General features: G+C 40.5%; 52 protein-coding genes, 1 tRNA gene, 1 other RNA gene and 2 pseudogenes (1 of these 56 running past the window's edge). 3 read left to right on the top strand and 53 right to left on the bottom strand.

What is annotated here, in order from left to right; all coding sequences use genetic code 11:
* A protein-coding gene (locus tag BLS24_RS13145; protein WP_091760029.1) for a PrsW family glutamic-type intramembrane protease crosses the window boundary here: on the top strand, positions 1–68 show its 3' portion. The gene continues 1,204 nt to the left of window position 1, outside the view; only the last 68 of its 1,272 coding nucleotides appear in the window; its start codon lies beyond the left edge, outside the window; its stop codon occupies positions 66–68.
* 392 nt (positions 69–460) lie between these two features.
* Here BLS24_RS13145 and BLS24_RS13135 read toward each other — a convergent pair whose 3' ends face one another.
* The 10 genes from BLS24_RS13135 to truA form a co-directional block, all read right to left on the bottom strand.
* Positions 461–1,285, bottom strand: coding sequence for a phosphatidate cytidylyltransferase (locus tag BLS24_RS13135; RefSeq protein WP_091760023.1), 825 nt, complete (start codon positions 1,283–1,285; stop codon positions 461–463).
* Between the two features lie 23 nt (positions 1,286–1,308).
* The gene (locus BLS24_RS13130; protein ID WP_242872305.1) at positions 1,309–2,034 is read right to left on the bottom strand and encodes an isoprenyl transferase; all 726 of its coding nucleotides are present in this window, start codon (positions 2,032–2,034) and stop codon (positions 1,309–1,311) included.
* Positions 2,035–2,037: 3 nt separating this feature from the next.
* On the bottom strand, positions 2,038–2,589 hold the full coding sequence (gene frr / locus BLS24_RS13125) for a ribosome recycling factor (protein ID WP_091760020.1): 552 nt from the start codon (positions 2,587–2,589) through the stop codon (positions 2,038–2,040).
* A 27-nt stretch (positions 2,590–2,616) separates the two neighbouring features.
* Positions 2,617–3,312, bottom strand: a complete 696-nt coding sequence (gene pyrH, locus BLS24_RS13120) for a UMP kinase (protein WP_071175613.1) — start codon at positions 3,310–3,312, stop codon at positions 2,617–2,619.
* Between the two features lie 25 nt (positions 3,313–3,337).
* Positions 3,338–4,354 (bottom strand): polymer-forming cytoskeletal protein, encoded by a 1,017-nt coding sequence (locus tag BLS24_RS15460; protein ID WP_242872304.1) that lies wholly within the window; start codon positions 4,352–4,354, stop codon positions 3,338–3,340.
* 29 nt (positions 4,355–4,383) lie between these two features.
* Positions 4,384–5,346: a polysaccharide deacetylase family protein gene (locus tag BLS24_RS13110; RefSeq protein WP_091760017.1), complete on the bottom strand. Its 963-nt coding sequence runs from the start codon at positions 5,344–5,346 to the stop codon at positions 4,384–4,386.
* Positions 5,347–5,441: 95 nt separating this feature from the next.
* Positions 5,442–6,104, bottom strand: coding sequence for a hypothetical protein (locus tag BLS24_RS13105; RefSeq protein ID WP_091760015.1), 663 nt, complete (start codon positions 6,102–6,104; stop codon positions 5,442–5,444).
* A gap of 154 nt (positions 6,105–6,258) precedes the next feature.
* Positions 6,259–8,007 carry an ArnT family glycosyltransferase gene (locus BLS24_RS13100; protein WP_091760012.1) on the bottom strand — a complete coding sequence of 583 codons (1,749 nt, stop codon included), beginning with the start codon at positions 8,005–8,007 and terminating at the stop codon, positions 6,259–6,261.
* 3 nt (positions 8,008–8,010) lie between these two features.
* The gene (locus BLS24_RS13095) at positions 8,011–9,627 is read right to left on the bottom strand and encodes a DUF5722 domain-containing protein (RefSeq protein WP_091760009.1); all 1,617 of its coding nucleotides are present in this window, start codon (positions 9,625–9,627) and stop codon (positions 8,011–8,013) included.
* A 66-nt stretch (positions 9,628–9,693) separates the two neighbouring features.
* Positions 9,694–10,446: a tRNA pseudouridine(38-40) synthase TruA gene (gene truA, locus BLS24_RS13090; protein ID WP_091760006.1), complete on the bottom strand. Its 753-nt coding sequence runs from the start codon at positions 10,444–10,446 to the stop codon at positions 9,694–9,696.
* 168 nt (positions 10,447–10,614) lie between these two features.
* Between truA and BLS24_RS13085 the strand changes: the two genes are divergently transcribed.
* Positions 10,615–11,157 carry a QueT transporter family protein gene (locus BLS24_RS13085; RefSeq protein WP_091760003.1) on the top strand — a complete coding sequence of 181 codons (543 nt, stop codon included), beginning with the start codon at positions 10,615–10,617 and terminating at the stop codon, positions 11,155–11,157.
* A gap of 4 nt (positions 11,158–11,161) precedes the next feature.
* Here the strand turns inward: BLS24_RS13085 and BLS24_RS13080 are convergent, their stop codons facing one another.
* Both BLS24_RS13080 and BLS24_RS13075 read right to left on the bottom strand, forming a co-directional pair.
* On the bottom strand, positions 11,162–11,944 hold the full coding sequence (locus tag BLS24_RS13080; protein ID WP_091760000.1) for a ZIP family metal transporter: 783 nt from the start codon (positions 11,942–11,944) through the stop codon (positions 11,162–11,164).
* 18 nt (positions 11,945–11,962) lie between these two features.
* Positions 11,963–12,451, bottom strand: coding sequence for a CinA family protein (locus BLS24_RS13075; RefSeq protein WP_091759997.1), 489 nt, complete (start codon positions 12,449–12,451; stop codon positions 11,963–11,965).
* A gap of 106 nt (positions 12,452–12,557) precedes the next feature.
* Between BLS24_RS13075 and BLS24_RS13070 the strand changes: the two genes are divergently transcribed.
* Positions 12,558–13,496 carry a phosphatase PAP2 family protein gene (locus tag BLS24_RS13070; RefSeq protein WP_176764438.1) on the top strand — a complete coding sequence of 313 codons (939 nt, stop codon included), beginning with the start codon at positions 12,558–12,560 and terminating at the stop codon, positions 13,494–13,496.
* Here BLS24_RS13070 and BLS24_RS13065 read toward each other — a convergent pair.
* From BLS24_RS13065 to BLS24_RS12865, 41 genes and pseudogenes are all read right to left on the bottom strand, one after another.
* Positions 13,485–15,128 (bottom strand): glycoside hydrolase family 9 protein, encoded by a 1,644-nt coding sequence (locus BLS24_RS13065; RefSeq protein WP_091759991.1) that lies wholly within the window; start codon positions 15,126–15,128, stop codon positions 13,485–13,487. The two genes, BLS24_RS13070 and BLS24_RS13065, sit on opposite strands and share 12 nt — an antisense overlap.
* Before the next feature lie 54 nt (positions 15,129–15,182).
* A complete protein-coding gene (locus BLS24_RS13060; RefSeq protein WP_091759988.1) occupies positions 15,183–15,833 on the bottom strand; it encodes a zinc dependent phospholipase C family protein in 651 nt (216 codons plus the stop codon).
* Between the two features lies 1 nt (position 15,834).
* On the bottom strand, positions 15,835–16,878 hold the full coding sequence (locus tag BLS24_RS13055; protein WP_091759985.1) for a WD40/YVTN/BNR-like repeat-containing protein: 1,044 nt from the start codon (positions 16,876–16,878) through the stop codon (positions 15,835–15,837).
* Positions 16,879–16,885: 7 nt separating this feature from the next.
* Positions 16,886–17,170, bottom strand: a complete 285-nt coding sequence (locus BLS24_RS13050) for an acylphosphatase (protein WP_091759983.1) — start codon at positions 17,168–17,170, stop codon at positions 16,886–16,888.
* Between the two features lie 12 nt (positions 17,171–17,182).
* Positions 17,183–19,429: a glycoside hydrolase family 31 protein gene (locus tag BLS24_RS13045; protein WP_091759980.1), complete on the bottom strand. Its 2,247-nt coding sequence runs from the start codon at positions 19,427–19,429 to the stop codon at positions 17,183–17,185.
* 40 nt (positions 19,430–19,469) lie between these two features.
* On the bottom strand, positions 19,470–20,213 hold the full coding sequence (locus tag BLS24_RS13040; protein WP_242872303.1) for an aminoglycoside adenylyltransferase domain-containing protein: 744 nt from the start codon (positions 20,211–20,213) through the stop codon (positions 19,470–19,472).
* Positions 20,214–20,883: 670 nt separating this feature from the next.
* Positions 20,884–21,273 carry a hypothetical protein gene (locus tag BLS24_RS13035; protein ID WP_242872302.1) on the bottom strand — a complete coding sequence of 130 codons (390 nt, stop codon included), beginning with the start codon at positions 21,271–21,273 and terminating at the stop codon, positions 20,884–20,886.
* 185 nt (positions 21,274–21,458) lie between these two features.
* Positions 21,459–22,739: a 23S rRNA (uracil(1939)-C(5))-methyltransferase RlmD gene (gene rlmD, locus BLS24_RS13030; protein ID WP_091759975.1), complete on the bottom strand. Its 1,281-nt coding sequence runs from the start codon at positions 22,737–22,739 to the stop codon at positions 21,459–21,461.
* Positions 22,740–22,799: 60 nt separating this feature from the next.
* Positions 22,800–23,198 carry a hypothetical protein gene (locus BLS24_RS13025; RefSeq protein ID WP_091759972.1) on the bottom strand — a complete coding sequence of 133 codons (399 nt, stop codon included), beginning with the start codon at positions 23,196–23,198 and terminating at the stop codon, positions 22,800–22,802.
* 158 nt (positions 23,199–23,356) lie between these two features.
* Positions 23,357–25,501, bottom strand: coding sequence for a glycoside hydrolase family 2 TIM barrel-domain containing protein (locus BLS24_RS13020; protein ID WP_091759969.1), 2,145 nt, complete (start codon positions 25,499–25,501; stop codon positions 23,357–23,359).
* Between the two features lie 47 nt (positions 25,502–25,548).
* Positions 25,549–27,417 (bottom strand): glycoside hydrolase family 35 protein, encoded by a 1,869-nt coding sequence (locus BLS24_RS13015; RefSeq protein ID WP_091759966.1) that lies wholly within the window; start codon positions 27,415–27,417, stop codon positions 25,549–25,551.
* Between the two features lie 229 nt (positions 27,418–27,646).
* Positions 27,647–29,260, bottom strand: a complete 1,614-nt coding sequence (locus BLS24_RS13010) for an ABC transporter substrate-binding protein (RefSeq protein ID WP_091759963.1) — start codon at positions 29,258–29,260, stop codon at positions 27,647–27,649.
* A 77-nt stretch (positions 29,261–29,337) separates the two neighbouring features.
* The gene (locus BLS24_RS13005; protein ID WP_091759960.1) at positions 29,338–30,261 is read right to left on the bottom strand and encodes a carbohydrate ABC transporter permease; all 924 of its coding nucleotides are present in this window, start codon (positions 30,259–30,261) and stop codon (positions 29,338–29,340) included.
* A gap of 21 nt (positions 30,262–30,282) precedes the next feature.
* Entirely contained in the window at positions 30,283–31,236 is a 954-nt protein-coding gene (locus tag BLS24_RS13000) for an ABC transporter permease (protein WP_091759958.1), read from the bottom strand.
* A gap of 231 nt (positions 31,237–31,467) precedes the next feature.
* A complete protein-coding gene (locus tag BLS24_RS12995; RefSeq protein WP_091759955.1) occupies positions 31,468–32,517 on the bottom strand; it encodes a LacI family DNA-binding transcriptional regulator in 1,050 nt (349 codons plus the stop codon).
* 90 nt (positions 32,518–32,607) lie between these two features.
* Entirely contained in the window at positions 32,608–33,873 is a 1,266-nt protein-coding gene (locus BLS24_RS12990; protein ID WP_091759952.1) for an HD domain-containing phosphohydrolase, read from the bottom strand.
* A 3-nt stretch (positions 33,874–33,876) separates the two neighbouring features.
* Positions 33,877–35,025: a GGDEF domain-containing protein gene (locus BLS24_RS12985; RefSeq protein ID WP_091759949.1), complete on the bottom strand. Its 1,149-nt coding sequence runs from the start codon at positions 35,023–35,025 to the stop codon at positions 33,877–33,879.
* Positions 35,026–35,216: 191 nt separating this feature from the next.
* Positions 35,217–36,242 carry a sugar kinase gene (locus BLS24_RS12980; RefSeq protein WP_071175588.1) on the bottom strand — a complete coding sequence of 342 codons (1,026 nt, stop codon included), beginning with the start codon at positions 36,240–36,242 and terminating at the stop codon, positions 35,217–35,219.
* A gap of 40 nt (positions 36,243–36,282) precedes the next feature.
* Positions 36,283–37,245, bottom strand: coding sequence for a bifunctional 4-hydroxy-2-oxoglutarate aldolase/2-dehydro-3-deoxy-phosphogluconate aldolase (locus tag BLS24_RS12975; RefSeq protein ID WP_091759947.1), 963 nt, complete (start codon positions 37,243–37,245; stop codon positions 36,283–36,285).
* A gap of 24 nt (positions 37,246–37,269) precedes the next feature.
* Positions 37,270–38,115, bottom strand: a complete 846-nt coding sequence (locus BLS24_RS12970) for a gluconate 5-dehydrogenase (RefSeq protein ID WP_091759944.1) — start codon at positions 38,113–38,115, stop codon at positions 37,270–37,272.
* Positions 38,116–38,220: 105 nt separating this feature from the next.
* Positions 38,221–39,084, bottom strand: a complete 864-nt coding sequence (kduI, locus tag BLS24_RS12965) for a 5-dehydro-4-deoxy-D-glucuronate isomerase (RefSeq protein WP_091759941.1) — start codon at positions 39,082–39,084, stop codon at positions 38,221–38,223.
* 240 nt (positions 39,085–39,324) lie between these two features.
* An RNA gene (rnpB, locus tag BLS24_RS12960) (RNase P RNA component class A) lies at positions 39,325–39,677 on the bottom strand.
* A 43-nt stretch (positions 39,678–39,720) separates the two neighbouring features.
* Positions 39,721–40,257 (bottom strand): hypothetical protein, encoded by a 537-nt coding sequence (locus tag BLS24_RS12955; protein WP_091759938.1) that lies wholly within the window; start codon positions 40,255–40,257, stop codon positions 39,721–39,723.
* Positions 40,250–40,723, bottom strand: a complete 474-nt coding sequence (locus BLS24_RS12950; RefSeq protein WP_091759935.1) for an RNA polymerase sigma factor — start codon at positions 40,721–40,723, stop codon at positions 40,250–40,252. Before BLS24_RS12950 ends, BLS24_RS12955 begins: the two co-directional genes overlap by 8 nt.
* 60 nt (positions 40,724–40,783) lie before the next feature.
* The gene (locus tag BLS24_RS12945; protein ID WP_091759931.1) at positions 40,784–42,358 is read right to left on the bottom strand and encodes a vWA domain-containing protein; all 1,575 of its coding nucleotides are present in this window, start codon (positions 42,356–42,358) and stop codon (positions 40,784–40,786) included.
* Positions 42,359–42,454: 96 nt separating this feature from the next.
* Positions 42,455–42,757, bottom strand: a complete 303-nt coding sequence (locus BLS24_RS12940; RefSeq protein WP_091759929.1) for a hypothetical protein — start codon at positions 42,755–42,757, stop codon at positions 42,455–42,457.
* A 120-nt stretch (positions 42,758–42,877) separates the two neighbouring features.
* On the bottom strand, positions 42,878–43,522 hold the full coding sequence (locus tag BLS24_RS12935; RefSeq protein ID WP_091759926.1) for a S1 family peptidase: 645 nt from the start codon (positions 43,520–43,522) through the stop codon (positions 42,878–42,880).
* A complete protein-coding gene (locus tag BLS24_RS12930) occupies positions 43,515–44,558 on the bottom strand; it encodes an NAD-dependent epimerase/dehydratase family protein (protein WP_242872301.1) in 1,044 nt (347 codons plus the stop codon). The genes BLS24_RS12935 and BLS24_RS12930 overlap by 8 nt, the downstream gene beginning before the upstream one ends.
* A gap of 2 nt (positions 44,559–44,560) precedes the next feature.
* Complete coding sequence (locus BLS24_RS12925) at positions 44,561–46,216, bottom strand: nucleoside kinase (RefSeq protein WP_091759922.1); 1,656 nt, start codon at positions 46,214–46,216, stop codon at positions 44,561–44,563.
* Between the two features lie 9 nt (positions 46,217–46,225).
* On the bottom strand, positions 46,226–47,023 hold the full coding sequence (locus BLS24_RS12920; RefSeq protein WP_091759918.1) for a class I SAM-dependent methyltransferase: 798 nt from the start codon (positions 47,021–47,023) through the stop codon (positions 46,226–46,228).
* A gap of 1 nt (position 47,024) precedes the next feature.
* Positions 47,025–48,206: pseudogene (gene rpoD / locus BLS24_RS12915) on the bottom strand (RNA polymerase sigma factor RpoD); the annotation flags it as partial.
* A 614-nt stretch (positions 48,207–48,820) separates the two neighbouring features.
* Positions 48,821–50,599 (bottom strand): DNA primase, encoded by a 1,779-nt coding sequence (dnaG, locus tag BLS24_RS12910; protein WP_091759915.1) that lies wholly within the window; start codon positions 50,597–50,599, stop codon positions 48,821–48,823.
* Between the two features lie 3 nt (positions 50,600–50,602).
* Positions 50,603–51,610 (bottom strand): deoxyguanosinetriphosphate triphosphohydrolase, encoded by a 1,008-nt coding sequence (locus BLS24_RS12905; protein WP_091759913.1) that lies wholly within the window; start codon positions 51,608–51,610, stop codon positions 50,603–50,605.
* A gap of 109 nt (positions 51,611–51,719) precedes the next feature.
* A complete protein-coding gene (locus BLS24_RS12900; protein WP_071175575.1) occupies positions 51,720–52,031 on the bottom strand; it encodes a hypothetical protein in 312 nt (103 codons plus the stop codon).
* Positions 52,032–52,066: 35 nt separating this feature from the next.
* Complete coding sequence (locus BLS24_RS12895) at positions 52,067–52,657, bottom strand: DUF6465 family protein (RefSeq protein ID WP_091759910.1); 591 nt, start codon at positions 52,655–52,657, stop codon at positions 52,067–52,069.
* Between the two features lie 32 nt (positions 52,658–52,689).
* On the bottom strand, positions 52,690–53,133 hold the full coding sequence (locus tag BLS24_RS12890) for a hypothetical protein (RefSeq protein WP_091759907.1): 444 nt from the start codon (positions 53,131–53,133) through the stop codon (positions 52,690–52,692).
* A 156-nt stretch (positions 53,134–53,289) separates the two neighbouring features.
* Positions 53,290–53,373 (bottom strand) — tRNA-Leu (locus BLS24_RS12885).
* A 95-nt stretch (positions 53,374–53,468) separates the two neighbouring features.
* Positions 53,469–55,130 carry an extracellular solute-binding protein gene (locus BLS24_RS12880; RefSeq protein ID WP_091759903.1) on the bottom strand — a complete coding sequence of 554 codons (1,662 nt, stop codon included), beginning with the start codon at positions 55,128–55,130 and terminating at the stop codon, positions 53,469–53,471.
* Between the two features lie 44 nt (positions 55,131–55,174).
* Positions 55,175–55,828: an HAD family hydrolase gene (locus tag BLS24_RS12875; protein WP_091759900.1), complete on the bottom strand. Its 654-nt coding sequence runs from the start codon at positions 55,826–55,828 to the stop codon at positions 55,175–55,177.
* 144 nt (positions 55,829–55,972) lie between these two features.
* Complete coding sequence (locus BLS24_RS12870) at positions 55,973–56,953, bottom strand: ORF6N domain-containing protein (protein ID WP_091759897.1); 981 nt, start codon at positions 56,951–56,953, stop codon at positions 55,973–55,975.
* Positions 56,954–57,445: 492 nt separating this feature from the next.
* A pseudogene (locus tag BLS24_RS12865) lies at positions 57,446–57,671 on the bottom strand (transposase); the annotation flags it as partial.

The raw sequence follows: 57,671 nt of genomic DNA, 5'->3' as shown, positions 1-57,671 counted from the left end.
TGATCACTCGAGGTCTTGATGAAATCAATAAACTTAATCAGATCAGTAGTAATGAGCCAGCAGCCTAAGAATCAAGAATCCGAACATAAATACTGACACAAAAAAGAAGTAATCAGGAAACTCTGATTACTTCTTTTTTACATTTTAATGAGTAAACAATTTTATTAGAAATCTTATTATCATAGTGATGATATATATGATCTGATACAAAGGAATCGGAAAATATATCAAAAATATTTCAAGTAAATATATTTCCCAAAGATGCTCTACAGCCTCCCATCCATAGTACCACTCATGGGAGCCAAGTGATTCTATAAATTCTCTATTGGTTCCATTTATATACGCATCAACAAGTCCTCTAATAATAATGACCCAAAATAAAAGGGACACTATAAAAATGATAGTCGCTATTATAAATATAATATGTTTTACCTTTGATTGTCCCATTGCTAAGCCCTTTTCAAGTCATAAGCGGAAACAATACCGCTGCCAGGAAGTATATACAAGGGATAACAAAGATAACACTATCAAATCTATCAATTATACCGCCGTGGCCAGGAATTACATTTCCATAGTCCTTGATATCGTGATCACGTTTGATACCTGAGGCAAGGAGATCGCCAAGCTGAGCGATTATACTGCCCACAAAAGTTATAACTACAAGAACAATTATCACGCCTACATCATGGGTTTCTTTTACGTACAGTACATAGCCAAATATAGCTCCAACAAGTACTGATCCCAGAATTCCTCCAATTGAGCCTTCAATAGTCTTCTTTGGGGAAAGAATCGGTGCAAGCTTGTGTTTACCAAATGCTCTGCCTGCGAAATACGCACATGTATCACATACCCAGGCAATAAAAGGAATCCAAGCAAAATATTGTCCATAGGGACGCATTCTAAGAAGATAAACAAATGACATGCTAACAGGTGCATACACAAAGCTAAAAAACGCTGCTACAGCCTGCATTGACTTGTACTTAGGAAAACTAAGTACGTAGCACACCATTATCAAAAAGAATGCGAACAAAATAGAAAATACAAAGTATTTGTGGCTCTTGACCAGGATCATCTGAACATAATGCACGATGATAGATGCATAGCCGCAAATCTCCAATGCATTGACTTTTTGTCCTTCCTTATGAACCCCAAGTGCTCTTACGAGTTCATAGTAGCTGATAAATGAAACTATTGTTAGAACCGCCGCCAAAAGATATCCACCAGGAATAAGCACTCCGGCAAGTACCAGGGCAATAACGATTCCACTAATAACTCTTGTCTTCAATATTTAGTCCTAGCCTTATTTTTTTAGATCTGATCTGTCTTGAGACCGCCAAATTTGCGATTTCTCTTGCTGTAAGCTTCTACAGCTTTGAGCAGCTCAGCCTTATTAAAATCTGGCCATGCCACAGGAGTGAAATAAAACTCCGTATAAGCACACTGCCATAGCAGATAATTGGAAATTCTCTGCTCATTACATGTTCTGATAAGAAGATCTGGATCAGGAAGGAAGTTTGTATCAAGGTTCTCAGCGATCATCTTCTCAGATATATCTTCTGGGAGAACCTCTCCTGCCTTGACCTTATCTGCAATCTTTCTAACTGAACGTGTAATCTCGTCTCTACTGCCATAGTTGATGGCAATAGTAAATGTAAGACCTGTATTGCCAGCGGTTGCCTCTTCAAGCTCACCGATAGCTTTCTGGATATCTTCTGAAAGAGCACTGCGTTCACCGATAACTCGGCAACGCACATTGTTCTTCATAGACTTCTTGATACTGGTCTTTAAGTAATTACGCAAGATCGTCATGAGGGCAGAAACCTCTGCCTCAGGACGAGTCCAGTTCTCTGTTGAAAATGCATAAACTGTAAGGTACTTGATACCGATGTCTCTGGCATCTACCAAAATATCCTCAACAGCTTTAGCCCCCTGCATGTGTCCATAATTTCTAGGCATGCCCTTTTCCTTGGCCCACCTTCCATTTCCATCTAAGATTATGGCTACATGCTCAGGTACATTCATAACTTCTTCCATAGCTTATACCGTCATGATCTCTTTATTCTTGTCTTCGATAACTGTATCAATATCCTTGATGAACTTGTCAGTGATCTTCTGAAGCTCATCGTTAAGATCATTGATCTCATCCTCAGAAACATCTGATCCCTTAAGCTTCTTGAGTGCATCGTTGCCGTCACGTCTTACATTTCTAACTGCAACCTTAGCATCCTCACCCTTCTTACGGATATCCTTAGTAAGCTGTTTTCTGCGTTCCTCAGTAAGCTCTGGGAAAACAAGTCTGATGATAGCACCATCATTACTTGGAGTGATACCGAGCTCTGATGTCATAAGTGCTTTCTCAATATCCTTGATAAGAGCCTTGTCCCAAGGTGCGATCTGGATGATTCTAGCCTCTGGAACGGAAATATTACCAACCTGGTTAAGTGGCGTTGGTGTTCCATAATAATCTACCTTAATCTTATCAAGTACGTGTGGATTAGCTCTTCCAGCACGGATAGAAGCAAGATCCTCCTTAAGAAAGTCGAAGGATTTTTGCATTTTGTCGCTATATTCTTTTAATTTCTCGTTCATACCTATTCCTCCTTAAAATTCCAATAATCAGTCAACAGTAACTGTTGTTCCATTGAAATTTCCGTCTGCTGCCTTTACAATGCTGTTCTCTTCCTGAAGAGAGAATACTCTCATAGGAACCTTATTGTCTCTTGCAAGGATAGAAGCTGTCATATCTACTACCTGAAGATTCTGAGCTACCACATCATCGATTGAAATAGTGTCATATCTCTTAGCATTAGGGTTCTTGGCAGGATCACTGTCATATACTCCGTCGATTGCCTTAGCAAGAAGGAGGTAATCAGCCTCTACCTCAATAGCCCTTAAAACAACTCCTGTATCAGTTGAGAAATATGGATGACCTGTACCGCCTGCAAAGAACACAACCATACCCTTTTCGAAATACTTGTTTGCTCGATCCTTTGAAAAGAGCTTTGTAAATGATCCACATTCAAAAGGAGTAAGAATGTTAGTCATCATCCCTTCACTTCTGAATATCTCTGATACATAGATACAATTCATGATTGTAGCAAGCATGCCAATCTGATCAGCCTTAACGCGATCAATGTTCTCGCTGGTTCTGCCTCTCCAGAAATTACCGCCACCGATAACGATACCTACCTGAGTTCCCTTATCAGTAAGCTGCTTGACCTGAAGTGCTACCTTTCTGACAGTCTCTTCATCGAAGCCTGTCTTTTTATCACCAGCAAGCGCTTCTCCGCTGAGTTTTAATAATACTCTCATAATATCTCCATTTTACCTGATAAAATTACTTGTTCTTAAGTCCTTCAAAGAACTCTGATGGATTAACATCAGCATATGCCTGTGAGCACATACCTTCGATAACAGCACCATTGTTGATCTGTACTGACTGAGACTTGATGTTACCCATTACGATAGCTGTTGTATCAAGAACAACTGGTCCGTGAACGTCGATGTCGCCCTTTACAGCGCCTGCGATAACTGCGCTTGATCCAAAGATGTTACCAACGATAACTGTGCTCTGGCCAACCTTTACGCTGCCCTTACTCTTAACTTCACCTGTGATTCTTGCTGCCTCAGCATAGATCTCTGCTGCTTCTGAATCACCTGTGATCTCACCTGTTACATTAAGTTTACCAAGGCACTGGATGTTACCTGTAACCCTTCCTACAAGATCAAGTGATCCTGTTGTCTGAATGTCACCGTTAATGACCATTCCTTCAGTAATGCTAGCTGTTTCATCTGTTGGTGTCTGCTGTTCGAATTCCATATTCTCTTCCCCCCCGTAATTAGTTGTTGTATCTGATACATTGCTCTCTGCAATATATTCATCAATGTGTTCTGAATTGATAGCCTCTATTGCACTCTTAGGCTCCTCATATGCTGTCTCAGCAGCTGTCTGCTCTTCGATCTTGTGCTCAAGCTCTTCGATCTCTGAAGCCTCGTCTGTAGGCTCCTTAGCAGGTTCCTCTACGACTTCCTCAACAGTCTCTTCAGCTGGAGTCTCCTCAGGCTCAACTGTCTCAGGAGCATCTGCAACTGACTCATCAACTATCTCTTCTACTTTTTCTACTTCCTCTGATACCTTTTCTGCATCTTCGGCAGTTCCGATATCATCAAGTTTAATATCATCAAGACGATTTAACATGCTGTCGATATCAACCTTCTCAGGTCTTAACTCTTTTGTAGAATCTTCTTTCTGATTTTCTTTATCAAGATTGTCTGCTTCTGCAAGCTTATCTTCTGGCATGAGTGTATTCACAGCCTGAGATAGATCGCTCTTTAACTCAGAAAAAAATCCCATCCTGACATCCTCCATTCATACTTTCTAGATTATTTTTTGATATGTTGAACCGGTAACGTATCCTCAGTTATCGGTACTATCACTGTGTTATCCATTGCCTGTATTGCTTCTATGATCTCAGGTAATGCCTCAACTGTGTACTTCTTGTCAGCCGCGTCGTGCATGAGCACTACGCAATGCTTGTACTTAGGTATATTACTTACGATGTTGTTATAGACTGTTTCCTTTGTAGCCCCTGCCTTGTCATCATTGGCAGATACATTCCAGTCGAAATATGTTACGCCCTGTTCATCAAGAAATTTCTCATACTCTGCTACATCATCCTTGATGACCTTATTGGAGCTTCCACCTGGGAATCTGTAAAATACGGAATCAACATCCGTAGTATCATACAAAAAGATCTTGATCTTCTTGAAATCATCTTTGAAAGAATCAAGTGACGCATATATATCTTTGTAACTGTGACTATAGGAGTGCATACCAAGAGTATGTCCCTCATCCACAATTCTCTTATATAAATCTGTATACTTGGAATCTGGCTTGCCGCAAACAAAGAAGGTAGCTTGGACACCATACTGATCTAATATATCAAGTATCTCTCCAGTTGAAGAGCTAGGGCCATCATCAAAGGTAAGATAGACATACCTCGTCCCCTCAATATCCTCAGGGTTCTGAGCTGCGCTGGCATTGGCAACACCATAATCCCACTGGATCTCACCATTATCAGCGCTTGTATCTCCTCCACTATCTCCCGAATCCGAAGCCGCTAAAATGGACTTCTCATCGCCATATCTGTCTCTGTACCAATTAAGGTCAGCTTCACTTTTCTCGTATTTGGTCCTAAGTCTGTCATATCTGACAGCTAATATCAAACATATGCACGTAGGAATCAGGCAAGCAGCAACTACAGTAAAAACAATCGCTCTTCGTAACTTTTGTATCTTTTTACTGTAAACTTTCTTTTGCTTTCTCTCTCCAGTTCCTGACGCCATTACTACAAATCTCTTTCAAAAATAGTGTATAACCAGTGTATAGTATAGCATAGTTTTTCTCATTATAAAAGCCAATCCAAAAGGATTGGCTTTGATCATTTTCTAGCTGAAGCATACGTTAAAATGTAACTATCATAGTCCTTGGTATTGTATCCAAGAATCTGAGAATTAGTGCTACCTCCGTAAAAGGTATATCCGTAATCAGCGATGTTTACTGCGTCGAATCCAACTGCCCTTCCGTTCTTCATGAAAACAGTCCTAACTCCAACTCCCTGAATATCACTCTCAGAATAGTTTGTAGCACTGACTTCTAGGTACTTGTCATTATGGCTGGCATCAACAGATATCATGGAATATGAGCATTTGTCAGTTGTTCTTATGTCAAACGAATAATCATAGTCTGCAACTCCGTTTAGATCTTCATTGAGGAACTGACCATATAATATAAACTGCTGACCATTTCTAACTGCATCCAAATAATCATGAACCTTGGAAAGTACATTTCCATTTCCATCAGTTGCTATGAAGTTCGAGGAAATAGCAATATCTTCACCAGTTTCGTTAGTAGCAACTAGTATATAGTATGTGCACCAGCCGTAAATATCTGGTACAATGTACTCTTCATCAATTCTTATTCCTTCTGCCTTTTCTTCGGCAGCATATACAACTGTAGATGGAGCCACACAATGATTCACATTTAAAAGAAAAACTACAGACATTCCCAATGTGACAATTAAAGAAAGAAATTGTTTTCTCATAGATATCCCTCCACCAACAAAAGATTTTTAGTGTGTAAGAATATTATCTTAGAAAAAACAATTTTTTTCGATAGGTTTGGAGTAGATTTAATCCTTTTTTTAACTATCTAAATTATCTATAAACCGCCATTTTATGCGAACTACATCTAGTAAATCAATTTCGGTATACTACAGAATATGCTCCTAGATCTTCCACAATATAATTGTTCTCACCATCAAAAAGAGACAGCTCAGTACTTGATACCACAAACACAGTATCTGCATATTCTAAAGCCGTTATATTCTCAGGAAGATCATCAAAAATAAAATTGCCAAAACTCTTTGCTGTCCTGAACATTGCCCCTTCATCCTCATAAACAGCGGTATCATTGAATCGCACAGGATCATAGTCTGTATAATAAAGGGCAAGTACAAATGGAGCAGAAAGACCATCATAAGTTGAGTAGATAGGCCTGTCATCTCCAGCCACTTCATAGGCTCTTGCAATCGCTTCTCCATAATCTGGCATAAATATGCTTATTGCCTGCTTATTAAAATCTGTGAAATAGTCCTTCGCAAAAGAAAAATCTGCAAGCAAAACAATAAACACTATGATCATTGCAAGTTTATGACTCTGAGCCAAAACAAAATCAAAACCTCTTACAAAAGCATAGATCAATGGAATGAACATTGTCACCATTCTACCTATATCAGTTTCAACTGCTATTGAAAGAATAAAGTTTGCAATCAAAAAAGCTGTTAACGCTGCGTTTTTGCAGTAATACTCATCTTTAACCTGGTCTTCTGTTTTTTTGAGTCCACTGACAAAGTCCCTAAATACCAGAAAAAGCCCAATAAAAATGATTGGAAAAGTAAACTCAAATAAAGTCGAATATCCTGGATAAAAATGACACAGCATATCTTCATCATTGCCCACAGTAAGAACAAGACCTAAGATCCTGATATTATTAAGAAGTCTATGGGGAAGAGATGAATCCAGTGTCAGAAAAACTTCTCCGCTTCTTGTTGCTGTGAGCTTGTTTATGCAAAAATAGTCTGTGATGATTTCTGGTAAGCCCAAGAAATTAACTGCATAGAACATAAATAGTGGAAAAAAGATCACCATAAATGTCAACGCAGAAAGGATAAGCTGTTTTATAGAAATTGTCTGTTTTACCAGAGCATAAGTACAAGCAATAACTATAAACATTGGGATTACCATAGTTCCTGCGCCATATCCATACATTCCTACCGCAAAAAGTCCGGCGCTAAGTACATACGAGGCTGTCGTTTTTTTTCTAAGTGCCACCAAAAAAGCATATAATGCAATGATCTGTAGAAATGGCATTATATTGCTATCAAGGCTCCACCTGCTGAGAATAACATGCCATGGACAGATTGCCAAAAATGCCGTTCCTATAATGGATAGACGATTTCTTTTTCCATCATATTCAGGCGAGGAAAAGAGCTCTTTTAACACAAAAAAGAAGAAAAAAACAGTAGCAATTCCTAGAATAGCAGGAAGAAGCCTTAACTTGACTACGCCTGTCCCAAAAAGCTTAATGGAAATCATATTAAGATATATCATGAGTTCACTGTTTCCACCACTTCCAAAAGCAAGGGGATGAACAGGATAAGCGTATCCATTCCTGTCTACTCCATATTTAGCAAGCGCGTATGCCTCATAGCCAATTGAAGCCTCGTCCTGCTGAAGGCCATTTGGAACACTTCCCAGCCAAAAAAGTCTCAGAAATGTAGTAACCATCATTATAGCCACAAAGAGAACATTGGTTATCTTTGAAGATAGATCCTTTGACACATCTATAGTTGTTCTATTTTTCTTTTTGCAAATAATTACAGCTGCTGCACCAATAATGATGCATGCAGCTGTAGCTATATAATTGTAATAATCAATTATTCTCATGTTTTATCTCGCATTCATTGCTGCGTTCCAATCAGCAATTCCCATAAATGCAGCAGATTTCTGAATATAAGCACCTGCGTTTGATCCATTCATCTGCTGGTAATATTCAAAGGCAAGCTTTCTTGAACCATCCTGCCTTGTAAGACCTACTGCAAGTCCCTGAGATACTTCCAAAGGATAATCAGTCTGTCTGTTAAATGCTATGAGCTTGATGTACTGGTTGGTTGCAACTCTCTGGTAAGCATATACGATTGCTGCTGCCTGAGCCTCTTCTCCCTGAGTTGATGAATAACCAACTTCTGTTAAGAGAATAGGTCTAACAGCACCCTTAGAATTTCTCATAGCTGGCTGACACATGTAATCTGTCAGCTGCTCTATATTTTCCATTGAAAGATATGGAGTGTCAATACTATGAGTGGTCATAGCCGCTGTTGTTGCATTCTTTGGTGTCCAGAAGCTTGTCCATGTCATTGGATAGTTGTATGGATGCTCTGCAAGGGCCCAGTCAATGTTACCCTGAGCTGTGATGCATGAGTTGATAGCTTCAAGGGTAGCTCTTGCTGAATAATAGCTTCCTGGATTGTGGATGTGTGTCCAATTCTGATCAAGACTTACACATACATAGGCATTGGCATTTCTGCTCTTTATAGCATTGTAGCATACCCTGAGCTCATCTGCGTAGAGCTGAGCATAAGTCATAAGATCTGAAACACCTGAATAATTCCAGATGTTCTTGGCATTAACCTCATTACCAATTACCCAGTTATCAACCTGTCCCTGGCCATTGGCTCCGTTATATCTAAAGGCAAGATAAGAAACTACAGCCTCTAAGTACTCAAGTCCCTTATCCTCAGAAGTGTTCATCATGTAATATGTAGCTCTTCCGCCTCTTGAACTAGGAGAGATCATGAACTCTTCTCCTGCTGCTCTAGGGTTTAAAAGAACCATAGTAACGCCCATCCCCTGCTGTGTGCATGTTCTAACGCAGTGGTCATACTGGCTAAGGTAAGATGAATCAAAATAGTAGGTCTTACCATTGTATTCATAGATAACCTGTCCGTTACCACCAATAACATCTTCTAAGTTGATGTTGTAGGCTGCCTGCTGAACACCAAGCTGTGAAGCCTCTGTATTGCCGTTACCGATCTTGGCACCGTCAAGGATAAGGCCTTTTTTACCATTGTTCTTACGAGCTGGTGAATTAGAAGCAAGAGCCTCAGGATTGGTAATATAACGAGCTCCTGTTACTGGAACATAAGCTCCGCCCTGAAGGACAGCCACCTGAAACTTGTCATAAAGATGACATGAAGTTGTCTTGTGTCCAAGAGGAATTGAGAATGTAGCATTGGCTCCAAGTGGCACTGATGCTACTGGTGCACCGGCAACTGTTCCCTGATAGACTTTTTCTGCAAAAAGATAATACTTGCCATCGTCACTGGCTGGAATATCAGACGCAGATACTGTAACTACTACGTTCTCGCCTGCAATTGAAACCGAGCCAATAGAAACAGCTCCTGTTCCTGCCGCGTAGCTTGTAGTACCTGTTAGAGAAAAGACACTTAGAACTACGATTGCACCAATAAGTGCATAAGAAAGTGCTGAAAAGCTCTTCTTTGTCATACGTAACCCCGCATATAAAAATTTATCAAAAATTTGATAGTAATATTAATAATATCTGCTACAAAATCAGTAGTCAACCTTCATTAAACAAAGGCCTTCTGGTGGTGCTGTTGGTCCTGCTTTCTGCCTGTCACAGGCTTCTAAGATGCCCTTAATATCTGAAACAGGAATATTGCCATAGCCAACTTCAAGAAGTGTCCCTGTCAGTATCCTGACCATGTTCTGCAAAAAGCCGTTTCCATGGAAATAGAATCTGATATAGTTACCACTCTCTTCGATATTTATGGAATCAACGCATCTTACAGTCGACTTCTTCATCTTCTTGTTGCCGCAAAAACTCTTAAAGTCATGAGTTCCGATGAGCTGAAGGGCTGCCTCACGCATCTTGTCTACATCAGGCTTTTCTTCTAGAACAAGAACATATTTCCTGTCAAACACAGGCTTGGAAGAACCATACCAGCATGTATATCGGTAGGTTTTGCCAAGGGCATTATATCTGGCATGGAACCTTTCTGAACAGGCTCTGACCTCATTAATACTGATATCTTCAGGAAGGTATTTGTTCATATAGCTTTGAATCTCTTCTTCCGACATGTCAGTATTTAGCACAACACTGGCAACCTGTCCTCTTGCATGAACACCTGCGTCTGTTCTTCCAGAAGCGTTAAGATTTACAGGATCATCTTCTGTGGCTCCAGTCATCTTAGTGAGCACACTCTCGATTTTTCCCTGAATAGTCATATCTTTATTAGGTTGACGCTCCCAGCCATAGAATCTGGTTCCGTCATAACTTATCTGCAATTTGTAATTTCGTTTCATGGATTTCCTTTCGAGAACATCGTAATGACGCTAGCTATATATATAACATATTTAACGGCATTAGGGTAGACAAATATTTATTCTGATGATAAACTATGACACGTTGTTCAAAAGTAATAACGTCAGTTCGAAACCTTCCTGACGCTAAACAAAACTAAAGGAGATATTATGCGTAATACAAAGGTTATTTTCATCACTCAGGCTGCAGTAATAGCAGCTCTTTATGTCGTATTGACATTACTTGCAAACTCACTTGGACTTGCAAACTATGCTATTCAGGTGCGTTTCTCAGAGGCACTTACTGTCCTGCCTTATTTCACACCAGCAGCTATCCCAGGACTTTTCCTTGGCTGCATCATCAGTAACACACTTACTGGATGCATGCTTTTAGATACTGTATTTGGTTCGCTTGCTACTTTGATCGGAGCACTTGTTACTTACCTTATTGCTCACGGACTTAAAAAGCCATCCGATGTAGGTTTCTACAAAGGAAACCGTGCCATCAAATGGCTCACTACTATTCCACCTATCGTAGCAAATATGATCGTTGTTCCTCAGGTTCTCATTCATGTATATGAATTCCCAGGAACACTTCTTTATTTCACTCTTACAGTTGGAGCTGGAGAAGTTTTCTCATGCTTTGTACTTGGAATGATCCTTCTCTTTGCTTTAGAGCCTAGAAAATACGCTATTTTCAGACAGACATTATAATCATTTATCCAAGGGCCACGTCAAGGGCCATCATAACTGTAAATCCAAGGGCGAACATGATAACTCCAATGTTAGAATGTTCGCCTTCTGACATTTCTGGAATAAGTTCCTCAACAACCACATACATCATAGCTCCAGCAGCAAAGCTCAGGAAATATGGCATATATGGCACAAGGAGCGGCGCTGCAACTATTGTTAAAAGAGCTCCAACAGGCTCAACTGCACCTGATAACATGCCATATAAAAAAGCCTTTCCTTTGCTGGCGCCTTCTGCTCTAAGTGGCATTGAGATAATAGCGCCTTCAGGGAAGTTCTGAATTGCTATACCAATAGCAAGGGCAAGAGCTCCACCTGCTGTGATCTCAGCTTTACCCGTGATAAATCCTGCATATACAACGCCAACTGCCATTCCCTCTGGAATATTGTGAAGTGTAACTGCAAGGACCATCATTGTGAGCCTTTTAAATTTGCTGTGAACACCTTCAGCCTTCTCAGCATGCATATGAAGGTGAGGGATCAGGCAATCAAGGCACAAGAGAAATAGTATACCTATCCAGAAACCTATAAAGGATGGAAGAAAGGCAAGTCTTCCCATGTGGGAACTCTCTTCCATTGCAGGAATAATAAGGCTCCAGATAGAAGCTGCCACCATGACACCACTTGCAAAGCCAGTAAGGGCTCTTTCAAGCTGCTTATCCATCTCTTTTTTCATAAAGAACACGCCGGAAGCTCCAAGCGTTGTGCCTAGGAAAGGAATAAGTAATCCCTGTAAAACTGTCATATTCATAATTCATTCACCTCTTTTTCAAATGTCTTTTAACAGATTTAACAAGCAATCCGCGATGACATCACAAACAGCCAATTTATACTCCAACCTGCTTTCTTTAGGTGCAACTTCAAAGCGCTTTATGTATATGTCTTTTGCAGTACTGATAGCAAAAAATACTGTTCCGGGAACGCTGTCATTATTGGCAGGATCTACGTTTCCCATAGTTCCTGTAACTCCTATGGCTATATCAGCATCATAGGCCTTTCGTGCCTCTTTTGCCATGGAGGCTGCAGTTTCCTCAGAATATACGCCGTATTTATCTATTGTCTCTTTTGGAACGCCTTGCTTTATCTTGGCTTCGTTACTATATGTAACAAAGGCTCCCTTTATAATGGCAGAGGATCCTTCTGTGTCAGTAAGTAGGGAAGCTATCTGACCGGAAGTACAGCTTTCCATAGTAGTGATAGTCAGCCCTCTCTCAATCAGCTTAAGGGTTATCTGATTGTATTTTTCTCTAACATTCATACACCTCTCCCCATATAAGTAAACTAAATTTCGAATTTCGGTTCCCACTCCAATCATATTATAGTAAAATTATATTATGAATAAAACAGTTTTAGGAGGGGGCAAAATGGAAGCATTAAGTGGTAATTCTTTTTATTTTGATTTCGAAGTACGACTTATGGAGTTCTTGCAAAATGCTCTTGGAGAAAAACTCATTTCCTTCATATCCTTTTTCTCAGCCTTTGGCGAAGAACTTCTCATGATCATGATCCTTGGCTTTGTGTACTGGTGTTATGACAAAAAGTACGGAACCTATGTTGGCACCAACGTCATGATCGGTATAGTTTTAAATCCTATGATCAAAAATATCTTTTGGAGACGCAGACCATATTTTGATAACCCTGGGATCAAATGCCTAAGACCAGTTGATACTGAATCTGATATCTATGATATCGCAGGTCAGGGCTTTTCTTTCCCAAGTGGACATTCCACAAACTCAGTAACTTCCTACGGTTCTCTTGCAAGATACAAAAAGAACAAGGTCATTCATGTTCTGGCATATGTCCTACCTCTTCTTGTAGGCTTTTCAAGAATAGTTGTAGGTGTTCACTATCCAACTGACGTCCTCTGCGGATGGCTCCTTGGTCTTGCCATCATTTTCATAGTTCCAAAGATCATCAAAAAAGCTGGTGAAAAGAACAGATGGATCGTATTCCTTTTCATTTTCCTTTTCTGCAGCATCGGACTTTTGTATTGTAAAACCTCTGATTACTATGCTGGCCTCGGTCTCCTAGGAGGATTCTTTGTTGCCGTAGAATACGAAAATAAATTCGTAAAGTTTGAAGAAACAAGAAATCCATTCCTTTGCATCACAAGAGTATTTGGCGGCGGACTAATCTATATTGTTCTTAACAGCCTTTTAAAGCTACCATTTAACCCTGACTTCCTCACCTCAGGTACTTTCCTTGCAGGAATGGTAAGGCTTGTCAGGTATGGTATCGTTACATTTGTATGTGTTGGTGCTTATCCTTATCTTTTTAGATTTGAAAAGAAATTATTTAAGTAAGCCAGCCATTACAAATACAAGTGGTGAATTCCAGTAGATAGTGATCTCATTAAGTGAATAGCAGTCAATGTGATCAAGGTAACATTTCATAGGTGCTGAGCCAGTTGGAACTTCTTTGGCTCTCTCATCCTGAAGGCCAACGTTAGGGCCACCAGAAACAAGACCTGGCCAAGGCTCTTCAATATCATCTACTGCTGTAGGACGAAGGTGAGGGTTCCTAAAGGCTTTCTCACCATTTCCAGTTACATAACTAACATCCATGCTGTTGCAGCCAAGAAGGTAGTCAATACCTGCTGTAACAGCATTTTTATATTCATCTTTTGAAGCAATCTCTGTATCAGTAACAGTAAGGATCATGAGGTACTTAAGTAGCTCCATGTTACTGCCCCAGATAAAGTCCTTAGCTTCCATGCAAAGGCCAAAGCCATTCTTTTTGCCATTTGCTACGAGCCTGTCAGCTTCGCCTACAAATCTCTTTTTGATCTCATCTGTAAGGGCATTATCTTCATTCTTTAAAAGAACTGATAATGAGCCAAGACCTGCTACCTCTGCCCAGCCAAGGCATGTAAATACATCGCCCTGATAGCCCTTGGATGTAGCATTCTTGTCAAAGGCTTCAAGCCTTTCCTTCTGAGTAAGTGCGTCTTCGTAATAATCTTTTTCACCAGTCACTTCATAAAGAGAAGCAGCTGCCCAGAATCTATTTGAGATATCCTCTGCTTCGCCGTATTCACCAGTGTTTGAGCCTTCAGCGTTCTTAAAGAGCATTTCTCCTGGGTTTTCTTTTAACCATTTATAAGCTCTTTTGGCATCTGCTAAAAGAGTATCTGCATAAGCCTTGTCGTAGTCCTTGTAGATACTGCTAGCAAGGGCAAATACAGCTGCTATATCAGCTGTAGCCATGGATGAAACAGGGAATAAGAAAAGCTCGCCCTTGTCATCTTCTGGCATTAAAAATGGTGCATGACAAAATGTAGTTACTTTGTGCCAAACTGAGCCGTTTTCCCTTTGCATCTTCTTAAGGAAATCAAGCTCTACCTTAACTTCTGCAAGGATGTCAGGAAGTATGCCGTTATCACACTTAACTTCTGGAATATCAAACTTAACATCTAAAAGGTTCTTGTAAAATCTAACACCGTAAAGGATGTGAGCTACAGCCACAGCACCTGCAGTTGAATATCTGCCGTAGTCACCAGCATCATGCCAACCGCCTGTTACATCAACAGGCTCTACATCCTCGCCGTAAACTGTTGCCTTGGTCATATGGCATGGCTTGTGATAATAGTCACCAGCATATTCCTTGGTAAGGGCATCGCCGCAGCGAAGGAAATAAAAACATTTGCAGATATCCTTCATAAGCTTGTCGTAAACTTTATCACCAATAGAGAATGTCACAGACTCAGCATTTTCTGAAAAGAGCTTGTAGGTGCCATCTGTGTTAAAGTCACTAAAATCTGCTACTGATACGTCTTCTCCAGAGATCTCATCTGTGCCAAAGTGCTGAACCTTGCCTGAATAGACACTCTCGCCTTTATCGTTTTTGATCTGAAAGTCAGAAGCCTCAAAGTCAAGAACTGCCTTCTTTGCTGAATTCTTAGTAAATCCCACCTGATTAAGTAATACTTTTGCCATACCATTTCCCTCCAACTTTTGTCTCGTGTCTTTTATCTTAAGTCCTAGTAAATATCATACCATAGGGTCTGTAACAACTGCATCTATAAGCTCTGTCATCATTTCTTTTGGATAGAACTTATTGCCTGATATATCAGCCTTTGGAACATCATACTGAACATGTAAAAGATGCTGCTTGGTCTTTTCTATATCTTCTGCCCTTAGGTAGTCTTCAAAGTCTACAGGTTTTGACTGCTCTAGAAGGCTCATTATCTCTTTAGTATTTTCGCTGTTTTGATGAAGCCACTGATCAAGGAGTCTTGCCTCCGGATAGTAGTTTTCTCTGAACTCTTCAATTGTCATTGGAGGAATGTACTTCTTTTGAAGTGCTCTCCACACCAGAACATCATTGCAGTAGTCTGTCCAGCAGTGCACACAGATTCCTAGTAAAAAAGCTCTTTTCACAGGATCAGGTTCATTTATGGCGAATTTATCACGAAACTCTGCAATATTACTCTTCCATCTGTCGTAGTCATCAGTATCACTCCAGGTTCCGCAGCCTTCAAAGAGATGAGTATGGATCTTCTCTTCTACAAGGTAAGGATCTCTAAAATGCACCGAGTCTGGGGCTACTGAGCCCAAAATAAACTGCTCTTTGCCTTCAGTAATTCCGAGTTTGTCTATTAGCCTATAGGCTATTTCCATGTGTACCATCTGAAGTGCCATGTTACTGTTCTCCTATGTATTCAAAGCTTATTCCGTCATCCTGTGACACATATAATCCTGATGGATGTTTATCTAGCTCCTCGTTGTAATAATCTCCTGACCATGGGCTTTGACCAGCGAGTAGATACAGCTTTCCGTCCTCTTTCCATACTTTCTCTGGTATTACAAAAGGATTATAGATTGTTCCATCTGAAAGCTTTATCTGGGCTGATGGGTAGTTTATTATTGTAAAGGTCTTGCCTCTATCATCAGTTCTATAAAGCATTCCCTCGTCACCACCGCTATAGGTAAGGCAGGCAAATCCCAGATCTGAATCATCAATAAACTCTATCCACGCAGCCTGTCCGCCTGATCCGCGATATGGATCTGCATTAACAAGTGTGTATGTTTCACCGCCATCTGTAGTCTTGACCAGCATGTAATAGCTACTGCCTGCTGCCCTGTCAATTGGCATCATACAATAAATGGTGCCATCTTTTGCCTTATAAGTGCAATCTGGTTCACTATCAAATGTAAGAATCTCGTCTTCTGTAGGCTCTTCAACATACTGCATAGAACCATACTCATCATAATTCTGGTTATAATCTGCTGTTGATAGTCTCTCATCAATAAATGTATAAAGAGCTTCATAAAGGGTGTTTCTGTCATAATCAGCGCTAACGTAGGAAACCAGCGGGAATTCCTCTGTGAGTGATGGCATCTCCACTTTGAACACCTGATATAGCCATGGTGCTTCATTGTATGGAACTTCTTCCAAGCACTCCTCTATCCAATCGCAGATGTTTTCGCAATAGTAAGATAGATCCTGATATCCATTTTCTTCAATGGTAGGAATCTTAGTATATCCAAGCTTGTTGATTGCACAAGACTTCTTTTCCCATGTAGCTAGTCTCTGAAACTTCTCTGGATATGTAGTGTCTGTTATGTATACATATTTCCTAAGCTTCATGTAGTCCCTTAGATATGGAACTCCAAATACCATGAATAAACCAAATAAAACTATAGATAATGCAAGTATTATCTTGCCCCAAGGTGTCTTTTTCATAAGCCTTTTAGTCCTTAAATCCTCTCTCGTCCTCGATTACCGGAATCGACTTAACATCCATGCGCTCGATATTGACGTAAGTTCCTTGCTCGATCATTTGGAACACTTTATCTATCTGCTCTTCTGTTCCTTGAATCTCCATAGACACTGAACCGTCGGGGTTATTACGTACCCAGCCTGTTGCACCAACAAGTTCTGCGGCGTGGACTGTTCTGTACCGGAAGCCAACTCCTTGAACGAATCCATATACAGTTATGGCTTTTCGGATTATCTTTTCATCATAGTCTGACATACTATTCCTCTTTTAAATTCTCACAACCTTTATATCATCATATCTCTCATAGCCTTCATGCTCCATAGTAGTCTCAAGTTTGCCATCAGCATACTTAAAGCTATACATATTGTACTCCCCATCAAGATACTTATAGTCTTCGCCGTTATCCTGATAGTGTGTGCCATAAGCAGTATCGCCAGCTATAAGGAGCTCCAAAGTGTCATATTTCTTTTCCCCAACGTACTGAACAGGCGCATACATAGGAGTGATGCTGCCTTCTCTGATATACATTGGCAGAACATCTAATGGCGCATCGGCTATGATGTACTGACCGCCTGAGATTCTCTCTTTTGTCCAGTAATCTACCCAGGTTCCTTCTGGAAGGTAAACCATTCTCTTGGTGGCCCCCTGCTCTACTACAGGAGCTACAAGGATATTGTCGCCTACAAGAAATTCATCATTAAGTTCATAGGTGTTAGGATCGTTCTCATAGCTATAGACAAGTGGTCTCATAACTGGCGCGCCCGTCTCCTGACTAATTCTGAGAAGATCATAGATATATGGTAAAAATCTATAGTGAAGCTCTACGTATTTTCTGTAGATATCAACTGTCTTGTTGCCAAACTCCCATGGTTCCTGCATGATCTGGCCCTTAGCACAGTGGTTTCTAAAGAAGGTGCAGAAAGCTGCTGCCTCTATCCATCTTGATAAAAGCTCAGGATTAGAATCTCCGCCAAAACCGCCAATATCAGTTCCTGCAATCGTAAAGCCGCTCATACCAAGGTTACATAGCTGTGGAATCAACATTCTAAGGTGTGACCACACGCTTTGGTTATCACCGGTCCAAACTGCAGAATATTTCTGAGTTCCTGCATAGCAAGCTCTGGTTATGACGAGAGGTCTTTTGCCAGTTATCTTCTTCATACCTTCAAAAGTAGCCTTGCTCATGAAGTGGCCATAAACGTTGTGGACCTCGCTGTGGTCAGTAAGTCTGTCTCCAATGTGGAACTGCACATCAAGTGGAAGTGGGCCTCTAAAGCTTGCTGGCTCGTTCATGTCGTTCCAAATACCCTGCATTCCCATGTTTGCAAGGCGCTTGTGATTTTCTCCCCACCAGTCACGTACTTCTTTTCTTCCAAAGTCTGGATATACTGCGTCTCCAGGCCATACTTCGTTGACGTAAATTTCGCCATCAGTGTCTTTTGCAAAAAAGTCTTTTTCTACACCCTCATCGTAGCAAAAATATCCTTCATCCTTCTTTACGCCAGGATCTATGATGCAAACAGCCTTAAATCCGTCCTTTGACAGTTCTTTTATCAGCTCGCCCTTAGGCTCGTAATTCTCTTCATCCCATGTGAAGACTCTGTAGCCCTCCATGTAATCAATGTCGTACTGAACGCTCTCGCATGGAATCTTGTTCTCACGCATCTTGTGGGCAATCCTGCGGATATCCTCTGCGCTCTCATATCCCCATCTGCACTGATGATAACCAAGAGTCCAAAGCTGTGGCATAGGTGCTCTTCCTGTGAGATAAGAGTACTCCTCTACGATGTCAGGAAGCTTGTCACCGATCATGAAGTAGAAATCAAGATTGCCGTTGTCTGCGCCGTAGTAGTAATAGTCGCTACTTTCCTTAGAAAAGTCCATGTAGCTGTGGAAGGTGTTGTCAAAGAAAAGACCAAAAGGCTGACCAGATCTCTTTTTAACCATCACATAAGGTATGGACTTGTACAGAGCAGGCATGTTCTCGTGATGGAGCTGTGGAATGTCTGAGTTCCAGTTCTCGTACTTGTAGCCGTTCTTGTTAAGAAATCCTGTCTTGTCGCCCATTCCGTAAAAGTACTCGTCTCCAAATCTCTTGAACAAAACCTGAACCTTGTAGTCCTTGTTTTCATCTGCAACGTCGTGTCCTTCTGCCTCAAGGAGCTTTTTGGACTTTTCGGAAAGAGTCTGCCTAAGCTTTCTCTCGCCGCTGTATGTTGTCAGAAGTTCTATTCCATTCTTGTCAATAAATGTAAATGTAAAGTTATCCCCAATTTCAAGCTTTAAACTGCTTGTAGTTAGGCAGACTTTTCCACTTTTGAATTCAAAATTAAAGTCTGTATCCACACTTTTGTCTTTTTCTATGGCGATAGACTCATAGTCCTCTTTCCAGCATGGATTCAAAACTCTTACAATATTCTCTGTTATGACTTCAAGATAGATCTTGCTCTTTTCAAAGGTAAGTTCAACTCGGTTGTTGTTTTTCTTGGTGTTTTGTAATTTTCCTATATTCATATTTTCCTCCAAAATGAGCCATAGGGACGGGGTTGGTGGCTCATTTTATTTCATTAAGCATATATTCTGCGTAGCTCTTAGCTAGTTCAAAGTCGTAGTTTTCTTTGCTATTCTCTGCATACTCACTCAGCGCAGATTTAACCAGTGTATGATACTCTGTGGGAACATTATCCAAAGCCCACTCTCCGCCTTCCTTCTTGGAAAGGATCAGTTCTTCTTTCTTATAAGCTAGTACCCTGGCTAGATTGAGCGTGATGTACATGGTGTTATCCACAATATCTTCCTCAGCTTCTGCTATATCGTCCCATATTGAAGCCATATAATCGGCTTTTGGAACTTCAGCAAAAACTTCCTCAATTGGAAGTCCCCAAAGGCACTTACCTCTTTTAGTTATTATTGTAAAATGTGCCGCAATATCTGTGTCTTCGCCCTTCATCTTCTGAATGTAATCCTCTGGATTATCATTGTACCAGCCAAGATGTGCTACTGAGAAGTGTAGTTCAAATGGCGTTGGATATACAAAAGGTTTGCAAATAGCTTTTGTAACAATGCTCATTTCAATACCCTTTGCTGAAGCCATCTTATTAAGCTCCACTACCATATCCATAAAACTGCGCTTAGTACCATCAGTCATTGGCTCATTTACTACAACTATCAGGTCTAGGTCGCTTTTTTCTGGATTAAAGCAACCCATAACGGCTGAACCGTGCAGGTAAATACCTGTCAGATTATCTTTTAATATTTCTTGGGATTTTATTATGAATTCTTGTAATAGTCTTTCCATGCTAGTATTCTCCCCATTTTCAACAAAATAAAAAGACATGCGCTTCATTACGAAACACATGTCTATATCTTACCATAGTCAAGCCTTTGAGGCACTTCTCAATTGCAGATGGCTAAACCAAACGGTTCATCCCTTCTAAAATGATAAAGAAAAAGAACGAGCAAGCCGCATACTGTAACATGATCCGCGGTAAAAACCCGTTCCCAAAGAATCTATTCTTATTCAGCAGCATCTATCAGAATCTTGACATTATCCGCTGTATAAACACATAGCTGTGTTTTATAAAAAACATTTGGATGGGCGGCGTATCCATCATATCAGGTTCCACTAAGGGAGTGCAGGGTGCCTTTCCTGCTCGTCAAATGTTCTTATGCCTGAAGTATATCATCGATATTTTTGCATAGTCAAGTAATTTTAATACCTCTGTCGATTATCTCACAGGCAAAGCAGATGATATGTCACCGGACTATATTCTTATTAACAAAAAAGAAAACCCTTACCTTTTCGACTTAGTTCAAAATGTCTATAACTCTGACTACGATACTTTAAAACGTTTAATGGCATACTGCACCAAGATAAAAAGTTCTTCTGCTAATAATTCGGTTTAAATACGTAAAAACAGCCATCTGCAATTGCAGATGGCTGGATAATATTCAATACAAACCACCTATTATGCCACAGGTGGTTTCCATGGTTTTGGCGTTAAAAGAGTTGTTTTGCCTATATCCGGAAGAACATCATAAATAGAACATCCCATCTTACTTTCGAAATACTCTTTTATCGAAAAAGCCTCTTCCCATCCCTTAATATATCCTTCCATGATTCCATATCTTCTTGTCACATCAACAAACCTTTTTTCCAAAATCACAAAGCCATAATCAACAGCAAGTGAATCACATATCTGAATAAGCCTATCATAGTCATCAACATGACAGTTCAAAATATATGTCTTGATTGCTTTTTCATGTTCAATACTGGGATCATAATTAAATTCATCCTGCATAAGTAAATAAAAATGTGTCATACATACCCTTGCAACTTCATCCCACCCTTTTTCCATACAATACTTATATCCTTCAAAAATTAGTATTATGCGCTGCTCCAAATATTACAAGCTCCACAACAAAAAATGCAGCGCTCCATATCGTTGCGCTGCATTCTCCCTACAGTTTTTCACAAGGAAGTTCTGCTCTCGTACTTCGTACGAGCCAGAACAACAGTATGCTGTAAACTCAATCTGCGCTTTCAGCTTGATTTCGTTAACAGACATACTGTTTCAATCGACCTAGTAAATGGGAACATATCGACCGGTATTGCCTTCTCAACCTTAAATCCTTTCTTGGTCATGATACCAAGATCTCTTGCAAGAGAGTCTGGACTACAGGAGATATATACTACCTTCTTTGGTCCAAGGATCTTGAGAGATTCGATAAACTCTGGTGTAGAGCCTGATCTTGGAGGATCCATAAATACGAGATCTACCTTATCGCCTGACTCAGCCATCTGCTGCATGAATCTTGTGGCATCATTCTCATAGAAGGTAATGTTTTTTACTTCATTTATCTTGGCGTTGAGTTTGGCATCCTTAACGGCATCCTTGTTGAGCTCAACAGAAATAACCTCTTTTACATGGGGACTTGCGATGATACCGATGGTACCAACACCGCTATAGCAGTCAAGAGCTACTTCATCTCCCTTTAAATCTGCCATCTCAATTGCTGTATTGTAGAGAATCTCAGTCTGTATAGGGTTTACCTGATAAAAAGACTTAGGACTGATCTTGAACTTCATGCCGCAGCAGATATCATAGATAAAACCTGGTCCATACATAGGCTTTTCTCTATCTCCAAGAACCATGCTGGTCTGCTTGTCATTGATATTCTGAACAATCGTTGTGATCTCAGGATGCTCTTTTCTAAGAGCCTTAACAAAATTGTTCTTGGATGGGAAAATAGGTGAAACTGTAACCAGAACAACCATGATCTCCCCTGTATGCTTACCAATTCTGATAAGAACATGGCGAAGGAGTCCAAAGCCATTGTCTTCATCGTAGGTCTTGATCTTGAAGGACTTGAGCATACCTCTGATAGAAGCAATGATGGCATCTGCCTTCTGATCTTCTAAAAGACATGAATTAATAGGCACTACTTCATGTGTGCCCTCTCTGTATATTCCTGATAAAGGATTGCCCTTCTTGTCATGGGTAAATACTGCATGAACCTTGCATCTGTAATGCTCTGGTTCTTCCATTCCTACAAATGAAGCAACTCTTGTATATGGTTCAAGAAGCTCCTGAACATGAGCATGCTTCTGACGAAGTTGCTTGTCATAAGGAGTATCGATCATCTGGCAAGCGCCGCACTTCTTAAAGTAAGGACAGCGGCTCTTCTTAATATCAGCAGCTGTTTCCTGCTTCTTTACATATCTTGAGTTACCCTTTGTACCTGCTTTAGATACAAACTTATTTTCTTTCTTAGGTCCTTTCTTCACATCCTTCTTTGGACCGTAATTTCTTTTCTCTGCCATAATTCCTACCTCAAATAAAACGCAAAAATAGGGGATTTATTTAAATCCCCTAGTGAAATCTTACTTCTTTTCTTCCTCGTAATCATCAGTGCTGTTCTCGAACTTAAGTGAAGGCATCTCCATGTCTTCATTTTCCTTGATTACTGAATCGCTTCTCTTGCGGATGCGCTCAGTCTTGACCTCTTCACCGTAGTCCTTAAACTTGATACCTTCGATTCCCTGAGCAAGTGCCTTGGCTCTTGCAAGCTCACCCTTGTTGATCTTGAAGGTGCATACGATCTTGCTACCGCTTCTATCAAATAATCTCTGCAAAAAAGATCTGTCCTGCCACTCAATAAAGTATGAAATACGATGAGCAAGGAAACGCTCTTCTAATTGCTTTTTGCTCTCAACACTGTATACTCTGCAAAAAGGAACCTCATTATTAAAAACCTGACTATTCTGGATAATTGATGACATAAAAACCTCACAAAACTTTTTTTCCAGCAGAAAAACCTGCTTCAATAATAAATTATAGCGTAGTAATAAAATTCTTTCAATGTGTTAAACGTTACCATTCACAGTTGTAAAAGAAACGCAGATGATAATAATATCACCTGCGCACTGATTCAACAATATTAAATATTTACCTTTGAGATGATACTGGATTTTTCGCCATTTACTTCTCTGACTACAACGTTGATCTTGCCTGTAGCAAGTCTTCTGATGTAGACTACAAGCTGGCCGTCAAGTGTCTTGCGGTAATTGGCTGTATAAGGTGTAAGATCCGAAAGATCTCCGTTATCGATTCCAGCAAGCTCTCCGGCACCAGTAACCTGAACCATGATGTCCTTGTCTTCCATACCTTCAGGAACTTTTACGATCACCTGGAAAAGATATCCAATCTCCTTGTGATTTTCGATAAATTCATCCTTTAAGTTCATATCAAGGCACATTTCTGGCTTCCAGAGTTCTACCTTAACTTCATCGATCTTCTTATTCTTTAACTTAGTTCCACCCCAAAGCTCAGCTCTTTCATTGAACTCTGCCTTAGGAAAACCTGCTGTTGTGATAAATCCTGAAGATGCTCCTCTTACAGGCCATCCAAGCGCTTCACCAAGATAATCTATTCCGGTCCAAAGGAACTGTCCGCAGATATAATCATTATTCTTTACAGCATTCCAAGCTTCCAAGCTATGGCTATTCTCACTTCCAAGGAAAGTTTTTTTAGGGAAGCGCTTGTGGTCCTGCTCATAAAGGTGCTCTTTGTAGTTGTAACCTACAACATCAAGCTCATCGATAAATCCAATCTTGGTTGAAAGCTCAGGGAAAGCAGCTGCCACAGTAACTGGTCTTGTGCTGTCTTCATCCTTGACTATATTTGCAAGCTCTTTAACAAGGACAGCAAGTCTCTCCATATTTGGCTTGTTAGGATCGTACTGCCTCTCCTTGGCTGGCTTGTTATTGTCATTATTGCCTGTCATCTCAGTAAACATTGGATGGCAATAAGGATCATTTGGATAATCTATCTCGTTACCTACGCTGTAGATGATAACAGAAGGATGATTTCTGTCTCTTCTGACCATTGTACGAAGGTCGATCTCATGCCACATTGGGAAATCTTCGTAGTAGCCCTGATGCTTTGGTGGGTAAACATTGTGTCCTGTTGACCACTTATTCTTTGGATTCTCCCACTCATCAAAGGCTTCATCCATCATCATAAAGCCCATCTCATCGCACAGGTCATAGAGCTCTGGCATATGAGGATTGTGGCTACATCTGATAGCATTACAACCTGACTTTTTGAGAAGCTCAAGTCTCCTTCTCCATACCTCTTTTTTCATGGCAGCACCAAGGCATCCGCCGTCATGATGTACGCACACGCCCTTGAATTTAGTGCTCTTCTCATTGAGAAAGAACCCCTTATTTGGATCAAAAGAGAAGGTGCGAACGCCGACTTTTCTGGTATCAACAAGATAGCTCTTGCCATCAACAGAAAGTCTGGTCTCTAATGTATAAAGATATGGTGAATCAGGAGACCATAACTTTGGTGAATTAAGATTGCCCTCCAAAGTTACTGTCTCTGTGCTTCCCTCAAGAGCATTTAATTCTCCCTGCATAACAAGGACATTTTTGCCATTGTTATCAAGAAGGGTGCTCTGAGAAATGATCTTTGTCTTCTTTTTCTTGCCTGCTCCAGGAATTCCGCAGAAGATCTCATTTTTCACCATTACTTTGGCAACATTCTTTTTGCCCTGTTTCTCAACAGCTTTGCAGGAAAAGAAAATGCCATTATTAACAGGTGCAACCTTCTCGGACACAACAAGTGATACCTTTCTGGTAATTCCACTTCCTGTAAACCATCTGGAGTCTGCTATATCTGTGTGGATAACCTTGACACTAATCTCAGTAAGCTCATCGCCAAAACTTGCCTGCTGAGAAATGTCATAGGATATCTCTGAATAGCCGTAAGGTCTTTTGCCCATGTAATAGCTGTTGACCCACACCATGCTATTCTTGTAAATTCCATCAAAAACAAGAGTAAGTCTCTTGTCACGGTACTCTTCTGGAATACGTACAAATAGTCTATACCAGGCTATTCCCCCGCGCAGGTATCCCGTACCACTGGAGTATTCCTTAGAAAATGGTGCTGACACTGAAAAGTCATGAGGAATAGTAACATCCTCCCAACTGCTATCATCATAGCCCTTGTACCAAGCATCCTCGCATTCCCCATAGTGGAATTTCCAGTTATTAGTGAGTGTAATTCGTTTAGTATCCATGTTCCCTCATAAAAGTAATTTTTTATGGAATACGTCAGCAAGTGCTCTCAGCCTATATCATGAGTATCTTTTAATTCGATAGTGTCACGAACCTTACCATCTGTCTCAAATACGATGATCTCGTTTGTACCCTCTTTGAGAAGTGGTCCAGGGATGTAAAGTCTCTTCTGAGGTCCGATTTCCCAGAATCTACCAAGATTAAAGCCGTTAATGAAGATCACACCCTTGCCCCATCCTTCAAAATCAAGGAAAGTATCACATTTTTCATCTGCTTCAAATGTGAATTTGTAGAAGGCAGGAGTATTCTCTTTGTATTCCTTCGCGAAATCTATTTTATCAGTATTGTCAAGTGGCAGTGTATAGATGTCCCAATCGTTATGAATGTGGCCGTTGATCTGCACACATCTGCCAATGCCCTTTCTCTGAGTCTCCATTCTAGGTCCGAAGTTAACTCTTCCCATATTCTCAACGAGAACGTCAAACTTCTCATTAAGTCCAGCAAAAGAGCCTGTGGAAAGACCTGCTTCACCTATAGCTTCTGCAGCGTTTTCAGGAGTTACGCCCTTTTCCATCATGAACTTACCTGCAAGATTACGTGCTGGCTCACTGCATGCAAGGTATTTTTCCATAGGAATCTTGTGTTCTTCCTCAAGCTCACGATCGTAGAGTGTGATAAGTGGATTCTCATCCACAAATACATTTGCTCTATCTGCTGTCTCCCAAAGACGAAGTTTGGCAATTCCAGCTTCCGAATGAAGTCTGCTTCTATAAAGGATATATCCATAGCTCTGGTCAAGCTCTTCCATGTTAACTGTATATGGAAGATGTACAGGAGTGCTAAGATCATCGATCACTGAGAATAAGCTTACTTTGTCTGTGCATGATAGCTTACCGTAGCTCTTTCTCTTGATCTGTGTACTGAACTTAACCTCAGGTATAGGAGCATACTTAGAGATAACCTCTTTGTATTTTAGATACTTTTCAGTGATCTGTCCATCCTCTGTGAGAATACCGTCATAGTCGTAGCTTGTAACGTCTGGAGTAAGCTCATTGTAATAGTTTGAACCATTAGTGAACCCGAAATTTGTGCCGCCCTGGAACATATAAATGCTAACATTTCCAAGTTCAAGCATCTTATCAAGGTCTTCTGTACTCTGTACAAGATTACCCTTCATATGTCCGCCATTGCCCCAGTGATCAAACCAGCCAACCCAGAACTCAGCACACATAAGTGGTCCGCCATTTGCGTAATCCTTGATAACATCAAATCTCTCTTCTGTCTTGGAGCCGAAGTTTCCTGTTGGATGTACGTCTCCTACAGAACCGCCACGGAAGCTCTCATGATATGGGCCGTCTGAAGAAATAAGAGGCACAGTTACACCATTTTTCTTCATAAGGTCTCTCATGAACTTCATGTATTCATGGTCATTTGCATAGTAGCCATATTCATTTTCAACCTGCATGAGGATGATGTTTCCGCCGTTATCTACCTGATACTTGGTAAGCTTTGGCATGAGAACGTTGTAATACTCTTCCACTGCGTCAAGGAATGGCTTGTAGCTTACACGAAGTCTCATATTTCTGTCTTTTAAGAGCCATGCTGGAAGTCCACCAAACTCCCACTCTGCGCAGATGTATGGAGATGGTCTGATGATGATATAAAGTCCAAGCTCTGTAGCTGTCTGAATGAACTTCTCAACATCAAGCATTCCGTCAAATACGAACGTTCCTCTCTTTGGCTCGCAGAGATTCCATGGAATATAAGTCTCTACTGTGTTGCAGCCAAGAGCCTTTAATTTCTCAAGTCTGTCTACCCAATATTCAGGCACTGTTCTGAAGTAGTGAAAAGAGCCTGAGATTACCTTAAATGGCTTGCCATCTAAATAAAAAGTGTCTTTGATTTCAAATCTGCTCATAATAGATTTCCCCTTTATATATCCTCTTTAATACTTTGTCCTTAGCTAATTGCTCCAATAGGACACTGAAACAAATAGGTAAAGACAAAATATATGTAAACTAAAATTGCCTTTAAAGTTTCCTATTTATTAATAAAGGGAATACTGCTCCAATTGAAACAGTATTCCCTTTTTACCTTTTTATTTTCCTTTTTAAGGAAGTTCTGATCTCGCTACGCTCGCCAGGTGATTACTTATAAAGTGCATCAAACTGTGCCTGAAGAGCTGCAGTTACATCATCAATACCAGCCTTCTTAAGAGCGTCCTGATATTCAGCAACGATCTCTTCTGCTGTTCCTGTGTACTTACCGAATGCGATCTGCTTCATGTAAGTTGTGTGGATATCATTGATGTTATCAATCTTTGACTGAATGTCATCTACATCAGGAACGAACTGTCCATATGGATAGTCGATCTTAATCTTGTCATACTCTGAATAGAGCTTCTCGATAGCATCCCAGTTAAGAGATGCATCCTTAACTTCGAGATCATCGTTACGTCCCCACCAGTAGTTAACTGAGATTCCGTCTGTAGCTGAGTTGTATCCGTCTGGAGTCTTTCTCATGCCATCTTCTGTGATCTCGTATGATACGCCTTCAACACCATAGTTGAAAAGTCTGTAGCACTCTGGATCATTTCTGATAAGGTCATAAACCATAAGTGCTCTCTCAGGGTTCTTAGAAGCTGCTGATACAGCCATAGCACCGTGTGTGATTGAAAGAGCTACAAGGTTCTGAGACTCTTCACCAAAGTAGAAGAAACCTGTCTCTGCATTAGGATCATCATAGATTGTGTAACCATCTTTGTGTGAGCAAAGATCTGTCCAAGTCTGTGTGTGGTGCTGCTCAGCTGCTACACGACCGATCTTGAAGTCTTCTCTGTTATCTGAAGTTGTGTTGTTAAGTACGTCTGTCTTCCAAACGCCGATCTCATCCCACTCCTTCATCATCTTAGCAAACTCAACAAGTGAATCTGTATCTGTTACATATGGTGAATATACTGTGTAAAGGTCATCCTTTGTACCACCCCACATAGCGCCACTGTTGATACCATCGATAGGTACATAGTTAGAGTGAGATGTGATCCATCCACCAACCATTGTAGCGTACTGTGTTCCGTCTGAATCCCAAGGAATAACGTCTGGATATGTCTCTTTTACATACTTGAAGTATGTTGTAAGATCTTCCCAGCTCTTTACACCGTCTGCAAGACCAGCTTCTTTAGCCCAGTCAAGACGATAAGCGAAACCATGGTTAGTCCACTGTGCATAGTTATCTTCTGGCATAAGGTAGATGTTGCCGTTGTATTTGCACAGATCCCAGTGCTCAGGTGAAACTGATTCCCATGTCTTAGGAGCATATGTCTTAAGCATATCCTCTGAAAGCTCAAGGAAAGCACCATTCTTTGCATTTGGCCATGCATCAAGCCAGTCAGAAGCTGTACCAACAAGGTCTACAGTTCCGTCCATACGTGCAAGTGTAAGGTTGTAGTTTGAAAGATAATCTGTCCAGTCGATGTAGTAAACTTCGAGCTCAGCGTTAACCTTCTCTGTAAGGATCTTGTTAAGCTGCTCAAGCATTGCATCTGTCTGGTTTCCCTCTGGAGCACCACCAGTTGTCATGTATGTGATAACTACATGCTCTGATGTGTCGATGTCAGCTGCTGATGCATCTGCTGTTGTTGCAGTACCATCTGTTGCTGTCTGATTTCCTGCTGTCTCATTACCTGTGTTAGATGAGCCGCAAGCTGCGATTCCCATTACCATGCTTACGCTAAGTAATGCTGCTAATAACTTTTTCTTCATTTCTTTCCTCCTTTAGTAAGAAAATATCTGAACTCACATTGTGAGTTACATACATTATATAGTTCTTTTTGTGCCGATTAGCCTTTTACAGCTCCGACAGTAATACCACCAATAAAATATTTCTGAACGAATGGGTAAAGGAATACGATAGGACCTGTAGCCATTACCGCTGTAGCCATCTTAAGTGACTCTGTAGGAACATCTGTAAGTGTGATGTACTGTCCTGCAATTGAGTTCTTAAGCGCCTGTGTTTCATTTACTACCTTGTAAAGCTGGAACTGAAGAGGCTTAACTGCAACTCTTGAGCTAAGGAAAAGTGATGACTGATACCACTCATTCCAGTAACCAAGTGCAAGGAAAAGACCTATTGTAGCAAGTGCAGGCTTAAGCATTGGAAGGATGAGCTTTACAAAGATCGTAAGGTCTCCAGCTCCATCAATCTTACCTGACTCTGTAATCTCATGAGGAATAGCCTTAACGAAGTTCTTCATGAGAATGATAAGCCATGGTGACATAAGAAGTGGGAAAAATACTGCTAAATAACTGTCATTAAGCTTATATGTCTGCGTCATCAGAAGGTAATATGGTGCAAGACCTGCTGAGAACAGTGATGTAAAGTAAATATAGAAGGAAATTACATTTCTGAGAGGAAAGTCCTTTCTCTGAAGTGCATAACCTGTCATTGCGATAATAAGAAGTCCGCATACTGTACCGCAAAGTGTAAGAGTAATTGTAAGACCATATGACTTCCAGATCATACCTCCTCTTACAACCATCTCATAAGCTTTAAGTGTGAATTCCTTAGGAATAAGCTTAACACCTTCAGCTCTGATAACTGTTTCACTAGTAAAAGATGTACCAATAATGATTAGGAAAGGGAATACGCAAGCAAGTGCGTACAAGGTGATCAGTACATATCCTATAGTTCTAATGATAATATCTGATGCTCCAAGTTTAACTTTTACACCAGTCATTTCTATTTGTTCATTCTTTTTAGACATTTCTTCTGACCTCCTCCTTTCTTAGAATAATGAATAATCTGGGTCGATCTTCTTAACAATGAAGTTAACACCCATAACCATTACAAATCCGATAATGGACTGATAAAGACCAACTGCTGATGCTGTAGAGAAGTTGAAGTCTGTAATAGTTGCTCTGTATACGAATGTCTCAATAATATCTGTTGTTGGATAAAGAAGTGAGTTAGTTCCAATAATATTGTAGAACAGACCGAAGTTACCTTTAACGATTCCACCAAGAGCAAACAAAAGAAGAATTACGATTGTTGGCTTAAGTCCTGGAAGAATGATGTATCTGATCTTCTGGAAAGCATTAGCTCCATCAACTTTAGCAGCCTCAATGATCTCTGCATCAATACCGCAGATAGCTGCAAAGTAAACAACTGAGTTATAACCTGTCTGCTGCCATAAGTGAACAATAACAAGGATCACTGGCCAAACAGAAGCATCTGAGTATGGACCCCACTTTTCTCTTCCAAGTGATGTAAGGATCTCATTTACAAAACCGTAGTCATAGTTTAACAGGTTATAAACAAGAATTCCTACAAGAACCTGTGAAATGAAATATGGAAGGAACATCATTGTCTGTGATACTTTTTTGAAGAGCTTGCCCTGCATCTCGTTAAGAAGAATAGCTACGAAGATAGCAAGGAAGTTACCCAAGATAATAAATGCGATATTATAAAGGATAGTATTCTTGGTAAGTTCAAATAATTTACCAGACTCAGCAAGGAATCTGAAATTGTCGATTCCGACAAACTTACTTCCGAAGATACCGTCACGATAGTTATACTTTACAAATGCCACCCAAATACCTGGCATTGGCATATAACTAAATAAAAAGAAGAATACTACCGCAGGTAAGCACATAAGTTCAAGTACTCTGTATCTCCAGAGTGTCTCCCAAACTGTACGCTTTTTTCCTGTAGTAGAGGGTGTTTTGTTACTTTTACTCATAATTTCCTCCTACTTGCTATCAGTTGTGTAGTAAACACAGTCCCCATATTGTGCATTATTACTTTTTGCAACCGATTTCATATTATTATTTAATCACAATTGACGAGGCATAGTCAATTGGATTTTTGAAACCGATTGCAAATTTGTCATTATGCAACAAAAAAGGGAAGTTCTTTGTTAAACTTCCCCTGTTTTTTGTGAATTATGCCAAAGATTGTATACAATAATCCATCATTCCTTACATGGACCAGAGCTTTCTCTGATAACAAGTCTTGGAGTGATCATCTGAATCTTGTCTACCACCTTTCCTTCAGCTGCCCGAATCGCAGTATCTATAAGGATTTTTCCATAATTGACATAGTCGTAATCAACGCTTGTAAGCTTTGGAACTGTAAGATCTGCTATGTAAGTATTATCAAAGCTCACAACTGAGATATCTTCAGGAACATGAAGCCTGTGCTCTCTGATGCTTCTAAGAGCACCGCTTGCTGCAAAGTCGTTGATCGCTATGATTGCAGTAGGTCTGTCCTCAAGAGCTAGGATCTTGTTTGTAGCATCATATCCTGTCTCAGGGTCATAGGTACCATTTACGACGTACTCTCCTCGCTCTTCTATTCCATATTTTCTAAGTATATCCTGATACATCTTATACTTGTTAAAAGTTGAAGCAACTCTCATCTCACCGCCAACAAGCGCTATCTTCTTGTGTCCAAGTCCAATAAGATGCTCCATTACCAGATTCATAGCGCCAGACTCATCAATAACCACACTATGAGCTGGTGTCTTATCAAGCTTACCTGTCACGATCACAGGCGTATTATCACAGATGCCTCTTACTTTTTCTGCATAAGAGTCATCTGTTATAAGATCATCAACACTTCCGCCCATCTGTATGATTGCATCAACTCTCTGCTGAAGCAGTACATCAAGCTCATTTTTTTCTCTCTCACTAAATCCAAGAGAGTTAACAAGGCCTACGCTATATCCAGCTTTTTCAGCAGCAATCTCGCATGACACAAATAGCGCTGAATAATATGGGTTTCTCACATCTGCCGCAATGATTCCAATGTTTTTGGTGGCAGTATCTGACAAACCTTTAGCCAGCGCATTAGGCTTAAAGTTGTATTTTTCAATTATTTTTTGGATTTTTTCTTTTTTCTCTTTACGAACAGACGCGCTTCCAGTGAGTACGCGAGATACAGTGGACGCAGATACTCCTGCCTCCGCTGCTATATCATATATAGTGATCGTTCTGGCGGTGTTCAGTCTCTCTTTTTCCATAAAGGCTCCGTCTTGGGGACTGTCTGAAACCGATTTCAATTTAATATTACGCAATTAAAAATCGCTTGTCAATAAAAAAATCTTTTATTATTAAAATCCCATATATACGCCAGGAATATCTTCTTCTGTAAGGTTAAACTTGCCATAACTCTCGTCGTTATCTGCTGTTTCCATCTTAACAACGTTAACATAACCATCATTGATCATATCAACCATATAGGTAACAATCCTAGGGTCAAACTGAGTACCTGCGCCCTTCTGGATTTCCTCGATGATCTCGTCCTTGTTGAGATGTCTTCTGTATACACGGTTACTGGACATCGCATCATAAGCATCTGCTACGCCTACAATCCTAGCAAAAAGAGGAATCATCTCCCCTTTAAGTCCATCTGGATATCCTGATCCATCATATCTTTCGTGATGATAAAGAGCCGTCTCTCTTACTCCCTTAAGTGAAGAAAGCTGCACAAGCATCTTACCACCAGCTACAGTATGGTTCTGGATCATAGCCCTCTCTTCTTTGGTAAGGATTCCTGGCTTGTTGAGAACAGCGTCCGGAACACTGATCTTACCAGCATCATGTAAAAGACCTGCATAATAGATATTCTGAATATCATCCTCAGGAAGTCTCATTCTCTTTGCGATCTCAGCTGCGTACATTGCAACTCTCTTAGAATGGCCCCTTGTATATGGATCCTTGGCATCAATGAAATTGATGAAGGTATTCATAGACTGAAGAATGATCTTGATATCATTCTTTTGTTTTTCTCGATAGTTTCTGAAATTAAGTCTTGTAACTAAAAAGCCAATGAATACAATAGTCCAGATACCAATAAACACTTCTACTATTCTTCTAGCTAAGCTAGTGTTATTACTAAGGATCTTGTATCCCTGTAAGTGAAGACTTGTTGGTGAAAATGGCTCTTTTGCTGAAACAATGATTCCAAAAGTGATATTGCCATCAGCTAAGATAGTATTGTTGTAGTTTGTAGGTTTGATGGTCAAAAGACCTGTTCTCTTATCAAGCTCTGCTTCTGAGCCCCAATAATTATCAAGAACTGAGCCTGCTGGAACCTTAATACTGATAGTCCAGTTTGCAAGGTCATACTTGTCAGCATTAAAGATAGTAAAATCAAACTGATTGGCTACACCAACTGCTGAATCCCATGTACCAGATACCACCATCTTGGCGTAGGTACTGTCTGAAAGCTTGGCACCAGTAAGGCTAAGGTCTGTTTCCTCTACTGAAGCTACATTATTCTTAGAAATTATATCCTGAACAAAATAAGATGTTATCAATATAACTAGTATTATAAATAGAACAATTACAGTTCTAAAGGTTCTATCAAATTTCATAAATTATGCCCTTCTGTTATCAGCTAAGTGATGCTTTCTTTTTTCCTTATACATGAGCTCGTCAATAGCAATCTGGAACTGCTTGGCTGTCATGTTATTGGCAGGATCATATATCATAGATCCAATACTAGCCTGAAGTTTATAAGGCTTCTCACTCTTATAATTCCAAAGATCAAGTTCATCTTCGATCATATCAACCTTGGCCCTGAGTTCCTCTAAAGCGGCTATATCGCATACTACGCAGAACTCATCGCCCCCAAATCTACCTATGGAAGACTTTGGTGGAAATACCTTAAACAATATATTAGATACTACCATGAGAGCATAATCGCCTTCATGATGTCCATAATTATCGTTTATTTCTTTAAATCTATCAAGGTCCATCATAATAGCAGCAAATTTCTGACCTGTTGCCAATGAATACTGTATCTTTTCTTCTACACTAATGTCAATTCCACGCCTGTTAAGTGCGCCCGTAAGATAATCTACATCCAGATTCTTGGTCTGCAGGTAGAAAAAGACAATAAGAAGACCTATAGATATAGATGCATACGTCATGTTCAGATCAGATATAAAGATCTGCAAAAATGCTCCAAAGAGCGAAATTATCGGCAATATAAAAATAGGCAAAACATATCCTGGTGCTATGCTCTTTCTGTTGATAAGGGCATACACAGACATCAAAAGACAGAATATCAGGATCAAAGCTCCTCTGTAATAGAACAGAGTTCCTCTGTGATACTCATATCCTTCGAAATAATAAAACCATTTCAAATTAAACAATACTGAAAATGTGACTAAAATAAAGTTTGTTGCCATGAATCCGCGATACAAAGCTGAAAAGAGCTTTTGACACTTTGCCTTCTCAGGGATAAGCCAACAATTGATATAGATGAGTGCAAACAGATAGTCTGCTGGATCAAGAGCATAGATCACATAATAGCCAAATTTCATCCAGATAAGGAATCTATCAGGATAAAGCTCGCCTATATGTCCTACAGTTTCAGCTACTACCAGAACTAAAGTCATGCCCAAAAGGCAAACAAAGTTAGTTCCTGCTTTGGTACGGATAGTCTTACTCTGAAAGATCATGAGTAAGATAAGAAGTAGCACTGTATAAAAGTTTACTATAATCCACCCCGAAATAGCCAAAACTCTCGCTCCCCTAGTTCGTATTTTCACAGAAAATACACAAATATTCTATTACATTATACATTAGTGTCAGTAATTTTAAACAATGATTTCTGTCTTTTTTGGTCTTGTTTTAAACAAAAATTTCAAAAAATAGACCTGTAAAAGAAATTTTCTTTTACAGGCCTACATGAATAATTATAAGTATTTGATTATCTCTGGATACGACCTGATCCGTCGCCACCTGCAAGCTTGTTTACTTCATCAACAGTAACAAGGTTGAAGTCTCCTTCGATTGTGTGCTTGAGAGCTGATGCTGCAACAGCAAACTCAATTGTAGCCTGTGGATCAAATCCGTTTACGCAGCTATAGATAAGTCCACCGCCAAATGAATCTCCGCCACCAACACGGTCAACAATACGAAGTGCATATTTCTTGGAGAAGTAAGCCTGTCCATCTGTGTAGAGCATAGCACTCCAGTTATTGTCGTTAGCAGAGATAGACTCACGAAGTGTGATAGCAACCTTCTTGAAGCCAAATCTCTCTGTAAGCTTCTGAGCAACCTCAATGTAGCCTTCTCTGTTGAGCTTACCAGTTGTAACGTCTGTAGAAGAAGCAGCGATTCCGAATACATCAGAAGCATCCTCTTCGTTTGCGATACAAACATCTACATACTGGCAGATCTCAGCCATTACCTTACCAGCCTTTTCCTTGCTCCAGAGCTTTCCTCTGTAGTTAAGGTCGCATGATACCATAAGTCCATGCTCTTTAGCTTTCTTAGCAGCCTCAAGTGTGATCTCTGCAAGGCTGTCGCTTACAGCTGGAGTAATACCTGTGAAGTGGAACCATTCAGCTCCCTCAAAGATCTCATCCCAGTTGAAATCAGCTGGAACAGCCTCTGCGATTGCAGAATGTGCACGGTCATAGATACACTTAGAACCTCTCTGAGAAGCACCCTTCTCGTTGAAGTAGATACCTACTCTGTCGCCACCTCTTGTGATCTTAGAAGTGTCAACGCCATACTTTCTAAGAGAGTTAACAGCAGCCTGTCCAATCTCATGCTTAGGAAGCTTTGTAACGTATACTGAATCAAGTCCATAGTTTGCAAGTGAAACAGAAACGTTAGCCTCTCCGCCACCAAATGTAGCCTCAAGGTGATCAACCTGAACGAATCTTAAGTAATTGTCTGGCTGCAGACGCAGCATGATCTCACCAAATGTAACAACTTTCTTTGCCATTTAACTAGTCCTCCAAAACTCTTTTATATTTTACTGTCTATCAGTTCTTTACTAAATGTACAGCGAATCCGCCGAAGTCATCAGCAAGATAAGCAACTTTGAGATGATTGTCAGCATCATATGCAAATGATGTCTCATCAAACTTAACGCCCTGCTTACCAAGGTGATAAACAGCTCTGTCTACGTTGTTTGTTCCAATAGCGATATGACCACATGTGCCACGGCCCTGAGCCTTCATAACTTCTACAACGTTTCCAGCAAATACTGAAGAGTTACCAACCTTCTTGGTGAAGCCAAAGAGTGAATCAAACTTATCAGCAACAGCCTCTGCAGATGAAGCATCAGTCTGGTTGATTCCAACATGCTTCATTGTGAAACCAAGCATTGCATTAACTGCATCTCTTGTCATTGCTTCGATCTCATCAAACTTGCCTGCTGAAATAAGGTCTTTTTTAACCATCCAGCTACCACCACAGCAGAATACCTTGTTGAATCCAAGGTAATCATTTAAGTTGTTCTTATTTACGCCACCTGTAGGCATGAAATGCATTTTTGTATATGGTGCAGCCATAGCTTTGATCTTGGCAATACCACCATTCTGCTCTGCAGGGAAGAATTTTACGCAATCAAGACCAAGTTCAATTGCCTGCTCAACTTCGCCAGGAGTTGCTGTTCCAGGTACTACTGGTACTCCGATTGACTGAATGTACTCAACGTTTGATCTGTTGAATCCTGGGCTTACGATAAACTTAGCTCCAGCAGCCTTAGCACGATCTGCCTGCTCTGCATTGAGAACAGTTCCGGCACCAACGATCATCTCAGGGAATTTCTGAGAAATAATTCTGATAGCTTCTTCAGCAGCTTCTGTACGGAATGTAACTTCTGCAGCTGGAAGACCACCCTTAATAAGTGCCTCTGCAAGTGGCTCAGCGTCCTTAGCGTCGTCAATTGCAATTACTGGTACGATACCAATTTTGTAAAGTTCTTCACAAATCTTATCCATTTCTATTTCCTTTCAAGCAATAAATTAATCTTCCTCTACATCCTGAAATTTTGAAGGATCGAGGTTATTAGGATCCTGACCAATATAAGCGGAAATACCACCATCAATGTAAACAACCTGACCATTGATGAAATCAGAAGCTGGAGAAGCAAGGAATACTGCAAGTCCCATAAGGTCTTCTGTCTTGCCCCATCTCTGAGCTGGTGTCTTAGAACGAATAAATCTGTCGAATGGATGCATTGATCCATCAGCCTGCTTCTCACGAAGAGGTGCTGTCTGAGGAGTAGCAATGTAACCAGGCCCAATAGCATTACACTGGATATTGTACTGGCCATATTCTGAACAGATATTTCTTGTAAGCATCTTAAGTCCGCCCTTAGCAGCAGCATAAGCAGATACTGTCTCACGACCGAACTCTGACATCATTGAGCAAGCGTTGATGATCTTACCGCTTCCCTTCTTGATCATTGCTGGAAGAACAGCCTTTGAGCAGATGAATGGACCTGTAAGGTCTACATCGATAACCTGCTGCCACTGATCTACAGTCATCTCGATCATAGGGATTCTCTTGATGATACCAGCGTTGTTAACAAGGATGTCGATTGTTCCAACATTCTTCTCAACCTCAGCAACAAAGTTAAGTACCTGATCTTCCTTAGTAACGTCGCATACTCTACCGAATGCCTTGATACCAAGCTTCTCATACTCAGCCATTCCCTTATCTACAAGTTCCTGGTTGATATCATTAAATACAACTTTTGCTCCGCTCTGTGCAAAAGCTACTGCATAAGCAAGTCCAAGTCCGTAAGAAGCACCTGTAACCCAAGCGATCTTACCTTCAAGTGAAAAATTCTTTAAAAAATCCTGCATGATTATATCCTCCTTAATTCAAATAAACAATGAAGTTCTGCTCTCGTACTGCGTACTCGACAGAACTAAGTAGTACACTAGGCTCGATAATACCTCGCCAAGTGATTACTTAAGATCCTGCATTGCGCAGTCATCCATATCATCGAAATCCTGATTTTCTCCAACCATTCCCCAGATAAATGTGTAAGCCTGTGTGCCACATCCTGAGTGAATTGACCAGCTAGGGCTGATAACAGCCTGCTCGTTTCTCATGATGATATGTCTAGTCTCTGTAGGTTCGCCCATGAAGTGCATAACAAGTGCATCTTCTGGAATATCAAAGTAAAGGTATACTTCCATTCTGCGGTCATGTGTATGACATGGCATTGTATTCCATACACTACCTGGCTTAAGTTCTGTCATACCCATCTCAAGCTGGCAAGTCTCAACCTGTCCTGGAAGGATGTACTTGTTGATAACTCTGTGATTAGCCTGCTCAAGGCTTCCGAGTTCCTTCTTGTTTTCATCTTTGATGATAACAACATCCTCTGATGGTGTACCCTCTCTCTTAATGAGAACTGTAGGATATGTCTTGTGAGCTGGTGCGCTGTTGATGTAGAACTTTGCAGGCTTAGATGCATCGCAGCTTGCAAAAGAAACATCTTTTGCTCCCATTCCGATATACATACCCTGCTTGTAATCTACGTCATACTTCTTGCCATCAATTGTGATGACACCGGCGCCACCGATGTTGATAACACCCATCTCACGTCTCTGCAAGAAATACTCTGCTCTAAGTTCATCTCCTGCTGTAAGTTTAAGCTCCTCTTTGACAGGAACTGCTGAACCAGTAATGATTCTGTCGATATGGCTGTAAACGAGCTTGATAGTATCAGGCTGGAAAAGATCATCAATAAGAAACTCTTCTCTCAGTCTAGCAGTATCATAGTGTTTCTCGTCTCTAGGTGAACATGCTGTTCTAAGTTCCATATGCCCTCCAATCTGAATATCCATAATGATATTATTCGTATTTAATTATCATCATAGAGTATTACTTATTCTTTGTCAGTTCATATTTAAGTCAAAAAGTTGCAAATCCTGAACTTATGAAAGAGCTTTCAATTTGCCTAAATTGTACCACGTTCATAAATGATTGACATTGCAAAAGTTGTTCTTAAAGACAAAAAATAAGTCCTTGGAATATCCAAGGACTTACATATGTTTTAGTCTAAAATGAGCAGGACTATAAGCCGGGTTATGTCTTCTAAGATGATCATCTATCTAGAACTGCCGTCACCGACAGTTTCAAGCGACCCACCTGAAAGCGAACCGGGCCGGTTCATTGCTCTCTATTCGGTCTTGCTTCGGATGGGGTTTACATGGCTACTGATGTTACCACCAGCACGGTAGTCTCTTACACTGCCTTTCCACCCTTACCTGACATAAGTCAGGCGGTATCTCTCTGTTGCACTATCCTGGGAGTCACCTCCACCAGACGTTATCTGGCATCCTGCCCTGCGAAGCCCGGACTTTCCTCTCCCATGCCCTTTCGTTTGCATGGCAGCGATCATCCATCCTGCTCTTTTTGTCTACAGTACAATTACTTTAACATGAAATAAAGATTTGTCAATTGTTTTTGACCTTTTCCATGTTTTTGGCAACAATTGCCTTCATTTCTTCTAAGCTTACTCCATCTACATTGTCTGAAACAGCGCTGTAATTTTCCCCATCAATTACCCACTCTGCTGCATAGTAGAGACCATCGCTACCATAAAACTTAACATCTACGCCGTCAATATTAACAGTCTTGCACTCATCTACAGGAGCATATGCACCTTCAGATCCTGCTGCCTCAAAAGAAGCTTCTGTCTTATCTACTGCAAACATTTCTGCCTCTGAAACCTGAGCTGAATAGCTTGAACTATCTGTAGTGTTTCTAAGCATTACATTTGAAAGAATAACAGCACCTACAATAACTGCTGCCGCTGTAGAAGCTATTCTGATGATTCTTCTATAATCTACCACTTTAGCTTTCTTAACCGGTTCTGTAACTGTTTCCTCTGCGCCGTCTTTTCCAAGCTCTGCTTCAATATTTTGAAGGATTCTGCTACGCATATCTTCTGTTACTTTTATATTGTCCATTACTTCATTGTATTTATTCAAAGTCGTATTCCTCCTTCAATATTTTCTTTAGCTGCTTTCTGGCTCTTAATAGATCAGAACGCACAGTGGATTCATTTCTTTCAAGCATATTTGCAATATCTCTAGTAGAATATCCTTCCTGATAGAACAAATGAACCACTTCTCTTTGTGTTACAGGAAGTCCTTTGACAGCTTCCCACACAAATGAAAGATCCTCTTCCTTCTTGGCTACAAGCCCCTCATCAAGCTCGTCAGCTTCTCTGATCTTGTTATATCTGATCTTGTTCTTGCTGAGGTTTGATGCAACGGTTATGAGCCACGCTTTTTCATGGTTCTCATTTTCAAATTCAGGAGCGGATTTAAGGTATTTGATCAGCGTATCCTGTAATATATCCTCAGCGTCACTCATATTCTGCAGATATGAGTAAGCCACTCTTAAAAGCATATTTCCATATTTATCTAAAACTACTTCAGGCTGAGCCTTCATGATATAATCTCCCAATTGTTGTAATCATTGGGAAAATTATATCATATTGGCAAAATATTATTAACTGTTCTTTGAAACCATGCGTACCAACTGGTTGAACTCTTCTTTGTACTCATCTTTATTTTCTAATGTTTTGTATGTATCCATGATGTATTCAAAAGAAGAATTGCCCTTGTGTTCACTGTCACTAAGGATCATAGCAAACTCAGCAACCATTCCAGCAAACTTAAGGTTCTCACTTGGCTCTTCAGATACAGCCTCGTCATTTACTACAACACTGATGAGTTCAGAAGTATCAGCATCAGGCTCTTTGTAACGGATATTTACTGTAGCAAATTCATCTGCGTACTGGCCATCATCCTTCTTTTCAGACTCATCATTGTTCTGATACTTGAGTTCAACTGCTGACTCAGCGCCATCTTCAATGATCTCATAAAGAGCTATTACAGTATGGCCAGATCCAATCTCACCACCGTCCTTTGTGTCATCATTAAAGTCTGTAGCGTCCATGATCCTGTTCTCATATCCAATAAGTCTGTAAGCGTTGATCTTGTTTGGATTGAACTCAACCTGGAACTTAGCGTCCTTGGCTACTGTATATAATGTAGAATTCATCTCCTCCACGAGAACCTTCTTGGCCTCAAGCATTGAATCTATATATGAATAATTACCGTTACCGCAGTCAGCAAGTCTTTCCATTCTGTCGTCCTTGTAGTTACCTGTACCAAATCCAAGAACTGAAAGGAATACCCCACTTTCCTTCTTTTCCTCGATGAGCTTTTCAAGATCATCAGGACTTGAGATACCAACATTCATATCTCCATCAGATGCAATGATAACTCTGTTATTTCCTCCCTTTACAAAGTTAGCTTCTGCGATCTGATAAGCCTTCTTGATTCCAGCTTCTCCGTTTGTTGAACCGCCAGCTTCAAGATTGTTTATAGCTCTGATGATAGTATCCTTATTCGCAAGGCTTTCTCCCTCAAGGATCACTCTGTCGTCACCAGCGTAAGTTACGATAGATACTGTTCCTTCATCAGGAAGATTTTTTACAAGTTCAGTAAATGCCTTCTGTAAAAGAGGAAGCTTATCATCGTCAAACATTGAACCTGATACATCAATTAGAAATACAAGATTATTTACGATCTCTTCGTCAGATTCAAGTTCCTGAGCCTTAACTCCCACGAACATAAGCTTGTGATCATCGTTCCATGGGCAAGGAGCAATTTCTGTAGTTACTCCAAATTTGTCATTTCCTTCAGGTGAGATAAGATCATAGTTGAAATAATTGATGAATTCTTCTGGTCTTACAGCATCTGCGTTAATGTCAGATAAGCTATATTTGCTTTCGATCATTCTACGGATATTTGCATAGGATGCTGTATCCACATCAGCTGCAAAAGTTGAAAGCGGCTGAACCTGAGTTACAAAGAAACCATTTTCATCAGGCTTTTCATAAGACTCAGTGTTTTCAGGCACGGTGTAGTATTCGTATTCTGCCGTTTCGTAGGCTGCTTCCGTATACGTGTCAGATGATGTAGCTTCGTATACTCTGGATCCTCCACATCCAGTGATTGCCCCGGCAAATACAGACATGCCTAACAATAGTGACAATACCTTTCTTTGCTTCTTCATAATTTTTCCCTCCAATTGACAGATTACACTGTCCTAATATATATACATTGGGAAAAATGTATTTGTTGCACAAAAAAAGTAACTAGTAAAAACTAGTTACTTAATATTACCCATTTCTTCAACTCGCTTATCCTGAAGTTCTTTGAGCGCTGATACTGCGACTTCACAATATGCAACAATCATCTCTGAATTGGATGCCAAAGAGCTACGAGCTTTGCTCCTCATAGTCTCAAAATAAGCAATAGCTTGACTCAAAAGCTCTGGACTATACTGCGTACCATTGCAGTAAATAGTACCTGTTGCTGTATTATATTTGTTCTTTTTGTAATCTAACACCGGCTTAACCCCCATCGCCATAGCTAGTGAATTAATTGTATCTGCCCTGTTATAACTTGCCATTACTTTTTCTCTTTTCCCAATCTATTTGACTAGAGATATTGTAATGGAAACTTCAGAAAAAATAGTGGTTTTTATTAGAAATTTTTTTGAAAAAAATGTGTCCAATTTGTGACGATGAACTTATTCCAGATAGATCGTTGAAAGACACACTGCCTCGCCACTATCTGAGCCACCTAAAAGTATTCCAATGAAGTTACCTTTCTTGTCATAGAGACCGCTTCCTGACATCCCCTCATTAACTTCAATGCGGCAATAGATCATGTTGTGCTCAAAGTCTTCTACGTAAATATCAGGCTCAGCCACAACTCCTATAGAAGCGTCAGGAGAAGCCGCATCTACTATGATAACACTCTCTGATTCCTTAGGAAGCTTATCTTTACGCTTAACAATGCTGTATGGTCCGCGTCCAGTAGCCTCAACATAAGCAATATCTAGACCTTCATCTATCTTAACCAGACGTGCCTTTTCTACTGTCTGAGAATCATAGATTATGTCTATATCTTCAGAATCATCTATCACATGGGCCGCTGTTATTATGATCAGATTACTGCCATCGCTATCCCATATACACCCAACTCCCCGAAGATTCCCGCTTTCTACCAGAACTTCTGACATGCGGGCATCTTCGATAGCTTCACCATAACTAATATCACAGGTTTTAAAAGGTCCCGTAGTACCTATCATCATAATAACAAAGAGCACCCACACCATGATTCCTATAGGTATAGCCCTTCTGTAGTACTTCTTTTTCCAGTCGTTATACATATTTTAGAGTAGCCTCCGCCCCTCTTTCAGGTCCAAAACATGCTCTCCAACCTAAGTTTTCAAGCTTAGTAGCATCAAGTGCGGAACTGTTCATCATATTGTAGCTCTTAAGCTCAGCATCTGAAGGATTTTCAAATACAACCTTCACGCCTCCAGCCCTTGCCAGAGCATCTGCCATGTCTCTTATGGTCACAACGCTGTCCTTATTTGAGATATTGTAGGCATTCGCTGGCGCTCCTTTTATCAGTATTGTCAAAAGAGCTGAGGCACAGTCTAGTGTATAGCAATAGGATCTTAATTGATCACCTTTACTCTTCATCACTATATCTCTTCCTGCAACAGCATCTCTGGTAAAAGAAGCTGTAGCTCTTGAGTCAGACTCTGTGATACTTGGTCCATAAATATGGCAAGACCTAGCAATAACAGTATCAACGCCGTATTCCTTGTTATAAGAAATGCAGAGGTTTTCTGCAGCTCTTTTACTCATAGGATAGCAGGCTCTAGGATTTAAGATATCAACATAGCCGTAATCTTCCTCTGTAAACTTGTTCTTGCCAGCTTCAAAGTCCTTATTGCCGTAGATCTCACCGCTTGATAAAAAGAGGAGTCTACTGCCCTTATGACTTCTTGCAAGCTCCAAAAGGCTCATAAGGCCCTCTATATTGCCCTTAACAGTCTCAACAGGAAAGCCTGTGATCTTGGCTGGATCAGCATTTCCGGCGCCGTGAATGATATAATCCACATCTGCCTCAATGCCAAAATCCTTAGTCATGTCATACTCACAAAACTCAAAGTCATCTTCTTCAAGAATGCCTTCAAATCTCTTAGCAATCCTGTCTTTATTTCTGCCAGCAAGAATAAGCCCTATGCCAGCATCTTTTTCTTTGTTTAAAAGAGCTAATATCTCCACTACTGCTGAGCAGATCATACCTGTAGAGCCTGTTATAAATATCTTTTTATTAAATAACGCTGTGATGTCAGGCACAGCCTCTAAAGCCAGCCTGACATCATCAAAATAATCTTTATTATATTTCATGATCATACCTTAAAGCAGCTTCCGCCAACGAACTCTCTGCAGATTGAATTCTTTGGAAGGAAGGAACTGTCTACACTTACAAAATAATCAAGGAACTTAAGAAGTCTCTTGGCCTCGTAATACTCTGGCTCATCCTTGCCAATTGAGAAAAGAAGAGGTTCTGCGTACTGCTTGATAACTGCAAGCTCATAGATCTGAGCTGAGTTGAACATCTCATCAGCTTCTTCCTGGAACGGGAAGATATTAGCCTCTTCACCAGCACGAACTGAAGGCCACATGCTGATAGTATTTTTGGCAGATGCTCCTCTTGTTCTGGCGTCTCTTACAATCCTCCTTAAAAGTCTGGAATCTGTAGTAGGGATTCTGTTGTGAGAATCGATACTAAGAGTTGTAAGAGCGCTTATATAGATCTTGAACTTGGATGAAGCAGGAAGTGAATAACTCATTTCCTCATTAAGTCCATGGATACCCTCGATCACGAGAACATCACTTGGTCCAAGCTGAAGAAAATCGCCGTTCATTTCTCTTTTACCGGTTACAAAGTTAAACTCTGGCATCTCGACTCTCTCGCCATTTAAGAGCTTTGTCATATCAGTGTTGAACTGCTCTATATCCATAGCACCAAGGCACTCAAAGTCATAGCTTCCGTCTAAGTGCTTTGGAGTCATCTCTCTGTTAACAAAGTAATTATCAAGGCTTATAGGATGTGGAACCATTCCATAGGTACGAAGCTGGATAGAAAGTCTGTTGGCAAAGCTTGTCTTACCTGATGAACTTGGTCCTGCGATCATAACAAATTTGATATCTTTGCGGTCATGGATTTTTTTGGCGATCTCACCGATCCTGCGCTCCTGAAGGGCTTCCTGCACAAGGATCATCTCATTGATAAGTCCGCTGCAGATCTGATTATTCAGATCGCCGACGTTATCAATTCCCATCATTGTGCCCCAGTCACTGGCAAGTCTCATAGTCTCAAAGAGCTTCTCTCTTGGCTCTGAAACCTTTAAGAGATTTGGATCGATCTTCATAGGAAGTGTCAGGAGCATACCATCGTGATACTTATCAAGCTGGAAATGCTCGATATATGAGGTGTTTGGAAGCATGTAGCCATAGAAATAATCGTACACGTCCTCTAATTTATAAATGTTGATCTCGGAGCTTCGGCGGTACTTTAAAAGTGCCACTTTGTCAGTCATTCCCTGCTTTCTAAAAAGCTCGACTGCCTCATCAAGCGGATATACCTTCTTGATGATAGGAAGCTTGTCGTCAATAAGCTGCTGGAATCTGTCAGAGATCTTTTTTACAAGTTCATCTGTGATCCCTACTCCGCCCCTCATGGTCACATAATATCCGTTACCTATTGTAAATTCTACCTTGGTCTTTGCCTGGTTTTCGGCACCGCAAACGTCCTTTATAGCCTTGATCAGCATCATGATAGCTGTTCTGCGCATGGTCTTGTGACCGATGTCATCAGCATAGGTTACAAAAGACAGTTCTCCATCCTTTTTAACAGTCTTCATGAGCTCACGGATCTTGCCGTTAAAGATAACTGCTGCGATTCTATACTTGTGCTCTGACTGATACTCCTTGGCAATGTCTTCAAAAGAAGTTCCCTTAGGATATTCCTTTGATACTCCATTAATAGTAATTACAGGCATGTTATTCTCCTATTCGTCCATATATTTTAGGGCAAAAGAAATATCAGAAAGCTCTTCTTTTATTTCTGTAATGCGCCCCAAATGATTATCATCCAAACTCTTTAATATGCTTTCGCAGACTTCTTTACCATGTTCTAAAAAGCTCTTTAAAAGAGGATCTCTTCTAAGAAGATTGCTAGCTCCATAACGGTCAAAGAGCCTTATTACATCTTCCCTGGATAAAGAGCTGTCTGTATCCAGAAAGCTCTTTATATTCTCATTTAAGATTGCTTCTTTTTCATCCTGAGACATGTCAGTTACTACCTTCATTGGAAAGTAGTACTTGCCGTCCTCTAGGATCATCTTTTCATCTGTGATAAAAAAGCCTCCTTCTCGCAAAAATGCCCTGAACTCAGATAGGTCTGACTGAGGCTGAAGTACTGCGGTCTTGATACCAAGCTCCTTTAGATTTCCCTCTTTTACAAGTCTTTCCATGAGCTTGCCGCCCATTCCTGCAATGATAAGAGAATCTGCTTCGCCTTTTTGAAGCTCTTTTAACCCATCTGAAAGTCTGGTGGTGATAACATCTAAAAGCCCATATTCTCTGATGTTATCACTGGCTCCTGAAAGTGGCCCCTGTCTAACATCCATGGCTACTGCACTTGATGCGATGCCGCTCTGAACAAGGTAGATAGAAACATAGCCATGATCACAGCCAACATCAGCTACGTTAAGCTTCTTGCCACTATCATCCCTTAGCATCTCAGCAACGGTTACGAGCCTCTGGGACATTTTCGATAAAATAGGTGCGTTTCCCATATCTGTCATATTAATCTAAGTAATCCTTGAGCTTGCGGCTACGGCTAGGGTGACGAAGCTTTCTAAGGGCCTTAGCTTCGATCTGACGGATACGCTCACGTGTTACGTTGAACTCCTTACCTACTTCTTCAAGAGTTCTAGCTCTTCCATCATCAAGACCGAAACGAAGTCTCAAAACCTTCTGCTCACGCTCTGTAAGAGTTCCCAAAACCTCAACAAGCTGTTCCTTTAAAAGTGTGAACGCTGCAGCGTCTGCAGGTACAGGAACGTTGTCATCCTGAATGAAATCACCAAGATGTGAATCTTCCTCTTCACCGATAGGTGTCTCAAGAGATACAGGCTCCTGAGAGATCTTTAAGATCTCACGTACACGCTCAACTGGCATGTTCATTTCCTTAGCAACCTCTTCTGGAAGTGGCTCACGGCCAAGTTCCTGAAGGAGCTGTCGGCTTACACGGATGAGCTTGTTGATAGTCTCAACCATGTGAACAGGAATACGGATTGTTCTAGCCTGGTCAGCGATAGCTCTTGTGATAGCCTGTCTGATCCACCATGTAGCATATGTTGAGAACTTGAATCCCTTACGGAAATCGAACTTCTCTACAGCCTTGATAAGACCAAGGTTACCTTCCTGGATAAGATCAAGGAAGAGCATACCTCTACCTACATATCTCTTGGCAATGCTTACAACAAGTCGAAGGTTAGCTTCTGCAAGGCGCTTCTTGGCCTCTTCTCCTTCGTAGATGATAGCATTGAGCTCTTTCTTCTTGGCATCTGAAAGCTTGTTCTTTTCTTTATCCTCATCAAGCTGAGCTTTAGCTTCAATACCAGCTTCCATAGCCTTAGCAAATTCGATCTCCTGGTCAGCTGTAAGAAGTGGAACTTTACCGATCTCTTTTAAGTACATTCTGACAGGATCTTCAATGCTGATTCCATCAGGCACTGAAAGGTCGATATTTTCCATATCTACCTCATCCTCATCAGTAAGGATCATATCGTCATCTTCAACTTCAAGAAGGTCATCATCATTGTCTGTTGCTCTAAGAACGTCGACTCCGGAATTCTCAAGAACATCTAAAACGTTACCAAGCTGCTCTTCAGAAAGATTGATATCAGCAAAGAAATCACTAACTTCTGCATAATCAAGAGCATTCTTTTTCTTCTTGGCAATGACAAGGATCTCTTTTACTTTCTGTTTAACGAGCTCTTTTGTAGCCTCATCAGGTTCTTCATCATCTGAACCATTTGATTCTACCTCAGTTTTAACAACCTTCTTGCCCTTTGTAGCCTTTGTTTCCTTAGCTGGCTTTTCCTCTACTACTACTTCTTTTTTCTTAGAAGTCTTAGCAGCCTTTGGTGCCTCTTCCTTTTCCTCTGCTGCTTTCTTTGTAGTTGCCTTCTTTGCTGGCTTTTCTTCTGCTACCTCTTCCTTTTTCTTAGTAGCCTTAGTAGTCTTTGAAGCCTCTTCCTTAGCTTCTGCAGTCTTCTTTGCAGCTGCCTTCTTTGCTGGCTTTTCTTCTACTACCTCTTCCTTTTTCTTAGTAGCCTTAGTAGTCTTTGCAGCCTTTGGAGCTTCTTCCTTAGCTTCTGCAGTCTTCTTTGCAGCTGTCTTCTTTGCTGGTTTTTCTTCCTTCTCAGCCTTTGCTGCCTTAGCTGGCTTCTTTTCCTCTGCCTTCTTGGCAGTAGTCTTTTTTACGGTTTCCTTCTTGGAAACCTCGGCTTTAGCAGCCTTTGTAGCTTTCTTTGTCTCTTTTGTTTCTATCTCTTTCTTTGCCATTTTAAGTTCCATTCCTTCTTTTTATTTTTTTAATCGTCTGGCGATATATCTGCGTGTGCTAGCTTCTCAAGTTCTTTTTTGCCCTGAATAGTCTTGGTCAAAAAATCTGGATCATCCGGCTTAAGTTCACTCTTTTGCCTCTCATATCCTGCAAGCTTAACTCCATAGATGATATCGTGAAAGGCCTTGCGCCTCTGATCCTTGGTCTCTATCTCAACCAGGTTGGTGTTAAACATCTCAGCAACCTGCCTGTGCTCCTCTTCCTCAGTGAATCTGTCCAGGATCGCTGCCGGTGAGAAGTTGCCATTTTGCATTCCCATGAACAGTTCTCTTGCGACACTCCTATAGAGTTCATCTGAGAAATCCTCTGGCGTTACGTACCTGCTAACCTTGGAAAAGAGCTTTGGCTCATCTGTGAGCCAAGTCAGGAGTAGCCTTTGATTCTTCCTTGCTCCATCCTCAGGAGTATTCTTCTTTTGAATACCTGACTTTGGTCTCTCTGCAGGTTTGACCAGTCCGCCCTTTGCAGCAAAGGATGCCACAAGTCTTCTAAGGTCATCAACCGCTATATTATATTTGGCTGCAACAGCCTCAATATAGTTTTCTCTTTCAAGGGTCTCTTCAAATTCACAGAGCTTTTTGGCTAGCTCTCTGTGGAATTCTGTCTTGGATTCAGGATCTGACATATCATGCCTTGATTCCATGATCCTTACTTCAAAGAAGAACGTATTCTCTGCATTTCTGATTCTTTCTTCAAAGGCCTCTTTACCAAGATTCTTGATGAACTCATCGGGATCCTTGTATGGTCTAAGATCTAAGACCTTACCCTTGATTCCTGCCTCTTTTAGTATGCCTATTCCTCTAAGGGCCGCCTTGGTTCCCGCTTCATCACTATCATAGGACAAGATAACTTCGTCAGTGTATCTCTTAAGGATCATAGCCTGTCCTGTAGTAAAGGCTGTACCAAGGGAAGCTACTGCCATATCAAAGCCTGCCTGATGCATAGCTATGACATCCATGTAGCCCTCACAGATGATCATGTACCCTGCTCTGGAATTCTTGGCATAATTAAGGCCAAACAGATTTCTGCTCTTGTCAAAGATTGGTGTCTCCGGCGAATTAAGGTACTTGGGCTTGCCATCTCCCATAACTCGTCCACCAAATCCTATAACCTTTTGGGACGCATCCTGAATCGGGAACATTACCCTATTCCAGAACTTGTCATGGGTTCCCATCTTCTCATCATGAGAAGCAAGACCTGCCTCAATGATCTGAGCATCGGTATATCCCTTGTCCTTAAGGTATTTGACAAGATCATTACTTGAAATATTGGCATATCCAAGTCCAAAGTGCTGCATGGTCTCATCAGAAAGCTTTCTCCCTCTAAAATACTCCATGCCCTTTTGGCCACTCTTACCTCTAAGTTGGTAGTAGTAATACTTGGCTGCCTCTTTATTGATATCGTAAAGGATCTGTTTTTTATCTCGCAAAGCCTTGGCCTGCGGAGAATTATCCTCGTCAGGAAGCTTGATACCGGCTCTGTCCGCCAGCTGTTTGACCGCTTCCTGGAATGTTAAATTGTCATATTTCATCAAGAAAGTAATAACGTTGCCTCCGGCCCCGCAACCAAAGCAGTGATAAAGCTGCTTGCTTGGCGATACTGAAAAGGAACCGGACTTTTCATTGTGGAAAGGGCAAAGTCCCATGTAATTGGAACCCTTCTTTTGAATGTGAACATACTGCCCGATCACATCCACAATGTCGTTACTAGAGCGCACTTCCTCGATAAGCTCCTCCGAATAACGCATAAATTATAAAACTCCCCATGTATGAGGTATATAAACCTCTTCAAAAACTGCGATTGAATATCTGTCTGTCATAGAACTTACATAGTCACAGACAATCCTCTCCTTGGTCTCTCCAGTTTCAAGCATATTCTGAAGATAATCAGGAAGCTTCTCGATGTGTTCAAGATAATACTGGTAAAGAATCTTGATCATCTCTTCTACCTTACCTTCCTGTCCCTTAGCTATAGGATTGGTGTAGACTCTGTCAAACATAAATGTTCTCAGTTTAAAGAAAGCATCATTAACTTCTGGTGACATCTTGATATCATCCTGATCAAGACTGTTGGCTACGATATCATGAATAAAGGTATCAAGCCACTCTCCACTGGTATGACCAAGAACTCTGCTGATGTCGTCAGGAACTTCCTCCTCTGTGATGATTCCGCCACGTACTGCATCATCCATATCATGGTGCATGTAGGCAATCTTGTCAGAAAGTCTCACAACCTTGCCCTCAAGAGTGCTAGGTGTCAGATCCATCTCGTGATTGAGAATACCATCTCTGACTTCCCAAGTTAGATTCATGCCCTGTCCATAGTTCTCAAGCTTCTCAACTATTCTAAGGCTCTGCTCATTGTGTCTAAATCCATCAGGGCACACAGCATTAAGAGCCCTCTCACCTGCATGTCCAAAAGGAGTATGTCCAAGATCATGGCCAAGAGCAATGGCCTCTGTAAGGTCCTCATTTAACATAAGAGCCTTGGCTATAGTCCTTGCATTCTGTGACACCTCAAGGGTATGAGTCATACGAGTCCTATAGTGATCACCCTCTGGAGACAAAAAGACCTGTGTCTTGTCCTTCAGACGCCTAAAGGATTTGGAATACAAGATCCTGTCGCGGTCCCTCTGAAAGCAAGGCCTTATATCACACTGCTTTTCTTCTTTTTCTCTTCCTTTGGAATTCATGCTAAGAGTTGCATGTTTACTTAAGATCTGCGTTTCTCTTTCTTCTAACTGAGTACGAATTATCAAATGTTTTTGTCTTCTTTCTGTGGTTTTAATTTGTAAAAAAGCTAAAAAAAGAACCCACACTTTAATATTCTGTGTGAGTTCTCAAAATCCTTTTTTTATTTCAAAAAAATTATTTAGTCCATTCTGACTCTCTTGAAGTATATTGGTCGTTTATCCACTGAACCGCCTGTTCAAGGCCTTCCTGGGATACTTCAAAATTCTCTGATGTCATTAAAGACTTGTCTGTATGAGCATATGAGTTAGGCTCAGGCCACACTGTAGCCATAAGTGTTGCAGGGCCTCTCTGGTCCACAGGAACAAACTTGACGTTCTCAAGAGGCTCTCTTGCAAGTCTGTAGCGCATTCCCTTGTAGCTTCCAAAATATGCCTCTCCATACTCATAATGCATCAGATTAAAAAAACTGCTTACTTCTATTGCCATTTAATAAAAAACCATCCTTAACAAAATAATAGGTATTAGAAGGTTACTTTACCAGTATCCTCATGATTTACAACATAATATGCTGCATTATCAGATGGCTTGATATAAACCTGGATCTCCTTGATGCTTGTAAGCTTGTGACCATTATTTACGTAGTCCTTCTTGGCTCTTTCAATAATGTCAGCTGCTCTAAGCTCATGGTGACTGTACTGAATGAATACTTCCTCTTTGCAGGTATACTTGGCAGCTTTAAGAGAAAGATCATTGCCTACTGTCTTAGCAACCTTTGCTGCCTTCTCAGACTGCTTCTTTACAGCCTTTGCTGCAGGAGCTGTCTTTTCCTTTGCCTTGTTAAGATAAGGAACTGCCTTATTCTTAAGATCATTAACAACTGGCTCTGCCTTTTCAAGAACATCCTCATAAACAGGCTCTGCCTTTGTCTTAAGGTCATTTACAACTGGCTCTGCCTTGCTCCTTATATCCTTAACTACAGGCTCTGCCTTACTCTTGATCTCTTTTATATATGGTTCGGCCTTGTCTGTAACAGGCTTTGCAGCTACCTTTACATCTCTGATGATAGGCTCTGCAACCTTTTTGATCTCATCTACCGGTGACTTTTTTCCCATATCTGCGTCCTCCTGTCTATTAAATGTGCTGATTACTTAAACTTGTTCATAAACTGAGCCATAGGTCCAATGGCATCCTGCAAGTCCTTTATGGCAGTATTAAGTCCCTCAAAGTCGATCTCTGAAAGGTTATTGACTGCACTTGTAAGACCTTCGCCGTTTTCCTTAACAAGCTCGTTCATACCACTGCTGGCTTCTGTGATGTTGGATATCATCTCATCCATATCTTCAAGAGATGTCTGAGCCTTGATAGCAACCTGATTCACGTTATGAATGGTGCCCACCGCCTTTGGAACCACAGCTATCGCTACGATCACTACTGTTGCCGCCATAACTGCTATGCAACAAGTTGATATCTTCTGCCAAAAGAGCTGTTTCTTGTGGAGATCTCGCATCTGCGTTAAAAGAGCTGCCTCAGAAGGTGCACTTGTTTCAGTAGCAACGGGCTGTTCGTTCTCTTTATTCTTTTCTTCCATGTTCTGTCCCCCTAACAATGATTTCTTAAAACCATTAAAACACTAAGAACAGTATACACCCTGTAAGGATTTAAAAAAAGCTACGCACAACAAAGTCCCATCTTCCGCACAAAACAAAAAAAGGAACCAGTTCAATGAACTGATTCCTTTTGTTCGTGCGGAAGATGGGACTTGAACCCACACGATGTAAGCATCACAAGATCCTTAGTCTTGCTCGTCTGCCAATTCCGACACTTCCGCATTTCCCGTCGCCGCTCTCTCGTGGCGACTTGATTATAATAGCATTGTAATTCTAAAACGTCAACAGAAAATTTCAAATTTTTTTAAGTTTTTTTCTACTTATTGATTCTCCGATCAAGTTCTATCTGCATTTCAGCAATAAAGTCCTCCGGCTTGCAGTAAGAATAAGCCTCCAGATAGGTATTCCACGCCATTTCAAAATTATCTGCCATTACAACACGAGGAAGATATTGGTGCTTACAATTTTCCATAAGTCTCCAAGCTTTTCCTCCATCAGTTGCATTTGTCATGGTCTGAGAATAGGTATACATAGGATACCATGGGCCTGGAGCACAGTTTACGCCTAGCATATCCACATAGGTCTGGGCTCCATAAGCATCAAAACATTCCTTAAGGTCATCAGAAAGTGTATCGTAAAATTCGCCCTTCTGGTCTTCTGGCTGCATGGCATTCCTGCCATCTCTACTCGTTCCAGTAAAACGAGGGAAATATGAGTAATCACAAAAATGCTCCTTTTTGTAAGAAGCATCAACTGCATTTGCTCTCATCTCTGGAGTTCTATAAAACATACCCTTTGTATCGGCCTTATAGTCCACACCCTCAACCCCCCAGAATCTAAGGTTGTGAATATCCTGACCAAGAAGATCATTTACAAACTTCATGGCTCCGTCAATATCTTTACAGCTCTTTGTAATGGCAAGTCCGCTACTGCTATGAAGAACCTGGGCTGAACAGTGCCACTGATTCTTGACATCTTCACTGATAGTTACAGGAAGAGGAACATACTGGCATCCCTCTTTATCAAGCCCCTTAGCCTTGAAGGCATCCTCAGCAACATAGGCAAAATTCCACCACTGGTCGATCATTCCAAGAACTCTTCCAGATGATAATTTTTCTATGTACTGATCATAGGACTGGGTAAAAGACTCCGGATCTACGATACCTTTTTTGTACTCCTCATTAAGTCTCTTAAAGTATTTCTTGGCTGTATCAGTAGTATTGTAATCAATTATGGTATTAGTAGTAGGATCAACTATGACTGAACCATCATTTGGATAACCATCAAGAAAAGCTGGCGCATTTTCAAGACAGTAATACTTCCAGTCTTCGCACAGGATGGTGTAAGGGATGACTTGTGTACCATCTGAAAGCGTAGGATTAGCATTGTAATAATCATCAATAAGGTCAAAATACTGATCCATTGTTCTGATCTGCGGATAACCAGCCCATTTAAGGACCTTTGTCTGTATCCAAAAAGTTTCCTCTGCATGGACGCAGCCCTTTTCCTCCCCATAACAGCTAGAAAACTGAGGAATCCAGTAAATATGCCCATCAGACTGCTTTAGCTCATTCCACTGGTCTTCGCTAAAATAATTTTTGATATTAGGATACTTTTCAATGTACTCATCAAGAGGCACTAGCGCGCCCTTTTCATACAAAACAGAGCTCATCTCTCCAGCATCGATAAAATCAGGATACTCATCATCTTCTATCATCTTACTTATGGCTTTTTCAACACCCTCATTTTGAAGCCACGACTCTTTTACCTTGCAATTTGTCTTCTCAGCTATAAGCTCACTGATATCATTGTGATCATCTATCTCTGTTCCCTGGACAGCAAAAAAAGCAGTGAATTCCTTAACCTGTTCTTCACCGCTTTTGCTTGTCCTCTTTGAATCAAACCACAAGACTAGCGTTAAATTTATACCTATACCAACACATACCAAAATGAAAATGTTAAATAAGCTTTTTCTCATGGTCTTTGCCTCATTTATATGCCAGTCGTATCATTCAAAAATGTCTATTTTAATATATCCAATATTTCAAGAGGATCATTTACGAAGTAATTGTTTTCAGCGCCAACTTTCAAAAGTTCCTCTTTTGTTCTAAAGCCCCAAAGACATGATATACATTTAAGCCCTGTATTGACCGCTGTCAGATGGTCAATCTCTGAGTCTCCAACATAAATGCAATCTTCCTTGCTAACTCCAAGCTGCTTCATAGCTTCCAAGCACTCATCAGGAGCTGGCTTTCTCTCAAGACCTTCTGCTACTCCAATAGCAACATCTACATAGTCCTTAAAATATAGGTCTCTAAGCTCTCTTACAGCCCCCATAGACTTATTAGAAACGATAGCCATCTTGTAGCCGCGCTTCTTGAGCTCAGCAAGGAGTTCTGGGATGTGCTTATAAGGGCCTGTCTTAATATTGCAATGATCAAAATAATAAGCTTTGTAGGCCTCTAATATCTCATCAAATCTCTCATTGTCTCGTCCATCTGGAAGAATCCTCTCCATCAGGACCGCTGCTCCACTTCCCACACTGTGCTGAACTTTATCCAGTGTTTTCTCAGGAAGATCGAACTTTCTCATAATATAATTAACGGAATCTGTCAGGTCCTCAATTGTGTTAAGAACCGTTCCGTCCATGTCAAAAATAACTGCCTTGTAGTCCATTAAAATACCGCCTTTTCTCTACAAATATAGCACAAAATCCCCGTCTTAGCAAAAGTTGTCACAGGCTCAATATTACGTCTCCATTATCTTTAGCTTGGCAAATTACTAAGTATTCCTTAGTAGTTCATAGTACTCAACACATACTTATTTTAATATCAATTTTGGATTAACTAATAATTGCTGAATAATGTTCTCATAAGCTTCCACATCAATAATCCTTGAGATTGTCGTAATTCTTTTTCCTGCATCCTTACTTGAAGCTCCACAATGATATAGCTTTATATCCTTTGTCGCATTATCAATAATAATGTATCGATCATGTGCTCTGTTATTTGTTTTTATAAAATCAATTGTTCTTCCATAATATTCTGTCGTAAAGTCATTATATTCGGACAAACGAAGAGGTGCTCCACCTTTATTATCTGAAATAATCGTAAGTGCCACATTAGATTTTGAACTTGCAAGATGTCGAAGAGTCTTTACTCCAATATAGTCATCAATCACTATGATACTATTTTTCGCTTTTCCATAAATCTTCTGATATGCAACATCCGCTTTAAATGGTTCACCATCTAATAATAAAAACTCCTCATCATTTAATTCACTATTAAAAAGTCTCATAAAATCTGAGAGATCACTTTTTTTCACCATCTCAGATTCAATTTTCTTAATTGCTTGCGAATGTTGCTCTGTCAAAGCTGTTAGCATTAAAAGATCATGTCCTGAAATCATAGTTTTGTTCTCTATTATATGATCTTTCATTTTCTTGAATAGCCAAACCAACTTCCTACTTTGTTCTACTGCAAGTTTACCATTTAATACAGTCATAAGAAGATAGACTCCCTGCTCTGTAAATGCATGTGGTGGAATTCTTCGTCCTCCCCAACTTGCTATCCGATTTTTGGATTTCAAGTTATGAAACTCCTCCGTAGTGAGTTGAAACATAAACTCCTCTCCAACAAATCTCTCCTTATTATTTTTAACCTGCTCGTTAAGCTTACTTGTTGTGTACCCATATATTTCAGCAAGCTCAAAATCTAGCATCACCTGTACACCACGCACAACGTAAACCTTTTCTTCCAACTCGCGATCATCCATGAGTAAAATCTCATTCTTTTTTGCCATTAAAAATCCCTTCTACAAAAAGATTCAATTATATTTATTTACGCATTTTTACTTGCTATCCGATTTTTGGATAGCAAGTTTAATGACACCAGATCATTATATCTCATTTTATCATTTTCGTACATATGTTCTTTTTAATGACGACGTTACTCCTTTTTCAGTAAAAAACAACTAACAACCGGGAAACCAAATGGGACTTTGAGCAGAGCACTTGGCGAGGTATTTTCGAGCCTAGTGCGAGCCATGGGTGAACACTTGACGAGCCGTGACAACGAGCGAGTCTAGTGAGAATCCCAGAACCCGAGCAGCGAAGCTGCTGGGTGAGAGTCCTCTTCCACACGACAAAAAAGGACTAGTTCTTTCGAACTAGTCCTTTCAGACTGTAGACAAAGTGGTCCTGAGAGCGTAGCTCTCAAGACCATTTTTCTTTTTCGCGAGTGTTTTATTGATAATAAAGGATAGAAACGGCCTCTATCAGGCCATCTCTAACCGCCATTCATGCTTGATTCTTGCAAGCTTTTTCAGATTCATACACGCAAAGGTAAGCGCGACCTTCATTTCCATCCGCGCCTTGCCATACATCTGCGTATATCTGAATCCGTGGTTCTCTTTTGCTGTTCCAAAGATTCTCTCTATTGTTTCTTTTCTGTGAGAATAGAGATCCTTCATTCCTTCTGTGTACCTTATATTCTCACATTCTTCCATGTAATCTTCCCAG

The sequence above is a fragment of the Butyrivibrio sp. INlla18 genome (genome assembly GCF_900103635.1).
Lineage (GTDB): Bacteria > Bacillota > Clostridia > Lachnospirales > Lachnospiraceae > Butyrivibrio.
Note: the sequence above shows the minus strand (reverse complement) of the source record. Positions and strands in the feature narration are given on the sequence as shown.

Excerpts from the sequence above, each read along its gene's own strand:
- frr (WP_091760020.1), bottom strand. The coding sequence starts at position 2,589 with ATGAACGAGAAATTAAAAGAATATAGCGACAAAATGCAAAAATCCTTC.
- BLS24_RS12980 (WP_071175588.1), bottom strand. The coding sequence starts at position 36,242 with ATGGCAAAGAAAGTTGTTACATTTGGTGAGATCATGCTGCGTCTGCAG.
- BLS24_RS13050 (WP_091759983.1), bottom strand. The coding sequence starts at position 17,170 with ATGTCAGACTATGATGAAAAGATAATCCGAAAAGCCATAACTGTATAT.
- BLS24_RS13065 (WP_091759991.1), bottom strand. The coding sequence starts at position 15,128 with ATGGCAAAAGTATTACTTAATCAGGTGGGATTTACTAAGAATTCAGCA.
- BLS24_RS12880 (WP_091759903.1), bottom strand. The coding sequence starts at position 55,130 with ATGAGAAAAAGCTTATTTAACATTTTCATTTTGGTATGTGTTGGTATA.
- BLS24_RS13070 (WP_176764438.1), top strand. The coding sequence starts at position 12,558 with ATGGAAGCATTAAGTGGTAATTCTTTTTATTTTGATTTCGAAGTACGA.
- BLS24_RS13045 (WP_091759980.1), bottom strand. The coding sequence starts at position 19,429 with ATGAATATAGGAAAATTACAAAACACCAAGAAAAACAACAACCGAGTT.
- BLS24_RS12920 (WP_091759918.1), bottom strand. The coding sequence starts at position 47,023 with ATGACAGATATGGGAAACGCACCTATTTTATCGAAAATGTCCCAGAGG.
- BLS24_RS13100 (WP_091760012.1), bottom strand. The coding sequence starts at position 8,007 with ATGAGAATAATTGATTATTACAATTATATAGCTACAGCTGCATGCATC.
- BLS24_RS12870 (WP_091759897.1), bottom strand. The coding sequence starts at position 56,953 with ATGGCAAAAAAGAATGAGATTTTACTCATGGATGATCGCGAGTTGGAA.
- BLS24_RS12935 (WP_091759926.1), bottom strand. The coding sequence starts at position 43,522 with ATGTATAACGACTGGAAAAAGAAGTACTACAGAAGGGCTATACCTATA.
- BLS24_RS12895 (WP_091759910.1), bottom strand. The coding sequence starts at position 52,657 with ATGGGAAAAAAGTCACCGGTAGATGAGATCAAAAAGGTTGCAGAGCCT.
- BLS24_RS12940 (WP_091759929.1), bottom strand. The coding sequence starts at position 42,757 with ATGGCAAGTTATAACAGGGCAGATACAATTAATTCACTAGCTATGGCG.
- BLS24_RS13015 (WP_091759966.1), bottom strand. The coding sequence starts at position 27,417 with ATGAGCAGATTTGAAATCAAAGACACTTTTTATTTAGATGGCAAGCCA.
- BLS24_RS13085 (WP_091760003.1), top strand. The coding sequence starts at position 10,615 with ATGCGTAATACAAAGGTTATTTTCATCACTCAGGCTGCAGTAATAGCA.
- BLS24_RS13080 (WP_091760000.1), bottom strand. The coding sequence starts at position 11,944 with ATGAATATGACAGTTTTACAGGGATTACTTATTCCTTTCCTAGGCACA.
- BLS24_RS12900 (WP_071175575.1), bottom strand. The coding sequence starts at position 52,031 with ATGGCAATAGAAGTAAGCAGTTTTTTTAATCTGATGCATTATGAGTAT.
- BLS24_RS13040 (WP_242872303.1), bottom strand. The coding sequence starts at position 20,213 with ATGGAAAGACTATTACAAGAATTCATAATAAAATCCCAAGAAATATTA.
- BLS24_RS12890 (WP_091759907.1), bottom strand. The coding sequence starts at position 53,133 with ATGGAAGAAAAGAATAAAGAGAACGAACAGCCCGTTGCTACTGAAACA.
- BLS24_RS13075 (WP_091759997.1), bottom strand. The coding sequence starts at position 12,451 with ATGAATGTTAGAGAAAAATACAATCAGATAACCCTTAAGCTGATTGAG.
- BLS24_RS13010 (WP_091759963.1), bottom strand. The coding sequence starts at position 29,260 with ATGAAGAAAAAGTTATTAGCAGCATTACTTAGCGTAAGCATGGTAATG.
- rlmD (WP_091759975.1), bottom strand. The coding sequence starts at position 22,739 with ATGGCAGAGAAAAGAAATTACGGTCCAAAGAAGGATGTGAAGAAAGGA.
- BLS24_RS13020 (WP_091759969.1), bottom strand. The coding sequence starts at position 25,501 with ATGGATACTAAACGAATTACACTCACTAATAACTGGAAATTCCACTAT.
- pyrH (WP_071175613.1), bottom strand. The coding sequence starts at position 3,312 with ATGAGAGTATTATTAAAACTCAGCGGAGAAGCGCTTGCTGGTGATAAA.
- BLS24_RS13095 (WP_091760009.1), bottom strand. The coding sequence starts at position 9,627 with ATGACAAAGAAGAGCTTTTCAGCACTTTCTTATGCACTTATTGGTGCA.
- BLS24_RS12990 (WP_091759952.1), bottom strand. The coding sequence starts at position 33,873 with ATGAAATTTGATAGAACCTTTAGAACTGTAATTGTTCTATTTATAATA.
- BLS24_RS13035 (WP_242872302.1), bottom strand. The coding sequence starts at position 21,273 with ATGGAAAAAGGGTGGGATGAAGTTGCAAGGGTATGTATGACACATTTT.
- BLS24_RS13055 (WP_091759985.1), bottom strand. The coding sequence starts at position 16,878 with ATGAAAAAGACACCTTGGGGCAAGATAATACTTGCATTATCTATAGTT.
- BLS24_RS13110 (WP_091760017.1), bottom strand. The coding sequence starts at position 5,346 with ATGGCGTCAGGAACTGGAGAGAGAAAGCAAAAGAAAGTTTACAGTAAA.
- BLS24_RS12945 (WP_091759931.1), bottom strand. The coding sequence starts at position 42,358 with ATGAAGAAGCAAAGAAAGGTATTGTCACTATTGTTAGGCATGTCTGTA.
- BLS24_RS15460 (WP_242872304.1), bottom strand. The coding sequence starts at position 4,354 with ATGGGATTTTTTTCTGAGTTAAAGAGCGATCTATCTCAGGCTGTGAAT.
- BLS24_RS13025 (WP_091759972.1), bottom strand. The coding sequence starts at position 23,198 with ATGTCATCAATTATCCAGAATAGTCAGGTTTTTAATAATGAGGTTCCT.
- BLS24_RS13060 (WP_091759988.1), bottom strand. The coding sequence starts at position 15,833 with ATGGCACTTCAGATGGTACACATGGAAATAGCCTATAGGCTAATAGAC.
- BLS24_RS13105 (WP_091760015.1), bottom strand. The coding sequence starts at position 6,104 with ATGAGAAAACAATTTCTTTCTTTAATTGTCACATTGGGAATGTCTGTA.
- BLS24_RS12975 (WP_091759947.1), bottom strand. The coding sequence starts at position 37,245 with ATGGATAAGATTTGTGAAGAACTTTACAAAATTGGTATCGTACCAGTA.
- BLS24_RS12925 (WP_091759922.1), bottom strand. The coding sequence starts at position 46,216 with ATGCCTGTAATTACTATTAATGGAGTATCAAAGGAATATCCTAAGGGA.
- BLS24_RS12995 (WP_091759955.1), bottom strand. The coding sequence starts at position 32,517 with ATGGAAAAAGAGAGACTGAACACCGCCAGAACGATCACTATATATGAT.
- BLS24_RS12930 (WP_242872301.1), bottom strand. The coding sequence starts at position 44,558 with ATGAAATATAATAAAGATTATTTTGATGATGTCAGGCTGGCTTTAGAG.
- BLS24_RS13000 (WP_091759958.1), bottom strand. The coding sequence starts at position 31,236 with ATGAGTAAAAGTAACAAAACACCCTCTACTACAGGAAAAAAGCGTACA.
- kduI (WP_091759941.1), bottom strand. The coding sequence starts at position 39,084 with ATGGAACTTAGAACAGCATGTTCACCTAGAGACGAGAAACACTATGAT.
- BLS24_RS13130 (WP_242872305.1), bottom strand. The coding sequence starts at position 2,034 with ATGGAAGAAGTTATGAATGTACCTGAGCATGTAGCCATAATCTTAGAT.
- BLS24_RS12970 (WP_091759944.1), bottom strand. The coding sequence starts at position 38,115 with ATGCAGGATTTTTTAAAGAATTTTTCACTTGAAGGTAAGATCGCTTGG.
- dnaG (WP_091759915.1), bottom strand. The coding sequence starts at position 50,599 with ATGCGTTATTCGGAGGAGCTTATCGAGGAAGTGCGCTCTAGTAACGAC.
- BLS24_RS12950 (WP_091759935.1), bottom strand. The coding sequence starts at position 40,723 with ATGAAGGCTCAGCCTGAAGTAGTTTTAGATAAATATGGAAATATGCTT.
- BLS24_RS12875 (WP_091759900.1), bottom strand. The coding sequence starts at position 55,828 with ATGGACTACAAGGCAGTTATTTTTGACATGGACGGAACGGTTCTTAAC.
- BLS24_RS13005 (WP_091759960.1), bottom strand. The coding sequence starts at position 30,261 with ATGTCTAAAAAGAATGAACAAATAGAAATGACTGGTGTAAAAGTTAAA.
- truA (WP_091760006.1), bottom strand. The coding sequence starts at position 10,446 with ATGAAACGAAATTACAAATTGCAGATAAGTTATGACGGAACCAGATTC.